The sequence below is a fragment of the Bradyrhizobium sp. CCBAU 11430 genome (assembly GCF_028128855.1).
Taxonomy (GTDB): Bacteria; Pseudomonadota; Alphaproteobacteria; order Rhizobiales; family Xanthobacteraceae; genus Bradyrhizobium; species Bradyrhizobium ottawaense.
In genome coordinates this window covers 57,672-113,450 of record NZ_LBJV01000072.1, presented here as the reverse complement: position 1 = coordinate 113,450, position 55,779 = coordinate 57,672, and the positions used below count along the sequence as shown (strand labels likewise).

The window sequence follows — 55,779 nt, the reverse complement described above, 5'->3', positions numbered from 1 at the left end:
GTCCACCGTCGTTCCCTGCGACACTGAAATCGGCCGCGAACTCGCGCGGAGGAAGGTCGACCTCCTCTTGAGCATTGAGGGGCCGTATGCGCTCATCCAGTGCCACGTAAGTTCTGCGGTCGCCGCCGCGATGCTGGCGCCGTTGAAGGGCAGGGCGGCCGGCCAATTCCGCGCCTTGGCTGGCAACCTGGTTGAGGTCGATGCCGCAGTGACGTTGCCGATGGCGACGAAGATGCTGAACGCAAAGTCTGAGGCTGCGGCGCGCCTACAGCTGCACTGAGCTATCGGGAGTAGGACGCGGGGCGGCTTCAAAGCCGCCTCGCCAGGCGCGTCAAGGATTGGGCGGTGCTTCCGATGTGCTTCCGGTGCGTGAAAGCGACCAGCTCTAGGACTCGCTAAGTATCTGAGATAAATGGTGCTGCCAGACAGGATTGAACTGTCGACCTCTCCATTACCAATGGAGTGCTCTACCACTGAGCTACGGCAGCATGTGCTGGTGAAGAATCGGGCGCCCGAGGGGCGCTACCAAGCGGGCCGATATCTGCCACAAGCCCCCCTCCTGTGCAAGCTTGCTAGGCCCGTCAAAACGAGAAAATCGGGCCGATATCAGGGCCAAACTGCTCGTTTTTGCGCGAAACCACCGACTTTCCGGCGATTCGGGCTCCGATATCCCCCGCCAACTGGCCAGTTGCCCCAGGCCTCGGATTCGATCCATTTCGCGTTTCGCACGAATGGATCGCGCCGGCCCCTTGAGCTGTCGCCATTCGGTGGCATCCTGCCGCCGACCGATGTGATGGATCCGTGATGGCCGACGAGACCGACAAGAGCGCGAACCAGGCGAGGACGTCCCGCGACGACCGCTTGAAATCGGCGCTGCGCGAAAACCTGAAGCGGCGGAAGCTGCAGGCGCGCGAACGCGCCGCAAGCACCGACCCCTCGCAGAATGACGATGGTTCCCTAAATGAGGGGGCCGCCGGCAAAGCCGGCACCTAAGAATTTGGAATGAGCGAGAATGACGATGGGGCAGAACGGACAGCAACCAACCGGTGACGAGGCGCTGATGTCGCGCTTCACCCGCCCCGAGCAGACCTTTCCGACGCTGACGCCGGTCGAGATCGAGCGTGTCAGGCATTTCGGCGAGGCCCGCAGCTACGCGGACGGCGAGTTCCTGTTCGAGACCGGCAAGCCCGGGCCCGGCATGTTCGTGGTGCTGAAGGGCCATGTCGCCATCACCCAGCGCGATGGCCTCGGTCACGTCACCCCCGTCATCGACCAGGGGCCGGGGCAATTTCTGGCCGAGCTCAGCCAGCTCTCCGGACAGCCGGCGCTGGTCGACGGCCGCGCCGAGGGCGATGTCGAGACGCTACTGTTGCCGCCGGAGCGGCTGCGCGCGCTGCTGGTCGCCGAGGCCGAGCTTGGCGAGCGCATCATGCGCGCGCTGATCCTGCGCCGGGTCAATCTGATTCAGGGCGGCATCGGCGGTCCGGTGCTGATCGGTCCGTCGAACTCCGCCGGCGTGGTGCGGTTGCAGGGTTTTCTCACCCGCAACGGTCAGCCGCATCATCTGCTCGATCCCGATCGTGATCCCGACGCGGGCGAATTGATCGCGCGTTATTCGCCCAAACCCGAAGACTGGCCGCTGGTCGTCGCCGCGAGCGGCGCGGTGCTGCGCAACCCCAGCGAGACCGAGCTTGTTCGCGCCATCGGCATGATCGGCGGGGCCAAGGACGGCCGCATCTACGACGTTGCGGTCGTCGGCTGCGGACCGGCCGGGCTCGCCACCGCCGTGTATGCGGCGTCCGAAGGGCTGTCCGTCGCGGTGCTCGACATCCGTGCCTTCGGCGGCCAGGCCGGCGCCAGCGCGCGCATCGAAAATTATCTGGGCTTTCCGACCGGTATCTCGGGCCAGGCCCTGACCGCGCGCGCGTTCACCCAGGCGCAGAAGTTCGGCGCCGACATCATGATTCCGGTGACGGTGAAGTCGCTCGACTGCACGCGCAAGGACGGCGCATTCGCGGTGGCGCTCGACGGCTGCGATCCCCTGCGCTCGCGCGCGGTCGTGGTTGCGAGCGGTGCGCGCTATCGCCGGCCGGAGATCGCGAACCTCGACAAGTTCGAGGGACGCGGCGTCTGGTACTGGGCCTCGCCGGTCGAGGCGCGGCTCTGCGCCGGCGAGGAGGTGGCCCTCGTCGGTGCCGGCAATTCGGCAGGTCAGGCGGCCGTGTTCCTGTCGGGGCACGCCAAGAAAGTGCTGATGATCATCCGCGGCGGCGGCCTGGGGGCCAGCATGTCGCGCTATCTCATCGAGCGCATCGAAGCGACCCCGAACATCGAATTGATGTTCAACACCGAGATATCAGCGCTCGAGGGCGACGAGGCCGCGCTGCTGCGGCGCATCCGCTGGAAGAGCCGGCTGTCCGACGACGAGGATTCTGCCGACATCCGCAATCTCTTTCTGTTCGTCGGCGCCGATCCCGCCACCGCCTGGCTCGACGGCTGCGGCGTGACGCTCGATCGTGGCGGCTTCGTCGTGACGGGCGCGCAGTCCGAGCAGAACCAGGGCAGGCTGGTGGCGCCGCTGGAGACCTCCGTGCCCGGCGTCTATGCCGTCGGCGACGTCCGCTCCGGTTCGGTCAAGCGCGTCGGCGGCGCGATCGGCGAGGGTGCCCAGGTCGTGGCCTCCCTGCACGGCTATCTCGGCGACGCCGCAAAACCGGCGCTTTAGCCGAGCAGAAGACAAGCAGATGGCAAGACGAATGGGACTTGCCATTGCGCCGCGTCATGCGTGACTATCTTCCCTCATCCTGAGGAGCGCGCGCAGCGCGTCTCGAAGGATGCAGGCCCGGCTGCATCTGGGCCTGCATGGTTCGAGACGCGTGCTTCGCACGCTCCTCACCATGAGGATCTGACAGAACAGTTTAAAAAAAGGGAGGACTAAATGGCTGAAGTCGTCGTGCTCTACAAGACACCCAAGGATGCTGCCGCCTTCGACAAGTACTACGCCGAGACGCACATTCCGCTCGCCAAAAAACTTCCCGGCCTGAAAAAATACGCCGTCAGCAAGGGGCCGGTCGCATCTCCTGCAGGTCCTTCCGGAATCCATCTCGTTGCCATTCTCACCTTCGACAGCGTGGGCGACATCCAGGCGGCCTTCGGCAGTCCGGAAGGCAAGGCCACCGGCGCCGACGTGCCGAAATTCGCCAGCGGCGGCGCCGACCTCTTGATCTTCGACACCAAGGAAGTGTGAGGCTCGATTCGACTTTCGTCGAAAATCTGCCGTCGTTTGTGACAGCGGTGCAAAAAAATAAGCCATGCGTTTGTCGATTCGCACGATGACGCATGGCTTCGCACATGCATGTGACGACAACGCAGGTGGCAATCCCATGAGGACCGTAATACTACTCTCGTGACCTCGATGCGTAGGAGAGATGTCATGGTCCTTGGCTTGAGCCTGTCCGCCTTCACGATGGTCCATGTCGTCATCAGCCTGATCGCCATCGCCGCCGGCCTCGTCGTGATGTTCGGCCTGCTCGGGTCGAAGTCGATGCCGGGCCTTACCGCGATCTTCTTGGCTTTCACGATCCTGACCAGCGCCACCGGCTTCCTTTTTCCGTTCGAGAAGCTGCTGCCCTCGCACATCATCGGCATCATCTCGCTGGTGCTGCTCGCCATCGCCTGCTTCGCGCTGTACGGTATGAAGCTCGCCGGCGTCTGGCGTCCGGTCTACGTCGTGACCGCGATGATCTCGCTGTATTTCAACGTCTTCGTGCTGGTGATCCAGTCGTTCCTCAAGGTCCCGGCGCTTGCCGCGCTCGCGCCGGCCGTGGCGCCGGCGCCGCCGTCGGGTCCCGTGTTCGCGGCGGTGCAGGGCATCGTGCTGGTGTTCTTCGTCGTGCTCACCATCGGCGCCTGGCGCCGCTTCAAGCCGATGGCGTTTGCCTGATCGGTCTCCCCCTCGTCATTCCGGGGCGATGCGAAGCATCGAACCCGGAATCTCGAGATTCCGGGTTCACGCTTCGCGTGCCCCGCGAATGACGTTCCACTTAAGGAGTCCCCCCATGCCCACCATCACCACCAAGGACGGCGTCGAGATCTTCTACAAGGATTGGGGCAGTGGCCAGCCGATCGTGTTCAGCCATGGTTGGCCGTTGTCGGCCGACGACTGGGACGCGCAGATGATTTTCTTCGTCAACAACGGCTATCGCGTCATCGCCCATGACCGCCGCGGCCATGGCCGCTCGTCGCAGGTTTCCGACGGCCACGACATGGATCATTATGCCGACGACCTCGCGGCCGTGGCCGCGCATCTCGACCTCAAGAATGCCATCCATGTCGGCCATTCCACCGGCGGCGGCGAAGTCGTGCACTACATCGCGCGCCACGGCGACAGCCGGGTGGCGAAGGCCGCGATCCTGTCCGCGGTGCCGCCGCTGATGCTGCAGACCGCGGCCAATCCCGGCGGCCTGCCGAAGAGCGTGTTCGACGATCTCCAGAAGCAGCTCGCGGCCAGCCGCACGCAATTCTATCGCGACCTCCCTGCCGGCCCGTTCTACGGCTACAACCGTCCCGGCGCAAAGCCGTCGGAAGCGGTGATCCAGAACTGGTGGCGCCAGGGCATGATGGGCGGCGCCAAGGCCCATTACGACGGCATCGTCGCGTTCTCGCAGACCGACTTCACCGAGGATCTGAAGAAGATCAACGTGCCGGTTCTGGTCATGCACGGCGACGACGACCAGATCGTGCCCTACGCCGATTCCGCGCCGCTCTCGGCCAAGCTGCTGAAGAAGGGCATCCTGAAAACCTACAAGGGTTTCCCGCACGGCATGCCGACCACGCACGCCGAAACTATCAACGCGGACCTGCTGGCGTTCTTCAGGGAGTGAGGCGCCTCACTTCAAGATCGCCCTGATCGCATCGAAGGTGCGCTTGACGAACGCCTCCGGCTTCTCACGCGCGCCTTCGCCGATCCAGCTCTCGCCGCCGACGCGCATCGCGCCGGTGGCGATCATGGCGACGAGCCGCGCCTGCAACCGGTCGGATTTGGTTCGTGCGCGCTGGGCGAGGCCCTCGGCCAGCGCGCGCTCGAGCTTCTCGTATTTGAGCTGGTCGCGCGCCTGCAGCGCGGGATTGTCGCGCTTGAGCCGCGACATGGCCGCGGCTTCCGCCGGATCGAGCCGCTTGACCGCCGCCGCGATCGCATTCTCCGCCGCCGTCAGCATGGATTCGTCCGCGGGCCGCGCGACGACCTCAGCGACCAGCGCGCTGGCGGCATTTTCCTGCCAGGCCGCCACCACGTCCTCCTTGGACGCGAAATAGTGGAAGAAGCTGCGCCGCGACACCTCCGCCGCCGCCGCGATGTCGTCGATGGTCGTGGCCTCGAAGCCGCGCTCCAGGAACAGCGTCATCGCCGCCCGGGTCAGCCGCGCGCGGGTCTCCTGCTGCTTGCGCTGGCGCAAGCCGGTGACAACAGGGGATTTTCCGTCCGCGGGCAATTTCCGGGCAACCTTCGAAGCCTTCAAATCGTTTCACCTCTTGCAAAGTTGCACTCAGTGCACATTTAGATTGGCCGCGGGCCTCATTCCAGCCCCGAACGGAGACATGGCATGACCGACTGGACCACGGCAGACATCCCCTCTCTCGCCGGCAAGACGGCCGTCGTGACGGGGGCGACGGGTGGCCTCGGGTACGAGACGGCGATGGCGCTGGCGGGCGCCGGTGCCATTGTCATACTCACCGGACGCAATGACGCAAAGGGCCTGCGGGCGATCGAAGGCATCTGCGCGAGGTTTCCGGACGCGCTGATCGCCTACGAGCCTCTCGATCTCGCCAGCCTCGCCTCCGTCGCCGATTTCGCCAGGCGCTTCGCCGCCGGCAACGAGCAGCTCGATCTTCTCGTCAACAATGCCGGCGTGATGGCGCTGCCGAAACGCCAGCAGACCGAGGACGGTTTCGAGATGCAATTCGGCACCAATTATCTAGGCCACTACGCACTGACGGCCCACCTGTTGCCGCCGCTTCGCCGCGCGAAGGCGCCGCGTGTCGTCAATCTCTCGAGCCTTGCGCACCGCTCCGGCACGATCAATTTCGACGATCTGCAAGGCAAGCATTCCTATCGTCCGTGGCGCGCCTATTGCCAGTCCAAGCTGGCGATGCTGATGTTTTCGCTCGAATTGCAGCGTCGCAGCGACGCGGCCGGCTGGGGTGTGAGCAGCATTGCCGCGCATCCCGGCTTTGCGCGCACCGACCTCATTGCGAACGGGCCGGGCGCCAACACGTTCCAGTCGCGGATCGGCCGGCTGCTCCAGCCGCTGTTCAGCCAGTCCGCGGCGGAGGGCGCTCTGCCAACGCTGCTCGCCGCGACTTCCCCCGCGGCCGAGCCAGGCAGCTATTACGGCCCGAACGGATTCTACGAAATGAAGGGGGCGCCCGCGGCGGCGAAGATCATGCCACACGCGAAGGATTTCGCCACCGCTGCCATGCTGTGGGATGTCTCGGCGACGCTGACCGGTGTATCCTTCGACGAGATCGCGGCCGCGGCGTGAGCCGCGAGCCCGCCAGGAACATCCCGATGCAAGTCATCATCTTCGGCGCCACCGGCATGGTCGGGCAGGGCGTTTTGCGCGAATGCCTGGTCGACGCCGGCATCGCCCGTGTGCTCGTGGTCGGCCGCAGCCCGACGGGGGTGCGCAACGCCAAGCTCACCGAGATCATCCACGACAATTTTCTGGACTATTCAACGATCGAGGCCCAGCTCACCGGCTTCGATGCCTGCTTTTTCTGCCTCGGCGTCTCCTCCATCGGCATGAGCGAGCAGCGCTACCGCCACCTCACCTATGACCTCACGCTCGCGGCTGCGACGACGCTGGCGCGCCTCAATCCGCAGATGGTCTTCACCTACGTCACCGGCGCCAGCACCGATTCCACCGAGCAGGGTTCGCGGATGTGGGCGCGGATCAAGGGCAAGACCGAGAACGATCTGCTCAAGCTGCCGTTCAGGGCCGCCTACATGTTCCGGCCCGGCGCGATCCAGCCGCTGCACGGCGCCCGTTCCAAGACCGTCTGGGTGCAGGCGGTCTATTCCGCAACCGGGCCGCTTTGGTCCGTGCTGCGCCGGCTCTCGCCGCGGCTCGTTACTTCGACCGAGCAGATCGGCCGCGCCATGATCCGCGTCGCCCGGGAGGGGTATCCGCGGAAGGTGCTGGAGATGGAGGATATCAATAGCCTCTAGCCTGCCGGCCCGTTAGTTTGAGCGGAAATTTCTGGGCCTGTGCGCGTTGAGCCCTGTCCATTCCGAAGGAGAAGCGTCGGCGATGTCGCCCCAGCTCAAACTGATCGCACTCGACGCCGACGATCTCGCCGTGATCTCGACCCATGTCCAGGACGCCCGTGTCCAGGCCTCCGACATCATCTGGCGACAAAGCGAGAAGCGGCTTGTGGTCGGGATGAGCCGGCTGGACTGGGAGCAGACGCTGGAGGGCGAGGCCGAGCCGCGCCGGCTGGTCGCCGCGCTCCGCTTCGACCGCGTGCTCGCCTGCAAGTCGCGCAACATCGAGCTCGCGGCTCCCGACAAGGTCCTGGACCTCGTCGGTATCGAATTTCATCCCCGGGACGGGCGCGACGAGGAGCCCGGCGGCAGCGCCCTGCTCTTGTTCGCCGAGGGCGGGGCCATCCGGCTCGACGTCGAATGCCTGGAATGTGAGCTGACCGACCTCGGGGCCGACGCATTGGGAACGGGGTTGGAGATCGAAGGGGAGGGATGAGGTCACCTGTATACCAGCCGCACCGGCTCAGGCCTGCGCCAGAACGGCGGCTTGCGAGGGTTGACGCCGCTTCCTCGCCGCGCCATTGAGCAGGGGACCTGGTGCGCCAATCCGCCCCAAAGACCAGCCAGAAGCCAAGCCAGACATGCCCGTTCGCCTCGACCGCAGCAGCGCCGATTTTGACCAGCGATTCGCGGCCTTCCTCGCCGCCAAACGCGAGGTCTCGGCCGACGTCGAAGCCGCCGCGCGCGCCATCGTCGACGACGTCGCCAAGCGGGGCGATGCCGCGCTGCTCGAGGCCACCGCAAAGTTCGACCGGTTGACGCTGGATGCGGCCTCCTTGCGCATTTCGGCCGCCGAAATCGAGGCCGCGAACAAGGCCTGCGATGTCGCGACGCTGGATGCGCTCAAGCTCGCGCGGGACCGCATCGAGATCTATCACCGCCGGCAGTTGCCGCAGGACGAGCGCTTCACCGACCCGCTCGGAGTCGAGCTCGGCTGGCGCTACACTGCGATCGAATCCGCCGGCCTCTACGTGCCAGGCGGCACTGCGGCCTATCCGTCCTCGGTGCTGATGAACGCGGTGCCTGCAAAGGTCGCCGGCGTCTCGCGCCTGGTGATGGTGGTGCCCTCGCCGGACGGCAAGCTCAATCCGCTGGTGCTGGCGGCGGCCTCGCTCGGCGGCGTCACCGAGATCTACCGCGTCGGCGGCGCGCAGGCCGTGGCGGCGCTGGCGCACGGCACCGCGACGATCGCGCCGGTCGCCAAGATCGTCGGCCCCGGCAATGCCTATGTCGCCGCCGCCAAGCGGCTGGTGTTCGGCAAGGTCGGCATCGACATGATCGCCGGCCCGTCCGAGGTGCTGGTGATTGCCGACGACACTGGCAATGCCGACTGGATCGCCGCCGATCTCCTGGCGCAGGCCGAGCACGATGCCAGCGCGCAGTCGATCCTGATCACCGACTCGGCCCGCCTTGCCGCCGACGTCGAAAAGGCGGTCGAGGCGCAATTGAAGACGCTGCCGCGCGCCGCAATCGCCAGCGCGTCCTGGGCCGATTTCGGCGCCATCATCATGGTGAAGAACTTAGGCGATAGCATTCCGCTCGCGGACGCGATCGCCGCGGAGCATCTCGAGATCATGACGGCTGATCCCGATGCGCTCGCTGCGAAGATCCGCAATGCCGGCGCGGTCTTCCTCGGGCCCCATACGCCGGAGGCGATCGGCGACTATGTCGGCGGCTCCAATCATGTGCTGCCGACGGCGCGCTCGGCGCGATTCTCCTCAGGGCTGTCGGTGCACGACTTCATGAAGCGCACCTCGATCCTGAAATGCGGCCCGGATCAGCTGCGTGCGCTCGGTCCTGCCGCGATGACGCTCGGACAAGCGGAGGGGCTGGACGCCCATTCGCGTTCGATTGGATTGCGCCTCAATCTGTCATGACAGAGCTGCCCGAACAGGACGACTCGACCAATCGCATCGTCGGCGTCACGCTCGACGAAGAATCGATCGGCCGTTCCGGGCCTGATATCGAGCATGAGCGCGCGATCGCGATCTACGATCTGATCGAGCAGAACCTGTTCGCGCCCGATGGCGCCGACGGGAAGGGCCCGTTCACGCTGCATATCGGCATCACCGGCAACCGCCTGATGTTCGACATCCGCCGCGAGGACGGCACGCCCGTCGTCGCGCATCTGTTGTCGCTGACGCCGTTCCGGCGGATCGTGAAGGACTATTTCATGATCTGCGACAGCTACTACCAGGCGATCCGCACCGCGACCCCCGACAAGATCGAGGCCATCGACATGGGCCGGCGCGGCATCCATGACGAGGGATCGCGCACGCTGCAGGAGCGGCTGAAGGGCAAGGTGCGGGTCGACTTCGAGACCTCGCGCCGGCTGTTCACGCTCATCACCGTCCTTCATTGGAAAGGCTGATCACGGATGGCTGCGCCCTCACGCGCACGCGATCCGCAATCGGTGCTGTTCGCCTGCGCGATGAACAGCGTGCGCTCGCCGATGGCCGAGAGCCTGTTGCAACACATGTTTCCGCAGGGCCTCTACGTGAAATCGGCCGGCGCGAGGCGCGGCGAGCTCGATCCGTTCGCGGTGTCCGTGATGGCCGAGCTCGGCCAGGACATCTCCGCCCACAAGCCGCAGACCTTCGAGGAGCTGGAGGATTGGGAGGGGCTGAATTTCGACCTCATCATCACGCTCTCGCCCGAGGCGCACCACAAGGCACTGGAGCTGACGCGGACGCTGGCGGCCGACGTCGAATATTGGCCGACGCAGGATCCGACCACCATCGAGGGCAGCCGCGACCAGAAGCTGGCAGCCTATCGCGACGTCTGCGACCAGCTGTTGATGCGCATCCGCCGGCGTTTTGCCAAGGTGGGCGCGGCGTCAGGTTGATCTCGTGCCGCGGACGCCTCTTTCCCCTCGCCCCTCGTGGGGAGAGAGGCGGAGAAGGCGTAACACCGGCGTCACAGACTGGGGGCACACGCATCTCGGCATCCCCTCGAATCACCAAAGCTGGGGTTCCCGGGTTGTGAAATCAGCCCCCTTCCGATAGGTTCCGCGCGCAATTCACTCCCTGCTCATCCCCCCAATCACCTGATGCTTGGCCGCCCCAAATTCGTACTTGCCTCCGGTTCGCCGCGGCGCCTGTCGCTGCTCAACCAGGCCGGCATCGAGCCGGACGCGCTCCGGCCGGCCGACGTCGACGAGACGCCGAAGCGGGGCGAGCTGCCGCGCGCCTGTGCCAATCGCCTCGCAAGGGCCAAGGCGGACGCAGCGCTGAAATCGGTGCAACTCGACGACGAGCTGCGTGGCGCCTTCATCCTCTCCGCCGACACCGTGGTCGCGGTCGGCCGCCGCATCCTGCCCAAGGCGAATCTGGTGGACGAGGCGGCGCAGTGCCTGCGGCTGCTGTCGGGCCGCAACCACCGCGTCTACACCGCGATCACCCTGGTGACGCCGCGCGAGGCGTTCCGCCAGCGGCTGGTCGAGACCCGCGTCCGGTTCAAGCGCCTCTCGGAAGATGACATCCAGGCCTATATCGGGTCCGGCGAATGGCGCGGCAAAGCCGGCGGCTACGCCGTGCAGGGCATCGCCGGCTCCTTCGTGGTGAAGATGGTGGGGTCCTACACCAACGTCGTCGGCCTGCCGCTCTACGAGACCACCACGCTGCTCGGCGGCGAGGGCTTTCCGATCCGCTTCGGCTGGCTCAACACCACCGCGGTGTGAGCCGGCAAGCCGCGGCTCAACAAAATCGCGAAAACAACCCCATGCACGGTAGAATGGCCTGACGGGGCGCACGCGCCGCCGGTACGAGGAACCCGTTTGCCGACAGGCTCTTGAACCCCTTCACTCCGTGCAAGCCGCCGACATCATGGACGCCCCCATCAAAAAGCCTGCCAGCCCGCTCAAAACCTGCCCGATCTGCGGCAAGCCGCAGTCCGAGGCCACCCGTCCGTTCTGCTCGTCGCGCTGTCGCGACGTCGACCTGAACCGCTGGCTGAAAGGCTCCTACGTCATCCCCGGCCGCGACGACGATTTAGATGACCTGGAATAAATAACAATATCAAATGTTTAGCGGATCACGCGAACCGCCGCGCGCCAGCCGCGGCAGCTTGTGCACAGCCGGGCCGCGCCCGGCGAAGCCTCTTGGCGAAGCCGGGTGGACAGGCCGCCCCTAGCCCACTATAAACCGCCCGCTCGATGGGCTTTGGCCCCTCTCTTGGAGCACGCCCAGGTAGCTCAGTTGGTAGAGCATGCGACTGAAAATCGCAGTGTCGGTGGTTCGATTCCGCCCCTGGGCACCATTCCCCTGACGTCGGACATCCCCGAGATGTGGCTGCTCCCGAGGCACTACCCTCGTTCGCTATACGTGGCCGGCGGCCGCTGATATGATCGTTGGACGGTAAACGGCAGCTCGCCACCACACTTTTTCTGCGATGCCGGCCTTCTGATCGGACCTCGATCCCGCTCGCGCCTTTTCGCGTTGCCTCGACAAGAACGCTGAACAAATCGTCAATGGCTGCCGCGTCCCCGCTCACATTGGGAGATGTGCCATGGCTGCATCGGACTGGCGTCTCGAAGGCGAATGGATGAAGAACTGCACCTGCGCGTTTGGCTGCCCCTGCGATTTCAACGCACGGCCGACCCAAGGCTATTGCAAGGGAATGGTCGCCATGCGGATCGCCAGGGGACATTTCGAAGGGACCAGGCTCGATGGTCTCTGCTTTGCGATCACGGTTGACTTCCCTGGGCCGCTTCATGAGGGCAACGGGACAATCCAGCCCATCATCGACGAACGCGCCACGGCGGAGCAGCGTCAGGCGTTGTTCGATATCTTTTCCGGCAAGCATTCGGCCGAAGGCACGCTTTTCCAGATCGTCAGCATGATCGTTACCAGGATCCACGATCCGGTGTTTGCGCCGTTCGAGTTTTCCTTCGACAAGGAAGGACGCGTCGCAAAACTCGTCGCCAGGGGCGTGCTCGAGACCGATGTCGAGCCGATCAAGAACCCGGTCACCGGTGATCCGCACCGCATCCAGGTGGTCATGCCCGAGGGGTTCGAACATCGGGCAGCCGAGGTCGCATCCGCCAACATCCGCTCGACCGGGGCGATCCCGTTCGAGACCCGGGGTACGCATAGCTCGCTCGCCAATGTCGTGCAGACGCCCGAGGGGGTTGCCGCATGATGCGGCGCTGACACCGACATAAAACCTCGGTGTGAGCTCCTCATCGCTATGGACAAGTCGATGCAGGGGCGCTCGATACTGGAACACCTGCTCCACCGCGACCGGCTGATCGTCGCGATCGGGACTGCCGCAGTGGTGGCGCTCGCCTGGGCCTATCTTGCCGCGGGCGCCGGCATGGACACCGAGATGATGAGCGACATGCCGGACATGGCGCCGATGCCGTGGACGCCATTCTATGGCGTGCTGCTGTTCGTGATGTGGTGGGTGATGATGGTCGCGATGATGGCGCCGAGCGCGGTGCCCACCGTCCTCTTGTATGCGACCGTCAAGCGCAAGCAGGAGACCGCCTCCCGCGCCGCAATCGATACCTGGATCTTTCTCGCCGGCTATCTCGTGACGTGGGCGGGGTTCAGTCTCGCTGCGGTCCTGGTGCAAGGAGCGTTCGAACGTTTCGGATTGCTGTCGATGGCGATGGCAAGCACCAGCGCGATTTTGGGCGGCGGCGTTCTGATTGCAGCAGGGCTTTATCAGTTCACGCCTCTCAAACAGGCGTGCCTGCGGTACTGCGAGAGCCCGCTGTTGTTTCTCAGCCGACATTGGCGGCCCGGCACACGCGGCGCATTGCGAATGGGACTTCGCCACGGCAGCTACTGCGTAGGCTGCTGCTGGTTTCTGATGGTATTGCTGTTCGTCGGCGGCGTGATGAACCTGGCCTGGATCATCGGCATCGCGCTCTATGTCGCCGGCGAGAAGCTGCTGCCGTTCGGCCGAAGATTGAGCTATGCGGCAGGCGGGGTCCTCATCCTGTCCGGCACGATCGTTCTTGCGCGGGCAATCTGAAAAGCAGGTCCAAAGGCGGCCGAAAATGTGCGGCTTTCGACATGCCCGTGTACCTGATTGCTCAAGGCCAGCCGACCTCCGTGATGATACGGATGCTTTAAGCTGAAGAATTGAGCTTTGCCCAAACACAAACTTAAGGCTGTTTCAGCTACCTTTGCGCTAAGAGCAGCACCCGCGCGCCGCTTTCGGCCGCGGGTGTCCCTGTGCAGTCGAGGCGGAGACAAGGCGATGCCAATACTGCGGGCGAGCGCAGTTCTGCCCTGGCGGCCGAAGCGGGGGTGCGCGTCGTGATTCCCGCAGGGGCAGTCCGCAAAGCCGGAAGAACGATCCTGCGGAATGGTCCGCTGCAGATCGCATTGTTCTTTCTGCCCCTGGTCTGGATCGGCTATTTCGCAATCACCGCGTCGGAGCGGATGGATGCGGTCGAGCAGGCGCGGTCGCACGGCGACAGCGTCGCCGAACTGTTCGAGGAAAACACCGAACGCATCTTCGAGCGCGTCGATCAGTCATTACTGGTGGTGCGAGCGCTCTACGCCCAGGATCCGCTCACCTTCAGCTTGAAGTCATGGTCGGACACGGCCCGCATTGCGACCGGCGACGTGGTTCAGTTCGCACTGATCGGATCAGACGGATACATGATCGACACGACCGCGGGCTATTCCGGTCCGCCGCTTTATCTTGGCGATCGCGAACACTTCATCAATGTCATGGCGCAAGCCGACGATCGCCTCTACGTTGCCAAGCCGGTGCTGGGAAGGGCCTCGAACAAATGGACGATCCAGCTGGCAAGAAAGTTGTTCGACCTCGCGCGGAATCCGGCCGGGGTGATCGTCGGCTCGATCAGCGTCGACGTGGTCGGCAGGTTCTACGACACGGCAAAGCTCGGCGTCGGAGGAACGCTGGTGCTCAGAAATGCGAATTACGTCGTGCTCGCCGCCCGGGGCGTGGACCAGAGCTCCGTGCTGGGACAACGCACACCCAGCCGCGTCGAGGGCGAGCTCGGTGACGGCTTCTATGTGCAATATTGGAACGAGAACCGGCCGAACCGCAGCGACCGGCTGATCACGGCGCGCAGGTCGCGCGCGTTTCCGCTCATCTTCACCGTCGGCATTTCGGAGCAGGAGATTTATTCCCGCTCCGCCTTCAGGCAGAAGGTCTATCTCGGCGGCGCGCTGCTGCTGACGTTCATTATCCTCGCCGCGACGACATTCCATTGGCGACGGCAGCAGGCGCTGGATCGCGCTCACCGCGAGCGGCGCGATTTTGCCAGCAAGTTCGAGGATGCGCTCCGGAACCTTCCCCAGGGCTTGAGCATGTTCGATGGCCGTGACCGCCTGATCGCATTCAACCCGCAATGGCTCGAACTCTATGGCCTCCTGCCGGAAGACATTCGGATCGGCATGCATTTCCGGGATATATTCGCAAAACAGACCGCCGTTCTCGACGTCGAGGCCTATCTCGTCGATTTGAAGAACCGGCTCGCCCGGTCGGAGCAGATCTCGAACACCGTGCAGTTTCCCGATGGACGGGTCGTCTACATCTCCTACGGCCGGCGCGAGGGTGGCGGCTGGGTCGCTACTCATGAGGACATCACCGAGCGCAAGGCGTCGGCGGACCGCATCGAGCGGCTGGCGCATTACGACAGCCTGACCGGCCTTGCCAACCGCAACCTGTTCAAGGAGCGCATCGACGAGGCGCTAGCCAGCTCGCGCCGGCTGGAGCCTGCGTTCGCCGTCCTCCTGCTCGATCTCGACAAGTTCAAGTCCGTCAATGATGCGCTCGGCCATCAATGCGGCGACGCATTGCTGAAGCAGGTTGCCGACCGGATCAAGGCGCAGATTCGTGATGCCGATACGGCGGCGCGAATTGGCGGCGACGAGTTTGCCGTGATCGTGGCCGCGATGCGCGACGGCGCTGCAAGCCTGGCCGAGCGGCTGGTCCAGGCCATTGCCGAGCCCTATCACATCGATGGCCATCCCGTCGTGATCGGCTGTAGCATTGGCCTTGCGCTCGTGCCCGAGCACGGCACGCGGGTCGATGAGATCCTCCGCAACGCCGATCTTGCGCTCTACAGGTCGAAGAATGCCGGCCGAAGCTGCTTCCACCTCTATTCAGCGGAGCTCAAGGCGGAAGCGGATCAGCGCAACGTGCTCGAGATCGAGCTGCGCGAAGCGATCTGGCGCGAGGAGATGGAGGTATTCTATCAGCCCGTGATCGAGCTCGGCACCGGCCGGGTAAAATCGGTCGAAGCGCTGGCGCGCTGGCATCACGGCACCAGGGGCTACATTCCTCCGGCTGAGTTCATTGCGGTTGCGGAGGCGGGGGGCTTGATCGTCGAGCTCGGCAATCAGGTGCTTGCCCGGGCCTGTCGCGATGCGATGAGCATGCCGGCCGACGTTAAGGTCGCCGTCAATCTCTCTGCCCTGCAATTTGCCGGCACCAATCTCGTCGACACCGTGACGTTTGCGTTGGCGCAGAGCGGCCTTCCGCAAACCCGGCTCGAACTCGAGATCACCGAGAGCGTATTTCTCGCCGACACCGAGGAGAACCTCAAGACGCTGCAGCGCCTCAAGGCGCTCGGCGTCTCCATTGCCCTTGACGATTTCGGTGTCGGATACTCGTCTTTGTCCTATTTGACGGCCTTTCCTTTCGACAAGGTCAAGATCGACAAATCGTTCATCGACAGGATCGATCGCTGCGAGACCGTCGCCGTGCTGAAGTCCATCGTGCAACTCGCGAAGACGTTGAAGCTCTCGATCGTCGCCGAGGGGGTCGAGTCCTTCGAGCAGGTTAAACGGCTCCAGTCACTCGGCATCCCGCTCGGCCAGGGATTTCACTTCAGCAAGCCCGTGCCGCTCGCCGGCCTCTCGTGGCAGGCTCCCCCGGCGCGACGGAAACGGCGGGCGGCGTGAGCTGAATGCCTCCGGCGTTTGTCATCATCGCCCGCCGCCCAAGAGCAGGAAAGCTGAGCAGGTGAAGCCTCCCTAGGAATAGCTTGGAAGGGGGCAAGACCTGGTGGTCCCCTGGCACGTTCAGCTCCCGCTGAGAGCCGAAGGACCGCACCGCGCGGAGCCAATTCCCGAGCCAAATCGCACCCGCCGATCCTGGCACTCCATTTGCTCAGTCTTGACCAAAGCCGGGCCTCGGCAGGGAGGCCCGTTTCAGGTTGAGGCAAGCGATGCAAGAAATGTCCCGTTCTGGTACTGCCGGAGAACTCCGGCTCGATGCGCTGATCGCCGATTTGTGGTGGCGCGTCCGGCTGTTGAATACCGACATTCTCGAGGAGGAAGCCAAAGCCGGCGTGTTCGACGTGCTTCAGCCGACATATCCGCTGCTTGCACTGAACCTCCGAGCGCGGCGCGACAATCTGGTCTCGACGATCGGCGTGCTCGAGGAGCGTGCGAAATCGGTGTCGGAAGCGGCTTGAGAGCCGCCTCCGGTGACACCGGAAACGTCAGCGAGGTGACTCTTCACGGTGCTGACGGACACGCCGAGCGTCGCGAAGATCGCGTCGCGCGTCTGTCCTTCGCAGGGGGGCTCGACGGACAAGCCGCCATGCGCTTCGTGCTGCGGATGACGCGTGATCGCCGACGTCTCGATCGTCGCCGCGTGATCGCCGACACATATCGTTCCAGCGGGTCGATCTAGCTTGGCGTCAGGTGGCTCGCAGTGATCCACCGGGAAGAGGACAAGACTTATGCGCAATATCATCCTTGTGGCCTTCGCAGCGATCACCCTGGCAAGCGCGGTGACGCCCGCGAGCGCGCTGACCATCGTCCGCGATCATCGCGACCCGCCGATTGTGCGCGACCATCGCAATCAGACCATCGTCAGGGACCACCGCACGCAGCCCGAGGTCCGCGATCATCGCCACTAAACGTCCCGGCGGCGGAGCCCAACCGAACGGGTTCGGCTTCGTCGTCTTGTCGAAAAGCCCGACAATCGTCCCGCGCGCAACGCCGGTGTCCATTCGCGATTGTGAGGCCTGAGCACGCGCCACGCCCGCGCCGCCATGCTATTGCTGCCTCCGCAACTTTCCCGCGAGGCCGCCATGCTCCCCATTCCCGCCGATATCTTCACCGAGCCCGAGGACGTCTCGCCCGACGGCCTTGCCAATCTCGGCCCGCTTCGCCGTCTCGCAGGGCATTGGCAGGCGGACAAGGGCATCGACATCAATCCGAAGGCGGAGGGGCCGGAGCGGCGGACCTTCATCGAGCGCATCCGCATGGACCCGATCGATCCGCAGGCCAACGGGCCGCAGCTGCTGTACGGGCTGCGCTATCACATCCACATCAACACGCCCGAGGAAGACATCACCTTCCACGACCAGGTCGGCTATTGGCTGTGGGAGCCCGCGACCGGGTTGATCATGCAGACGCTGGCGATTCCGCGCGGGCAGGTGCTGCTGGCTTCGGGCAAGGCCGGGCCCGACGACAGGACGATCTCCGTCACCGCAAAGCGTGGCGATACCGCCTACGGGATCTGCTCGACCGACTTTCTGGAACAGGCGTTTCGCACCGACTCCTATCGCTGCGACATCACCTTCAACGACGACGGCAGCTGGACCTATCTGATCCAGACCGAGTTGTTCGTGCGCGGCGCGCCGTTCGACCATCGCGATACCAACACGCTGCAGCTGGTCGCGCCACCAAAGCTCAATCCGCTCGCGGTGATCGTCAACGATCGCGCCAGGAGCGATGAGAAGGGCGATGGGCCGGCAGCCTCGGCCTGAGTGATGCTCGGAGACTTTGCATGAAGCCCTATGTCATCTGTCTGATGCACTCCAGCCTCGATGGCCGCACGCATCCCAGCCGCTGGCGCCCGAAGGGGGCGGGCACGGACTGGTTCGAGAAGATTCATGACGAGCTCGGCGGCGATGCCTGGGTGATCGGCCGCGTCACCGGCTCGGAGTTCGCCAGGGGCCAGCCTTATCCTGCGACGAACGACGCGAAGCTGCCGCGTGAAAACTGGTTCGCGCGGCGGGACGCCAAGACCTATGGAATCGTGCTCGATGCGCGGGGCAAGATCGGCTGGGGCCGCTCGGACATCGGCGGCGATCCGATCGTCGTCGTGCTGACTGAGAGCGTGCCGGATTCCCATCTCGCAGGGCTCCGGGGCGAAGGCATTTCCTACATCTTTGCCGGCAAGTCCGAGCTCGATCTGGCGCTGGTGCTGGACATTCTCAGCCGCGAGTTAGGGGTGAAGCGGCTGCTGGTGGAGGGCGGCGGCGTCGCCAATGGCGCGTTCCTGCGCGCCGGTCTGATCGACGAGTTCAACCTGATTCTCAGCCCCGCGATCGATGGCGCAGAGGGCGCGCCCTTCGTGTTCTCTTCAACGGAGGCGGACAGCGACAAGCGCGCGCCGATCACCGCGATGACGCTGGAGAGTACGCGCCAGCTCGGCGGCGATGTCCTGCTGCTGCGCTATCTGATCAAGAACGATCCGCAAGCCGCGAGCCGGTAACGCGCGGCTATGCCCGAGACAACGGAACATATCGTCATCGTCGGCGCCGGCGCGGCCGGCCTGATGGCGGCGCGCGAACTGGCGCGGACCGGCCGCAAGGTGACGGTGCTGGAGGCGCGCGAGCGCTGCGGCGGCCGCATCCTTCCGCTGCCGGTTGAGGAGTTCGGCTACCCCGCCGCGGGCGGCGCCGAATTCGTCCATGGCGAGGCGCCGGTCACGCGCGAGCTGCTGCGCGAGGCCGGGCTGTCCCTTCGCGAGATCGCGGGCGAGCAGTGGAGCTTTGACGGAATGACGCTCTCGCGCGAGGAGCGCGACGATCCGCACGAGGCGGAGCTTCAGGCCGTGCTGAGGGACTTGAAGGACGATCTCTCCGTCGCCGAGTTCCTGCGCCGGCATTTCGCCGGGGATGACTATGCGCCGATGCGCCAATCGATCGAGCGGATGGTCGAGGGCTATGACGCGGCCGACCCCGAGCGCGCCTCGACGCTGGCGCTGCGTGAGGAATGGATGGATGGCGGGCACGCGCCGCAGGCGCGCATCGATGGCGGCTATGGCGCGCTGATCGACTTTCTGGCCGCCGATTGCCGCAGGTTCGGCGTGACCATCCATCTCGGCTGCGTGGTGTCGGCGATCGAGGAGGGCGGCGACACGGCGGCCGTTCGCTGCGCCGGCGGCGATGTCCACGTCTGTGATCGCGTGATCCTCACCGTGCCGCTGCCGCTGTTGCGCGAGATGGCCCTGCCGGCGAGCGCGCGCGCGAGGCTTGCTGCTGCGGGCGACATCGGCTTCGGCAACGTCATCAAGATCCTGCTGCGGTTTGCGCGGCCGTGGTGGCGCGAGCGGCACCAGGATCTCGCAGCCATGACCTTCCTGTTGTCCGACCGGACCATCCCGGTGTGGTGGACGCAATACCCGGGCGGGCAGGCCGTGCTCACCGGCTGGTTCGGCGGCCCGCGCACGGCGGAGCTGGACAACCTCGATCCGCGGGGACTGATCGATGCCGGGCTCGATTCGCTCGCCGCCATTTTCAAGCTGTCGCGCGAGGACATCGCGCGCGAGCTCGTCGCGGCGGCGGCGACCAACTGGGCACACGATCCCTTTGCCCGCGGTGCCTATTCCTGGGCGACGCCGCGGACGCGTGCGGCACAAGCGATCCTCGCGCGTGCCGATGGCCTGGTGCTGTTTTCCGGCGAAGCTCTCTATCGCGGCCGTGACATGGGCACGGTAGAGGCGGCGCTGGCGAGCGGCCAGGAGACGGCAGGGATGATTTTGCGGGGGTAAGAAAAAGGCCCGCATCGCGGGCCTTTCCTTTTACCAGCGGCTGCCGCCGAAGCCGAACGTCACCGAGGGACCGCCGCCGCCGTAATACCCGTACGGCCCGCCGCCGTAATAGCCGTGATGCCGCGGGTAGTAGCCGTAGCTCCGGTGGTGCGGACGATAGTAGCCATGATGGTGGTGATGATGACGCCAGTGATGATGGTGGCGATGGCCGTGGTGCCGGTGCTGCGCGCTGATGTCGGTCGATTGGCCGGCCTGCGCGTTCTGCTTCGCGCTTGAATTATTGGCCGCGTTCGCCGCCGATCCGCCGGCAAGCGCCGCAACACCGACCGCCATCGCGACAATGAGATACTTCATGGTGTCATCACTCCAGTTGAATGTCGTGTGACAACAGATGGGCGCTTCCCGCGTTCCGGCCAGTGCGGGCGTCGAAACGACGCAGTATTGCGACGTCCGATTCGCGCGCATGAGTGGGCTCGTGAGATTTATTGTCGCATCATCGGCATTGATCGCATTCCTGCCATCACTTGGCCGCGAACGCGGCGACCACGTCGTCGCTGGTGACGATGCGCGCGAACTCGCCGTTGAGGTTCGACAGCGTCATCGCATGGATCTCCTCGGCGGAATGCTTGTCGCCGTCGGGCCCGATGCGGTCGAACGTCCATGTCGCATCGCGCACGAGCTGCGCATCGAAACCGAGATTGCCGGCCATCCGCGTCGTCGTCTCCACGCAATGATTGGTGGTCGCGCCGCAGATCACGAGCGTGCCGATGCCGGCCGCGCGCAGGCGCTGCTCCAGGTCGGTGCCGATGAAGGCGCTGTTGACGCGTTTGACGATGACCGTCTCGCCCGGCTGCTCGCGCGCCTCGTCCTTGACGGCGTAGCCGGAACGCGATGGCAGAAACGATGAATTCGGCTTCGTACCCTCGTGGCGGATATGAAAGATCGGCGCGCCGCGCGCCCTGAACGTCTTCAGCAGACCCGCGATCCGCGCCACCGCATCCGGATTGTTGCGCCGCTGTCCCGCCGCCTCCCATTCGTCGAACGCGCGCTGGACGTCGACGACGATGAGAGCGGGGAAGGGGTCGGGCATGATCGGACCTTTCGCACGGGTTGTAAAAGCGAATATGCGAGGCGACTGGGACAGCGCGCAATGCCGATCTTCCCTCGTTTCGCGACAGCTTTCGTGCCCCGGACGCAGCGCAGCGTCTCTTCCCTGCATGGCCGCCTTGCTGAGGATCAAAGCGGCAAGGACTGGCCGGCCTAGTGTCGAGGCACCAAATGCTGGGAATCGAGAGATGCGAGAGGACGCCATGCCGGGACAGGCGAGTCAACCGGACGGTCTTGCCGACATCAAGACGCTGCCGCAACTGCTGCGCTGGCGCGTCGAGGCGACGCCGGCGGCGGAGGCTTATCGTCATTTCGATGCGACCGCGCAGCGCTGGGTCAGCCAGTCCTGGCGCGAGATTGATGCGGGATTCGAGCTGTGGCGGCGCGCGCTCGCCGCGGAGGAGTTCGCGCCGGGCGAACGCGCCGCCATCCTGATGCCGAACGGCATTGCGCATATCGCCATGGACCAGGCGGCGCTGTCGCGCGGCCTCGTGCCGGTGCCGATGCATGCCGTCGACAATCCCGACAGCATCGCCTACGTCCTTGTCGATTCCGGCGCGCTGCTCTTGTTCGTCGATACGCTGGAGCGCTGGCAGGCGATCGTGGCGACCGGCCAGCCGCTCGACCATCTCAAGCGCGTCGTCTGCGCGGATGCAAGCGGGCTCATCACGCCGAATGCCCGCATCGTCGGGCTCGACCATTGGCTCGCGCAAGCCCCCGGCGCTACCGCGCCGCTGCCAGATGTCGCGATCGAGCCGCACGATCTCGCCGCCATCGTCTACACCTCGGGCACCACCGGGCGGCCGAAGGGCGTGATGCTCTCGCATGGCAATGTCGTCGCCAATGTGAAGGCGATCGCGCACCGCATCGCCGCCGAACCCCATGACGTCTTCCTGTCCTTCCTGCCGCTCTCGCACACCTTCGAGCGCACCGGCGGCTACTACTATCCGATCGCGGCCGGCGCGTGCGTCGCCTATGCCCGCTCGGTGCCACAACTCTCGGAGGACCTGAAGCGTGTGCAGCCGACGGTGCTGGTCTCGGTACCGCGGATCTACGAGCGCATTTTCGCGCTGATCATGCAGCATCGCGCATCAGCAAGTTACATCGAGCGCTTGCTGCTCGACCTCACCATCGCCGTCGGCGGGCGGCGTTTCGATGCACGGCAGCGGCATGGCGTGCCGTCGCTGCTGGACCGGCTGGCCTGGCCGTTGCTCAAACGGCTCGTCGCCGACAAGGTGCTGGCGCGGCTCGGCGGCCGCCTGCGCGTCGCGATCTCCGGCGGCGCGCCGATCGCGGAGCCCGTCATTCGCCTGTTTCTCGCGCTCGGGCTGGACGTGCTCCAGGGCTACGGCATGACGGAGACCTCGCCGGTGGTCTCCGTCAACACCATCGAGGACAATGATCCGCACTCGGTCGGCCATGTCCTCGACGGCGTCGAGGTGAGGCTAGGCGAGAACGACGAGTTGCTGGTGCGCGGCCCCAGCGTGATGCTCGGCTATTGGCACAAGCCGGAGGAGACACGCCGCGTCAAGGACGCCGACGGCTGGCTGCACACCGGCGATCAGGCCCGCATCGAGAACGGGCGCATCACCATCACCGGCCGCATCAAGGACATCTTGGTCACGTCCACCGGCGAGAAGATCGCGCCGGTGGATCTGGAGACCGCGATCCTCGCCGATCCCCTGTTCGAGCAGGCGCTGGTGGTCGGCGAACAGCGGCCGTTCCTCACTGCGCTGGTCGTGCTGAACGCCAAAGCCTGGGTGCAGGAGAAGGAAAGACTGGCGGCGAGCGGCAAGCAAGGCGGCGCGGCGGAACGGGCTGCGCTGCTGGCCAGGATCGCGGCGGCCGTGAAGGCCTATCCGTCCTACGCGACGCCGCGCGCGGTGTGGTGGACGCTGGACCCGTGGACCATCGCGAGCGGCCTGCTCACGCCGACGCTGAAGAACAAGCGGCCCGCGCTCGAACGCCGCTTCGCAGACGAGATCGAGCACGTCTATGCGAAGAAGCCCGCGCCGATAACGCCGACGTGATTTCGCCTCTCCCCGCGGTTGATCCAGCGCAACTTCGGCCGCTGCCTCGCGATGCAATGTCGCCCGCGAGTTCGAACGGCAATCGAGGCAAGTCATGAAGGCGTATTTCATCGGCGGTGGCATTGGATCGCTCGCGGGCGCGGCGTTCCTGATCCGCGATGCGCAGCAGGCCGGGCGCGACATCGTGATCTACGAGGCGCAGCCGCTGGTCGGCGGCAGCCTCGACGGCACGCTGCTCGCGAACGGCGCCTATTCGCTGCGCGGCGGGCGAATGCTGACCACCGATCACTACGAATGCACCTGGGATCTGCTCTCCAGCATCCCTTCGCTCGAGCATCCCGGCCTCAGCGTGCGCGAGGAGACCATCGCATTCAACCTGGAGAACCCGGCGCACTCGAAGGCGCGGCTGGTCGATCGCAACCGTTTCAAGGTCGACGTCTCGCATATGGGTTTCTCCGCGCGCGACCGGCTCGAGCTGCTGCGGCTCACCGAGGCCTCGGAGGAGACGCTCGGCAATAGCCGCATCACCGACTGGCTCTCGCCGAAATTCTTCGAGTCCAATTTCTGGTACATGTGGCAGACCACCTTCGCGTTCCAGCCCTGGCACAGCGCGGTCGAGCTGAAGCGCTATCTGCACCGCTTCATGAACGAGTTTCCGCGAATCGAGACGCTCGCCGGCGTCAAGCGCACCGTCTACAATCAGTACGATGCGATCGTGCGGCCGCTCGCCGACTGGCTGAAGCGGCAGGGCGTGCAATTCGTGCGCGGCACGCGCGTCACGGACATGGCGATCGAGAACGAGGACGGGCGCTTGCGGGTGCGCCAGCTCGTGCTCGATCGCGACGGCCGCATCGCCAATGTCCGGCTCGAGGACGGCGATCTCGTATTCTTCCAGAACGGCTCGATGACGGACGCCTCGAGCCTCGGCACCATGACCGAGCCGCCGCCGCATCTGACCAAGAAAGACAGCCAGGGCTGGGCGCTGTGGGAGACGATCGCGAAGGAGCGTCCCGAATTCGGCAATCCCGCCGCGTTCAACAGCTCGATCCCTGATTCCTATTGGCTGTCCTTCACCGTCACCTGCCGCGATCCACTCTTCTTCGACCGGATGGAGGCGTTCTCCGGCAACCGTGCGGGCACCGGCGGCCTCGTCACGTTCAAGGATTCCAACTGGCTGATGTCGGTCGTGCTCTATCACCAGCCGCATTTCGCCGGACAGCCGAAGAATGTGCAGGTGTTCTGGGGCTATGCGCTGCATCCCGACCGTGTCGGCAATTTCGTTGCGAAGCCGATGTCCGATTGCGGCGGCGCGGAGATACTCAAGGAGCTGTGTGGCCATTTGAATTTCGATGCGGGCGTGTTCGAGGACGCAATCTGCGTGCCCTGCCGCATGCCCTACATCACCAGCATGTTCATGCCGCGCAACCTGACGGATCGGCCGCTGCCGGTGCCGAACAGTTCGGTCAACCTCGCTTTCGTCAGCCAGTTCGTCGAAATCCCCGACGACGTCGTGTTCACCGTCGAATATTCGGTGCGCGCGGCGCAGATGGCGGTCTATCGACTGATGAAGATCGATCGCCCGGTGCCGCCGGTGACGCGGCACGACAAGTCGCTCGCGGTCATCTTCGCGACGCTGGAGAAGGCATTCGCGTGATCGCTACTGAACGGGTTACTTGAAGGGATCTTGGATCGACGGCGCCGATTGCCGGATGCGGCGCACGCTGACCGGCGTGCCGTCGGAGACGAACAGCAATTCGTAGCGCCGGCCCTCACTGTCGGTGGCGGAGCAGGTGACGTCGGTCACCTTCCTGGCGGCGAAATTGCCGGTCTGGCGGCAGAGGCCGGTGGAGGTCTGCTCGGCCGGCACCGGAAGGCCGTCGACCCTGGGGCGGTCCTTGGAGTTGAGCAGCATGCGGTCGATCGGCAGCTCGTAGGAATTGTCGTCGGCGCGCTTGCCGTTTTCGCCGGAGAACGACACGACGTGGCTGTCGTCGGAGGGATCGTCGACCGCGACCGCAAAATTGACGCGGCCCTTGTCGCCATGGGCGTAGGCCACCGTCTTGCAGGCGAAGGTGCGCCCGGCGACCTTGAAGGTCTTGCAGTGGCCGGACATCAGCGCCAGCAGATCGATGAAGGCATTCTGCAGCGCCGGCGGATTGTTGACCGGGATCGGCTTGGAAGTCTCGGCAAAACAAGGACTTGCCAAAGCGGCAAGGGTGGCCGTGAAAACAAGGGTCGCGGCCAGCAGCGATCGGCAGAGGCGCATTGGAAGGCTCACGTGCCAGGGAACCACGGTCAGGTTCCGCACCATAACCATCGAACCGCAAATTGGTTGCGATCCCGTTTGTCCTGCAAGTCCCGCCTGGAATACCACCGCGCCACCCCGACGGCGTTTTGTCCAAATCGTCCAAACCGTCCGCCGCCACTTGCCGTCAGGCCGGTGTTTTTTTCGTGGCGGAACTCAGGCCATCGCCGCCTGCCAGCGCGTATCGCGAAGTGAGGGCCGGCGGTGCAGGCGGGCGCCCAGCAGGGTGCGGGCGCGGGCGAGCTCGCCGCTGCGCATGAGTGCGACGATATAGGTGTCCTCGACCAGTTCGCGCTGGGCGTGGCTGCCGCCGATCCGCACGACCTCGGCGAGCACGGGCGCCAGCGTTTGCGCGCATGACGCGTAATTCTCATCCGCAAAGGCCGCCAGCGCGCGGAAGATCGCCGGCACCACGGGGCCGGCCGGCAGCTTGCCCTCGGCGAGGCGCTGCTCGATGGCCGCAAGGCGCGTGGTGAGCGCCGGGTGGTTTTGCGTCGCCGCCGCGAACAGCGCCATGTGGATGTCGGCGAAGGACAGGCTCGACTTCGGAAACAGTTTTTGCGCGCTGGCGTCGGCTTCCAGCCACAGCGCCTTCGGCACGGAATGGCCGTAAGCCGAGAGGCGCCACAGCAGCGAGGCGGCGTCGGTGATAACGTTGAGTGGTGGCGCCTGCGTGACTGACGGCTGGAGCACGTCGGCATAGATTGCGAGCGCGCGTGCCGCATCGCCATGCTCGAGCGCGCCGAGCGCCTGGTGCCAGCGGATATGGCCGTGCAGGATTCCGGCGCGGTCGTAAGAGGGGATCCAGTCGTCGACGAGGCGGTCGGCAGCGTCGATCGAGCCGTCCTCGAACATCGCGTGCAGCACCGCATGCGCAGCGTGAGCATTGGCCCGGCGGAGGTCAAAACCGCGCTCGGTCATGGCGCGGCCGCGCGCGACGTCGCCATTCTCCGTCATCGCCCAGCCGGCCATGGTCAGGAACCACCAGTCTTCGTCATAGTGCTGCGCCACACGTCCGCACAGCTCGTGCCGTGCGCGGTCGTGGTCGGCCATGCCGGAGAAGGCGAACAGGCCGAACGCGCCGAGCGGCAGCGACAGCACCAATGCATCGCGCGGCCATGTGTCGATGTGCCTCAGCGTGGATGCGATCGCCTCCGGTAGCCGGCCCTCGATCGCAAGGGCCAGCGTCTCGACATGCGAGCGCTCGCGCTCGGTGCCGCGCCTGGCGACCAGCTCGCGTGCGAGCGCCGCCTTGCTTCGGGCGAGATCGCCCTGCTGGTAGAAGGCATGCATGCGCGCGCGGGCGATATGGGGAAGCGCGAAGTCCGGGTCGGCGGCAATGGCGCGCTCCAGCGTCTCCGCCATGCCGGTCCAGCCCGCAAGCATGAGGTCGACACCCTCGCGATAGGCGCCAGCGGCCGCATCGGATATGGTGGAGAGCGGCAGGCCGTAGCGATCTTGATGCGCCATCGTCGTCTCCCGGTTTCACGCAGTCCGCGCGCGCCGGCCTTCGATCGGGTAGGCGGGATCGTTGTAGCCTGGCGTCGAGGGATGCCCCGGCACGACCAGTCGGTCGATCAGCGCCTCGTCATCCCCAGTGAAGCGGTAGTCGAGCGCGCTGATGTAGCCGTCCCATTGCTCCTCGGTGCGGGGCCCCGCGACGATCGAGGAAACGAAGGCGGAGTTGAGCACCCAGGCGACTGCGAACTGGCCGGCGGTGATGCCCTTTTTCCCGGCGTGAGTCTTGATCTCCTGCGCGAGCTGCAGCGATTCCGGCCGCCATTCGGTCTGCATCATGCGGGTGTCATTGCGGCCCGCGCGCGTCTCCTTGTCGGGGGCGGCATCGGGCTTGTACTTGCCGGTGAGCACGCCGCGCGCCAGCGGGCTGTAGGGCACGATGCCGAGGCCGTAATAGGAGCAGGCCGGAAAATGCTCGACCTCGGGCATGCGGTTCATCGCGTTGTAATAGGGCTGGCTCACCGCGGGCCGGTCGATGCCGAGCCGGTCGCAGATGTTGCAAATCTCGGCAACGCGCCAGGCGCGATAGTTCGAGACGCCGAAATAGCGCACCTTGCCCGATCGGATCAAATCGCCCATCGCGCGCACCGTCTCTTCCAGCGGTGTCGAATGGTCTTCCTTGTGCAGATAGTAGATGTCGATGTGGTCGGTGCCGAGCCGCCTCAGGCTGTCGTCGGCGGCCTGCAGCACCCAGCGCCGAGACAGGCCGCCGCAATTGGGATCGTCGCCCATGGGGTTGGCGAGTTTTGTGGCAAGCACCCAGGCGTTACGGTTGCTGGCAATGGCGCGGCCGACCACCTCCTCGGAGGCGCCTTTCGAATAGGCGTCCGCCGTGTCGATGAAGTTGATGCCGGCATCACGCGCTTTGTCGATGATCCGTTTTGACGTGGCTTCATCGGTCGGCCCGCCGAACATCATGGTGCCCAGACAAATCGGCGACACTTTCAGGCCGCTGCGGCCGAGCTGACGGTATTGCATGGGCGGGTCCTCGATATCTTTAAGGAGCGCAGCATAGCCAGCCATAGCCGTCATTGCGAGCGCAGCGAAGCAATCCAGCAATGCCGCTTCCTCTCGTCGTCCCGGACAAGCGCGCCCCAAGCGCGCGCAGATCCGGGACCCATAACCACAGGGTTGCGTTCGGCGAAGACTCGGAGTTACGAGCTTCGTGCCACAACTGCTCCCTGTGGTTATGGGTCCCGGCCTGCGCCGGGACGACAGCGGAATGTGTGGTTGCGGCAGTGGCAACCTGACCGAACAGCTACCCCGGGCCCTTCAGAATCTTGAACACGCCGTTCGCCATCACGATGCAGCGGCCATCCACCGTCACCTCCGTGCTCATGAAGATCAGGCTGCGCGTCGAGCGCACCACGCGCGGGCGGGAGATCAGGATGTCGCCGATCTGGCCGGCCTCGACGAAATGGGTGTCGAGCTGCACGGTTGCCATGAACTCCTTGCCGGAGACGTAACGGGCGGTCATGCCGCAGGTGCGGTCGGCAAAGGTCATCATCACGCCGCCCTGGACCATGCCGCGGCGGTTGTGGTGCTTGTCCTCGGTCGCGAGCGCGAATTCGTAATGGCCGTCGACCTTGCGCTCCCACAGGGGACCGATCAGGTGCATGAAGCCCGTGGTCTCCAGGATGCTCCAGCCGTCTGATTTGAGCCTTGCGGCGGCCTTGTTGGTCATCTCGTCGTCCATTCCGTGCGGGCCTTGCGATCCCGTTTCATCGGGGCCGGACGTGGTGTAGTCAAGCATCATGAGACCGTTCGATGATGCCACACGGCGGAATATCGCGAATGCCTGCGCGGCCTTCATGCGGCTGCCGGCGGGTGAAGTGCCGACGACGCTGAAGCGTGCCGCGGTGGCGGTCGCGCTGACCGCGAGCGAGGACGACGACACCGCATTCCTGCTCACGCTGCGCGCATCGCATCTGCGCGCCCATCGCGGCCAATGGGCGCTGCCGGGCGGCCGCTGCGACGCCGGCGAGACGCCGGTCGAGGCGGCGTTGCGCGAGCTCGACGAGGAGCTTGGCCTTCGCCTCACCGGCGCGCAGGTGCTCGGCACGCTCGACGATTATCCGACCCGCTCCGGATATCTGATCACGCCCGTCGTGGTCTGGGCCGCCGACAGTGCCGCGATCAGGCCGAACCCGGACGAGGTGGCTTCGGTCCATCGCATTGCGCTCGACACGATCGAGCACGACGACGCCTTCGATTTCGTCGCGATCCCCGAGAGCGCGCGCCGCGTCATTCGCTTCCATCATCAGGAAAGCCTGATCCACGCGCCGACGGCGGCGCTGATCTACCAGTTCCGCGAGGTGCTCGCGGGCCGGCACACCCGCGTCACCGAGCTGGAACAGCCGGTGTTCGCCTGGAAGTGACGCAAGAGACGAAAAAAGAGGTAAACGGCGCGTTAACGTGACGGTTACCGGATGCCTGCTAAGAGGGCAGGATGCATCATTCGATTCGCAATAGCTTCGCGCTGGTTCCACTTGCGCTTGTCCTGCTCGCGCCCGCCGCGCGTGGCGGCGAGATCGACGCGCTGCCGCCCGCCGTTCGCGATGCCAACGCCCAGCTGCTGTCGCAGTTTTTTGCGCAGGGTGGCGCTTCGCCGGCGGTGCTCGAATATCGCCGCAAGCTCGCGGAGTATCAGGCGGCGCGCGCGGCCTTCGACGCTGAGGCCGGCGCCTATTGGAGCCAGATCTCGGAGAAGCGGAAAGGCCGCAACGCCAAGCGGCGCAGCGGGCAGCAGGTGACGCTCGATGATTACGTGCTGGAGCATCCGCCGCTCTATAACGGGCCGAAGAAGCCGGTGAATCCGGAGCCGGAGGAAACGCCGGACCGTCCCGCCAAAAAGCCGATCCCGGTGGTCGCCGATTTCCTGCGCGCGGCGCAGGAGCTCTACCAGTTCACGCCGCAGCGCCCGGCGAGCGAGATCGAGTTCAAGCGCGCCTATGCGCGCTATGCGCTGGCCTCCGGGCTGACGCGCGAGCAGGCCGTGCGGGTCTATTCGTTCGAGACCGGCGGCACCGGCAGCCACGACGTGCAGGCGGGAATCGAGCATGGCGGCAAGCGCGCGATCTCGACCGCGATGGGCTACAACCAGCTCCTGACCACCAACAGCGTCGAGCTGCTCGCCGAGCAGGGGCACGAACTCATTCGCGCGCTCTCCGAGAAGGTAGCGCGGACATCAGGACCGGCGCGTCAGTCGCTCGAGCACAAGCTCGTCGTGCTGAAGAAAATGGTGGCGCATGCGAAGTCGGTGCCCGACACCTGGTCGGAGCACGAGAAGATCGGCAACACCGCGCAGGGCTGGGCCATGCATGCGATGGTGCTCGACATCGATGTCGGTCCGATGCTGCAGACCCACAAGCTCCTGACCTCGGTGCTGTTCGCCCGCGCCAAGGGCTACAGCCGTCCGCTGACCGCGGCCGAGCTCGAGATGATGAACCTCACCGGCGACGGCACCGGGCTCGACATGGTGACGATGCCGCAGGCGATGCGCGAGCAGGTGCCGACCTCGAACTTCTTCCAGCGCGGCGGCTACGAGCGCAACCCGGTCGCAATTCGCCACAACACGGTGGCCAAGCTGCTGGCGGTGACCGACGATCGGATGGATTCGAACAGCAGCAAACCCGGTGCAAGGGAATTGGCGGGGGCGTTTTAGCGCGCTGCCGTAGGTGGGCAAAGCGAAGCGTGCCCACCGTTGTCGATCAGGATGCACTGATAGTTGGTGGGCACGGCGCTAACGCGCCTTTGCCCACCCTACGGCAGCGCGCTTACTGATCCGGCCCGAACTTGAACTTGCCGTCGCCTTCCAGATAGGGGCCGCTGCGCATGTAGAGCTGGCCGTTGTGGCCGATGAAGAACAGCGTGCCCTTCGGGACCTTCTTGGCGCCCTTCAGGAGCTCGCCGGCGTTGCTGGTGCCCATCTTGTAGGAAAAGGTCTTGCCCTCCCTGTCATAGGCGTAACCGGTGTCGGGCTTGAGCTCCCACGGCGTTGCCGGGGCTTGCGCGAAAGCGGGCGCGGCGAACGCGCCGAGCACCGTCACGAGTGCAGCCGAAACAATTGCAAATGTCTTGGTTGAAAATGTCATCATCCATCCTCCCCGTCGCTGGGGTACCCGGCTTGAACAAATCACGAACGGCTTGTCCGGGTCAATTTGCGAAAGCGCCGCAGCGCATCACGTCTTGCCCAGCAGTTTGTGATTTTCCCTTCGTCCCCTCGCGACTATGTTCCGCTTTCCGTCTAGAACGCAACTCGACAAAATTATGGGTGGGGGATGATTCGGATGCGCCATGTGATTAAACTTTGCTGGGCTGCTGCATTGTCGTTGACGGCGCTGGCCGCCCGGGCCGATGATTACCAGCTCAGCCACAACCAGCGGATTTCGTGTAGCCGCGGCCTTGCCCCGGGCAAGCTGAACACGGCGACCTGCAAGTCCTACACCTATCTGTTCAACACCAAGACCTCGGAATATTTCCGCTGCCAGGTCTCGCTGGCGCTGACCCGCGACAACAAGGAAGTCATCAACGTCCAGACCGACGGCGGCTGCACCAAGAAGCCGCGCATCTTCGAGACCGACGGCAAGTATGATTTCGACGCGACCGAGACCGAGCCGCCGAACACCAATTCGTTCTTCGGCCCCGGCGGCTATTCGGTGTGGGCCGCCGATGTCGGCGCGCAGAAGGTGCGCGGCTGCATCATCATCTCCTCCGGCCTCGGTTCCGACATCTCCAAATGCCTGGACATGACGTTCCAGTGAGAGCTTGCCAGTAAAGCCTTTCCAGCAAAGCCTTGCCAGCGGAGCCTTGCCAGTAAAGCCGCGCCAGTGACGGCGCGCTCCCTCCCGCTTACGGGGAGGGCGATCGCGTATGCGCTTGGCGGGGCCTGAGCGAGCGCCTCGTCCTTCGAGATGACCGCTTCGCGGTCTCCTCAGAATGAGGCTGAGCGCCAGCTTTGCTGTTGAAATCGCTATCACGTACTCCGTCCTCATCCTGAGGGCCGCCGCAGGCGGGCGTCTCGAAGGATGTGCGGCGGGCGACTGCGCCACCTCGCCGCACCGCGGGTTCCCGAAAAATTCAGCCGGATCGGCCGTTTACCGCAGTCCTGTTTTGTCTTTTGGATGGGTTGACCGGCATCCCTCATCCGGCCAATTTCGCCGCCGGTTTGGGGAGAACAACAACCATGAAACGGACCATTTTCGGCGCGGCCGCGGCTCTTGCTCTGGCGGCGTCGGCACCTTGCGCGCAGGCGCAATCCTTCATCAACGTGCTGACCGGCGGCACCTCCGGCGTCTATTATCCGCTCGGGGTCGCGATCGGGAAGATCTACGGCGACAAGATTCCGAACGTGAAGACGCAGGTGCAGGCCACCAAGGCGTCGGTCGAGAATTTGATCCTGCTGCAGCAAGGCCGCGGCGAGCTGGCGTTCACGCTCGGCGATTCGCTCAAGGCCGCCTGGGACGGCGAGGAGGAGGCGGGCTTCAAGACCAAGCTCGACAAGCTCAGGACCATCGGCGCGATCTATCCGAACTACATCCAGATCGTCGCGACCACCGAGTCCGGCATCAAGACGCTGGCCGACCTCAAGGGCAAGAGCCTCTCCGTCGGTGCGCCGAAGTCCGGCACCGAGCTGAATTCGCGTGCGATCCTGGCCGCCGCCGGCATGAGCTACAAGGATCTCGGCAAGGTCGAGTATCTGCCATTCGCCGAATCCGTCGACCTCATGAAGAACCGCCAGCTCAACGCCACGCTGCAATCGGCCGGTCTCGGCGTCGCCTCGCTGAAGGACCTTTCGACCTCGAGCCCGATCACGGTGGTGTCGGTGCCGAAGGAGACCGTCGACAAGATCGGCCCGCCCTTCGTCTCCGCGATCATTCCAGCCAACACCTATACCGGCCAGGACAAGGACGTGCCGACTGCGGCCGTGATCAACTATCTCGTCACGAGCTCCGCGGTGTCGGACGATCTCGCCTATCAGATGACCAAGCTGATCTACGAATCGCTGCCGGAATTGCAGAATGCACACGCGGCCGGCAAGGAGATCAAGCTCGAGACCGCCGCGACAGGCAGCCCGGTTCCGCTGCACCCCGGCGCGATCCGCTATTACAAGGAAAAAGAGCTGATCAAGTAAGGCGCGCTCTATCCGCGAACGTCATGCCCGGGCTTGTCCCGGGCATCCACGTTCTTGGAGACACCGTAAGACGTGGATGGCCGGGACAAGCCCGGCCATGACGGTGTGGGTGAGCAATGTCTCGATGTTATAAGCGCCACAGGGCTGAGGACGAATAAGATGCTGGAAAAGGCTGAGGCCACCGAGACCCCTATCAAGGTCGAGTTCGACAATTTCGAGCACGGTTTCCCGGACGGTTTCGGTCCGGGCTGGTGGGGGCAACTCGCCTATTGGATCGGCATCGCCTTCGCCACCTTCCAGCTCTATGTCGCCGCCTTCAACTATCTGCCGAGCCAGGTGGTGCGCGGCGTCCATGTCGGCTTCCTCGTTCTGCTCACCTTCGGCCTGATCGCCAACTTCACCGCGAAGAGCAATGCCGGCCGCGCGCTCGGCTGGGTGATCGGCGGCGCCGGCTTCCTGTGCGGGCTCTACCAGTGGATATTCTACGCCGATCTGATCGCGCGCGACGGCGACCCGACCCGGCTTGATCTCGTGGTCGGCACGGTGCTGGCGGTGCTGATCTTCGAGGGCACGCGGCGCCTGATGGGCGCGGCGCTGCCGCTGATGTGCGGCGCCTGCCTCGTCTACTGGTTCTTCGGCCAGTACCTGCCGTCGCCGCTCAACCATCGCGGCTACGATTTCGACCAGATCGTCACGCATCTGTCGTTCGGCACCGAGGGCTTCTACGGCGTGCCGATCTACGTGTCGGCGACCTACATCTTCCTGTTCATCCTGTTCGGTTCGTTCCTGGAGCGCGCCGGCATGATCCAGCTGTTCACCGACGTTTCGCTCGGCCTGTTCGGCCGCACCCGCGGGGGACCTGCGAAAGTCGCGGTGTTCGCCTCGGGCATGATGGGCACGATCTCCGGCTCTGGCGTCGCCAATGTCGTGACCGTCGGCCAGTTCACGATTCCCCTGATGATCAGGTTCGGCTATCGCCGCGCCTTCGCCGCCGGCGTCGAGGCCACGGCCTCGATGGGCGGGCAGATCATGCCGCCGGTGATGGGCGCGGTCGCCTTCATCATGGCCGAGACGCTCGGCGTGCAATATTCCGAGATCGTCAAGGCGGCGGCCATTCCCGCGATCCTCTATTTCGCGTCCGCGTTCTGGATGGTGCATCTGGAAGCCGGCAAGCACGGCCTCGTCGGCATGAAGCGCTCGGAAATCCCGAGCGCCTGGAGGGCACTGGTGACGCGCTGGTACCTCGTGCTGCCGCTCGCCGCCCTCGTCTACATGCTGTTCGAGGGCTTTACGCCGCTCTATGCCGGCAGCATGGGCCTCGCGCTGACGGTGGCGCTGATCCTCGGCACCGCCATCACCACGGGCGCCTCCTCGAACGTGATCCGCACCATCTTCTGGATCGGCCTTGCGCTCGTCGTCGCCGCGCTCTCGCGGGACGGCCTCAAGATCGTGCCGGTCGCGAGCGTCGTGGTCGGGCTGATCGTGATCACCGCCTTCGTGCGCGGCGGCTTTGCGGCGCTGCGCGCCTGCCGCGACGCGCTGGCCGAGAGCGCCAAATCCGCCATCACCGTCGGCATGGCCTGCGCCATCGTCGGCGTCATCATCGGCATGATGTCGCAGACCGGCGTCGGCACCATCTTCGGCGGCTGGGTGATCGGGCTCGGCGAGAAGAGCCTGTTCCTGGCGCTGATCATGACCATGCTGCTGTCGATCCTGCTCGGCACCGGCATCCCGACCATCCCGACCTACATCATCACCGCCGCGCTCGCCGCGCCCGCTCTGGCCAAGTTAGGGGTGCCCTTGATCGCGAGCCACATGTTCGCGTTCTACTACGGCATCATGGCCGACCTCTCGCCGCCGGTGGCGCTGGCGGCGCTCGCGGCGGCGCCGATCGCGAAGGAGAACCCGGACAAGATCGGCTGGGAGGCGATGCGCATCGCGCTGGCCGGCTACGTCATCCCCTTCATCTTCGTCTATTCCCCGGCCTTGATGCTGCAGGCCGGCGACCCCATGGCGGCAAAGCTCGGCTTCTACGGCGCGGTCGCGCTCGCGACCGTCAAGGCGTTGGTGGCGATCGGCCTGTTCGGCATGGTCGCGATCGGCTTCCTGTTCACCCGGCTGACGCTGATCGAGCGCCTGGTCGCGCTCGGCGCCGCGTTCTGCCTGCTCGGCGAATTCCCGTTCAGCGACACCGCGGGCTTCGTGCTCGCTGCGGCGCTCGCCCTGTGGCAATGGCGGCAGCGCCCGCCTGTAACGGTCGAGGCGGTGTGAGCCTCTGCTTCGCAACGGCTTTCGGCGTGAAGGCGCTGGCGTTGTCGGCGTTCACGCTGGTCTGGACGCATTCGATCGCGAAAGTCGACTGGCAGGAAGACTGGCGCGTCACCCCCGCCGGTCTCGAACTGGTGCAGGCCCGCGTCAAGGGCACCGGCCCCGGCATGGAGCCGCCGCCCGAGGCGCGGCTGGTCGACGGCTGGTTTCAGTGGCAGCCGAAGCGGGCAGCCATGAAAGAGGTCGTGCTCGGCAATTCGGGCGCGGCCGGCGAATGGCGGCTGTGCCATGATGGACAATGCCGGACGCTGTCGGAGATTGTCGGGTATCCCATTGGTGCTAACGTCACCACGATGAAGGTCTGCAACGATCCGTAGCCCCGGATTACGCTTACGCCCCGTCCAGGCTACAAGAAGAACAACAACAAGGAGACACATGATGGATCGGCTCAAGGGCAAGGTTGCGATGGTGGTGGGGGCCGGCTCGATCGGACCGGGCTGGGGCAACGGCAAGGCGACCGCGGTGACCTTCGCGCGCGAGGGCGCACAGGTGTTCTGCGTCGACCGCAACGGTGCCGCTGCCGAGGAGACCGCGAAGATCATCACCGGCGAAGGCGGCAAGGCGACCGCCTTCACCGCCGATGTGTCCCGCGCGAGCGAGGTCGAGGCGATGGTGGCGGCCTGCCTGAAGGCCTATGGCCGCATCGACGTGCTCGACAACAATGTCGGCATCGCCGAGATGGGCAGCGTGGTCGAGGTGACCGAGGAGAGCTGGGACCGCGTCTTCAGCGTCAACCTCAAGAGCGCCTATTTCGCCATGAAGCACGTCATTCCCGTGATGGTGAAGCAGGGCGGCGGCTCGATCATCAACATCTCCTCGATCGCCTCGATCCGCCACATGGGCATCTCCTACGTCACCTATGGCACCTCGAAGGCGGCGATGAACCAGATGACGCGCACCACCGCGATCGAGTTCGCGCGGCACCATGTCCGCGTCAACGCGATCCTGCCCGGCCTGATGAAGACGCCGATGGTAGAACACTCTGCCGGCCTTGCCGCCAGCTACGCCAAGGGCGATGTCGAGGCGATGTGGCGCGCGCGCGATGCGCAGGTGCCGATGGGTCACATGGGCGATGCCTTCGACGTCGCCAACGCCGCGCTGTTTCTGGCGTCCGACGAGTCGAAATATGTGACGGGGATCGAGCTCGTGGTCGACGGCGGGATCACGTGCAAGGCGGGGGCGTAGGCGCCGCCTGACGCTTCACTGTCGTCCCGGACAAGCGCAGCGCAGATCCGGGACCCATAACCACAGGACGTGGTTTGGCGAAGACTCGCGGTGACCAGCTCACCAAGGTAACCACTCCCTGTGGTTATGGGTCCCGGGTTCGCGCTTCGCGCGCCCCGGGACGACAATGGAGTGTTTGGCTACTCACTGCGCCAGCGCCAGTATCCCGCCGGCAAATGCGTGCCACGCAGCCGTCTCGCTGATCGGCCAGTTCAAGACCTTCACCGCCAGCAGCGCGAGCGTGCCATAGATGTAGACCGGATGCACGCGGCCTTCGGTGCGCCAGTCGCGCACCATGGCGACGACGAGCAGGAGCGATGCGACGACGGCGGGCGCGATCGTCACCGGCACCGGCGGCGGGCCGGGTGGCCCGGGAGGCGCCAGGAAGGTCAGGAACCAGCGCGCGATCGCGGCATCGAGGATCGAGACCGCGGCGAGCAGCATCAGGCGCTTGTGAATCTCTCCTCTGCGGGTGTTCATGATCGCGATCACGAACACGATTGCGAAGAACGCAATCCCGCTCATCGGCACGATCGAGAAGCCGATGCCGGCCTCGCGCTGCCCGAGGGCTGCGGAATGCTGCATCACGTGCACGGAGGCGAGGAAGCCGAAGATCGTCATCGCGGTTGCGAGCGAGACGCCGGCGATGCCGAGCGAGCGATGATTGACGAGGCGGCCCGAGGCCGCGAGCCAGGTCTGAAGCACGAAATAGACAGACCAGGTGAAGAACAAGAGCCCGTGAAAGTGAATCACGGGGCTCGCGGACAACGTCCGGTGGGCGAGCGGAACCCAATAGGTCGGCGCGAAACCGAGAAAAGCTGTGGCCGCGCAGGCCAGGGCCATGTGGAGATAAAAATATCGTGCAGGCGACGCATCACGCGCGCGTACACGACGGTCGTCGGTCAGGGTCGTCATCAGGAATGAGTCTGGGGAGGTGGGGTTTGGTTCAATGCCGGCCGTCGTCCCGGGGCGCGCGTAGCGCGAGCCCGGGACCCATAACCACAGGATTGTGTTTGGCGAAGATTTGGAGTTGCCAACCTCGTGTCACGATGACGTCCTGTGGTTATGGGTCCCGGATCTGCGCGCGCTTGGGGCGCGCTTGTCCGGGACGACACCGAGTTTGTGGCTGCGCTACCTCATCCCCCCGCGCTCAATTCTGCGCGATCGAGCTCCTCTTCGAGCCGGTGGAAGGCATCGTCGCCGATCACTTCGGTGGCGCGGAGGTCGAAGATCGATTTGCGCGCGGCCGCGATGGCGCGGCGGCGCAGGGGATCGGCGGGCAGCTCGCCACTGGCGATGCCGCCGTTGGGATCGCTCCCGGCCTGCATCAGGATGGCGCGATATTCCAGCCGCAGGATCTCGGCCTCCTCGGACGGATCGCTCTCGATCGCATCGAGCGCGGCACGATAGGCGACGGCGCGTGCGCGCGCGACCTCGTTGCCGACGGGATCGTCGTCCTTGAGGCCGAACGCCAGGATCAGCGGCCGCAGCGTCAGGCCCTGGATCACCAGCGATCCCAGCACCACCGCAAAGGCGATGAAGACGATGAAGTCGCGATAGGGAAAATTCTCCGGCAGCGCAAAAGCTGTGGCGAGCGTGACGAGGCCGCGCATGCCGCACCAGGAGATGATGAGGCCGCCCTTGGGCGAGGCGACGGCCCTGGGGTCGTTCGGATGATAGATCCCCTGCGCGACCAGCACCCGCAAGGTCGTGCGATAGAACGTCACCCAGGCGAGGCGCACCAGGATCACCGTCAGCAGGATCCAGCCAGCGGCCACGCAATATTCCCAGCGCACGTCCGCATCCAGCCGCGTCCAGATCGGCCGCATCTGCATGCCGATCAGCATGAAGGCGAGCACGTTGAGCACGAACACCATCGTTTCCCACACCGCATAAGACGGCACCCGCAGCCGTGCTGGCATGCGCGCCCCCGCCGTGCGCGCCATGGTGATGGCGTAGACGACGATGGTGAGGATGCCGGAGAGGCCGAGATGCTCCGCGGCGATCCAGACCATGAAGGTGGTGGCGAACTGCACGATGATCGCGCTGGGTGCTTCCTTGACCCGTTCCAGGAGCAGCGGGATGATGTAGCCCGCGAGCAGGCCGGCGACGACGCTGCCGACCAGCGCGAGCGCCATCGTCGGCGCGACCTGGCTCCATGTTAGATGCTCGGTGGCGACGGCACCGACCGCGATGCGGTAGATCAGGAGCGCGCTCGCGTCGTTGAGCAGGCTCTCGCCTTCCAGGACTTTCACCATGCGGTGCGGCAGCTTGACCTGGCTCAGGATCGCGACCGCAGCGGCCGCATCGGGCGGGGCCACGATGGCACCGAGCGCGACCGCGGCGGCCCACGGCATATCGGGCATCAGTCGGTGCGCGACGAAGGCGACGCCGGCCGTGGTCAAGCCGACCGCGGCGACGACCAGGGTCGAGACCGGAACCCAATTGTTGCGCAGATCGCGCAGCGAGGTGTCGAAGGCGGCATCGAGCAGCACCGGTGCGACAAAAAGCGCCAAGGCCAGGTCCGGCTCCAGCGCCCAGGACGGGCTGGACGGCACGAAGGCGATCAGCGCGCCGCCGATGGCCAGAAAGGTCGGGTAGGGGACCTTGATCCGCCGCGCCAGCGCCGATAAGGCAACGGCGCCGAGCAGAAGCGCGATGATCCATTCGAATGTCGACACGATGATCCCCGAAGCCGGTCTGAGCAGCGCCACAAGCTAGCACCAATCCGGCCGTATGATGGATAGTACGGCCCCCAGGCAAGACGTAAGGCAAGCCACAAAGCAAGACACCGACTGCAACGAGCATGTGTTTTCAAAAACTCATTCAACTGTCAGGTGCCGTATTGTTTTGCGCGCTGTCGCTGAATGCCGCCCGGGCTGCGACCGGCGGCGAACCGGCTGCGGTGATACAGGTCGATGTCGCCTCATGCCTCGCGGCGACCGCGGCAGACGATGTGGACAAGGCGGCCACGGCCTGCGCCGGCGTGATCGACAATGAGAAGACGGCGAAGGGGGATCTGATCAAGGCGCTGATCGCGCGCGCGGCGCTCTATGCGCGGCACGACCAGGTCGACCGCGCCATCGCCGACGACAGCCGCGCTCTTTCGCTCGACCCTGCGCTCGCCGACATCTGGAACGCGCGCGGCGAGCTCTGGCTGAAGAAGGGCGACAAGCCCAAGGCGGTGCAGGATTTCGGCGCGGCCCTGAAGATCGATCCGAACCACGAGAAGGCCAAGGCCAACCACAAGGCAATGGCGCGCGAGCTGGAGCGGATCGGCGCGCAGATGGCGGTCGCCGGCAAGCCCAGCTTCAACTGCAGGCGTGCTGCCCGTGCCGTGGAGAAGGCGATCTGCGGCAACCGCGAGCTCGCCGATCTCGATCGCGAGATCTTTGCATCGAATGCCCGGGTGATCCGGGAGGCGCGCAATCCGGCGGAAGCGAAGAACCTCCAGCGCGAGCAGGATGAGTTCATCGCCCGCCGCAATGCCGGGTACGGCCGGGCGGGGTATGATCTGAAGAAGGCGATGCAGGAGCGCTTGCTGCGACTCAATGGGGTAGACGGATATTAGGCCCGTTGCTGCACGAGAGCTCGTCATGCCCGGGCTTGTCCCGGGCATCCACGTTCTTTGTGCCGCGCGTGAGACGTGATGGCCGGGACAAGCTCGGCCATGACGGCGTAGACAGAGGCGACTTGAACCCATTTCTTCCCTGCCGCGACAACGGTGAGAACCCGACGTCACGGAGCACTCTGCCATGTGCGGCACACATCCTTCCGCGCAAGCGCTTTCGCTTGCCAAAGTCTCGCTTCGCGCCTTTCTTCTCGGGGCGGCGATGAGCCTCGTCCTTGCAGCCCCCGCCTCGGCGGGCGCCGATTGCGTGATGGGCAGCAAGGCTGTTCCCGCGGAGCTGATCCCGGCGTGCACCGTCATCATCGACCAGGGCGCAAGTCCCGCGTCCGACCGCGCCGCGGCGCTGCTGGTTCGCGCCGACGCCAATGCCCGGACTTCTGGCGGCCTCACGCAAGCCCTGCGGGACATCGACCGCGCCATCGCAATCGACGGCAAGAATGCAAAGGCCTGGCGCCTGCGCGGCGACCTCTTGCGCGAGGCCGGCGGGGATCTCAACCGAGCGGCGGCGGATCTGAGCAAGGCGATCGAGCTCGATCCGCAGAATGCGGAGGCTTACGAGCTGCGCGGTGTCGTGTACACCACCCAGCGCAGGCTTGACCGCGCGCTCGCCGATTACGACCAGGCCATCAAGCTGAAGCCGGATGATGCACAGGCATGGTCCGACCGCGGCGTGAACTACCATCTCGGCGGCGACAACGAGAAGGCGATCAAGGATCTCAGCGAGGCGCTGCGGCTCGATCCCAACCGTCCACGCACCTACACCAACCGCGGCGCCGCTTACAAGAAGCTCGGCCAGCTCGACAAGGCGGTGGCCGACGACGGCGAAGCGATCAGGCTCGATCCGAAGGTGCCCGAATATTTTGACAATCGCGGGCTCACCTATGCTGCCATGAAAGAGTACAACAAGGCGATCGCCGATTACGATCAGGCGCTGCGCCTCGCGCCCCGGCCGAACTTCTTCACCAACCGCGGCGATTCCTACCAGTTCAAGGGTGAGTTCGGAGCCGCGCTCGGTGACTACGAGGCTGCGCTGAAGCTCGATCCGAATTTCGCGCTGACCTACAACAACCGCGCCGTGCTCTACAAGAAGATGGGCGAGCGCAGGAAGGCGCTGGCCGATTACGAGACGGCGCTCAAGCTCGATCCCGGCAACGAGAACGCTGCCAACGGCCGCCGCAGCATGATCGCGGAGATCGCGAAATTCGGCGATGAGCCGCCGCGGGCGCTGAATGCGGCGTCCGGCAATGGTCCGTCCTTCGCATGCGCGACCGCGAAGCGCGAGGTCGAGAAGGTGATCTGCGCCGATCCGCAGCTGGGCGTGCTCGACCGCCAGATCGCCGAGACCTATGAGCGCGTGCTGAAATCGGCGGGCAAGCGCTCGGCTGGCGAGCTGCGCAAGACCCAGCGCGATTTCCTTAGCCTCCGCAACGCCAGCTTCGGCCGGCCGGGCTATGATCTGAGGAAGGTCATGCAGGAGCGGTTGCAGAAGCTGAACGCGACGGAGAGCTGAGGCGGGCTCTTCGCCTCTCCCTGCCGTGAGCGGCAGGGCAATTGAACATCTAGCAGAGGTCGTCATGCCCGGGCTTTTCCCGGGCATCCACGTTCTCCGTGCGTTATGGAAAGGCGTGGATGGCCGGGACAAGCCCGGCCATGACGATGTGGGTACTGTCGTGCCCCCCTAGCCCATACCCCATATGCGATAGCCCTGCCGCAAGCGGGGAGAGGGAGAAATAACCCATCCTTTTCAGCTTGAACCGCGGCCCGTTCCCGGGAAAATACCTCTCAAACAAGGCCGACACTTGATCCGGGTCATGGCGGGGCGACCGCCGCGCCGCAAGGTTCGAGGTCAGGCCGATAAAGGTAACGGGAGCGCGGGAATGAACATCCAGGGCAAGAGCAGTTATCATGAGGTCCATGCGCGCTCGCTGGCCGATCCCGAAGGCTTCTGGGCCGAGGCCGCGAAAGAGATCGACTGGATCGAGCCGCCGAAGACCATCTTCGACCCCTCGCAAGGGACCTACGGCCGCTGGTTCGCCGGCGGCGTCGTCAATACCTGCTACAACGCGCTCGACCGCCATGTCGAAGGCGGGCGCGCCGACCAGGTCGCGCTGATCCACGATTCGCCGCTCACGGGCAGCGTCACCAAGCTCACCTATGCCGAACTGCTGAACGAGGTGCAGGCGCTTGGCGCCATCATGCAGGATTTCGGCGTCGCCAAGGGCGACCGCGTCATCCTCTATATGCCGATGGTGCCGGAGGCCGTGGTCGCGATGCTCGCCTGCGCGCGGATCGGGGCGGTGCACTCCGTGGTGTTCGGCGGCTTTGCAGCGAAGGAGCTCGCCACCCGCATCGACGACGCGCAGCCGAAACTCATTCTCTCCGCAAGCTGCGGGATCGAGCCCGGCCGCATCGTGCAGTACAAGCCGCTGCTCGACGAGGCGATCAGGCTTGCCGGCAGCAAGCCGAAGGCCTGCATCGTGCTGCAACGCCCGCAGCTCACTTGCGACCTGGCCCCGGGACGGGACTACGATTGGGCGAGCCTGCGCCGCAAGGCGATGAACGACGGCAAGAAGGCGCCCTGCGCGGCTGTTGCCGCGACCGATCCGCTCTACATCCTCTACACCTCGGGCACCACGGGTATCCCGAAGGGCGTCGTGCGCGACAATGGCGGCCATCTCGTCGCGGTGAAATGGTCGATGTTCAACCTCTATGGCGTCAAGCCGGGCGAGGTATGGTGGTGCGGCTCCGACATCGGCTGGGTGGTCGGCCACAGCTACATCGTCTACGGGCCGCTGCTGCACGGCGCGACGACGATCATGTATGAGGGCAAGCCGGTCGGCACGCCCGACGCCGGCGCATTCTGGCGCGTGATCGCCGAGCACAAGGCGGTCGCGTTCTTCACCGCGCCGACCGCGTTCCGTGCGATCCGGAAGGACGATCCGGAAGGAAAGTTCATCCGGCAATACGACCTGTCGAAGTTTCGCACGCTGTTCCTCGCCGGCGAGCGTGCCGATCCGCCGACGGTTGAATGGGCGGAGCAGCAGCTGAAGGTGCCAGTGATCGACCATTGGTGGCAGACCGAGACCGGCTGGTGCATCGCCGGCAACCCGGTCGGGCTCGGCATGCTGCCGGTGAAGCACGGCTCGCCGACGGTGCCGATGCCGGGCTACCAGGTCGACGTGGTCGACGAAGCGGCGAAACCGGTGGCGCCCAACACCATGGGCTCGATCGTCATCAAGCTGCCGATGCCGCCGGGCTGCCTGCCGACCCTGTGGAATCAGGATGCACGCTTCAGGGAGGCTTATCTCAGCGAATTCCCCGGCTATTACAAAACCTCGGATGCCGGCTACAAGGACGAGGACGGCTATGTCTTCGTCATGGGCCGCACCGACGACATCATCAACGTCGCCGGCCATCGGCTCTCCACCGGCGGCATGGAGGAGATCCTGGCCTCGCATCCCGATGTTGCCGAATGTGCCGTGCTCGGCGTCAAGGACGCGATCAAGGGCGAGGTGCCCTGCGGCTTCCTGGTGCTCAAGGCCGGCGTGAAGCGTGCGCCCGCCGAGATCGAGAAGGAGATCGTCGCGCTGGTGCGCGACAAGCTCGGCCCGGTCGCCGCCTTCAAGCTCGCGATCACCGTCGGCCGCCTGCCCAAGACACGCTCCGGCAAGATTCTGCGCGGCACCATCAAGAAGATCGCCGACGGCGAGTCCTGGACCATGCCGGCGACGATCGAGGATCCCAAGACGCTCGACGAGATCGGGGAGGCGCTGAAGGGGCGGGTGTGAGGCGAAGCTGGTCTGTCATTCCGGGTTCGATGCTCGCATCGCCCGGTATGACGGTGTTGCCGACTTACAATCTCCTCATTCCGCGCTAAACAGGGCCGGCCAATAGGGGACCTCGTATGCCATTCGCCGCCGCGCCGCGCCTGCTTGCAGCTGTGCTGCTTGCCATCGCTCTTTCCGCCTGCTCCGCGCGCTACCAGACGCCGGTAGCGGTGGGCGGCGACGATGACGATGCGGTCTGCCTGAGCCGGGGCAATGCGCAGGGATCGCCGGAATACGTGGCCTGCCGCAAGGATCGCGACGTTCAGCGCAACGCCGCCACCGCCCGTGCAGATCGCCGCCAGCGCGACCTCGGCGAATACATGCTGAACCATCCCGAGCGGCCCTGATGTGAGGTGCGGCATTATCCTGCCGCGCCGCATTCGTGATTTCCGTGACAGATCTGCAACGCCGTGGCCAAATCGTGGCTGCGTCTGGCTGAATTGATCGAAGTCAAATCCTTCGGCGCCCCCCTTCTGCTCTGACGCTCATGTCGCGCAACGACGCGCGAGTGAAGGCTGAAGGGGATTGAAATGCAGAGAACGACAAGAAACCTGGCGCGGCTTGCGACGGTTGGCGCGATGCTCGCGGGCACGTTTGCATCGGTGCAGGCTGCCGATTTGCCGGTTTACAAGAAGGCGCCGCCGCCGGTGGAGGCGTTCAATCCGTGGATGGTGCGTCTGCGCGTGCTCGGCGTGTTGCCGGATGCCGGCGGCTCGACCGTCAATGTGGCGGGCGTGCCCTCGCTGTCCTCGCCGAACTCCGGCCTTTCGATCAGCGATCAGGTCGTCCCCGAGCTCGACATCAGCTACTTCTTCACCAAGAACATCGCCGCGGAGCTGATCCTCGGCGTGACCCGGCACTCGATCAGCGGCACCGGCTCGCTCGCGAACCTGCCGATCGGCAAGACCACGCTGCTGCCGCCGACGCTGACGCTGCAATATCACTTCGACCAGTTCGGCGCGTTCAAGCCGTATGTCGGCGCCGGCGTGAACTACACCGTGTTCTTCAACAATTCCGCGGCCAATTCGCCTGCCGCAATCGCCGGTCCGCCCGCGATCGTCGCCACCACCACCAACCTGCATGTCAGCAACGCCTGGGGCGGCGCCGTGCAGTTCGGCTTCGACTACATGATCGACCGGCACTGGGGTCTCAACGTCGACGTCAAGAAGCTCTGGCTGCGTCCGGACTACAGCGCCACCGTCTCCGGCCTGCCGGTCACCGGCACCGCGCATATCGATCCGTGGCTGGTCGGCGCCGGCGTGACGTACAAGTTCTGAGGAGCGCTCGCGTAGAGCAACGAATTCCGCTGTCGTCCCGGCGAACGCCGGGACCCATACCGCGGAAGCTATCGATAGAAAGCGCAGTACCGAACGACGAGTCTTCGCCAAACCTCTCCCTGGGGTTATGGGTCCCCGCGTTCGCGGGGACGACCACCGGGAGAGGGGGAAAAAACAAAAGCGCGGCAGGTTTCCTGCCGCGCTTTTTGCGTTTGAAGCGAACGGAAGAGAGGGAGAGGGACTACTCCTCCTCGTCTTCCTGCTTCTTGCCGCCGAGCGTCTTCAGCTTGGCGAACACGGCGTCGAGGTTGAGGTCGTCGTTCGATCGCTCGGCCGGCTCGAACTCGTCCTTCTTGGTGGTCTCGGAGGCCGGCAGCAGCGTGGCGCCGCCATAGGCTGCGTCGATCGGCTTCTCCTTGGCCGCGCGCGCCACCTCGAAATCGAGCTCGATCTGCGAGCAGAGGCCGAGGGTGACGGGGTCGATCGGGGTCAGCTGGGAGGTGTTCCAGTGGGTGCGGTCCCGCACGCTCGCGATGGTGCTCTTGGTGGTGCCGACCAGGCGCATGATCTGGGCGTCCTTGAGCTCGGCATGGTTGCGCAGCAGCCAGAGGATGGCGCTCGGACGTTCGTGGCGGCGCGAGACCGGGGTGTAGCGCGGGCCCTTGCGCTTGGGCTGGGGCGGCAGCACCACCTTGCTCTCCTGGAGGCGGAGCCGATAATCCGGATTCCTCTCGCCCTTCTCGATCTCCTCGCGGGTCAGCTGGCCGTTGGAGAGGGGATCCATGCCCTTGATGCCCTGGGCAGCATCGCCGTCGGCGATTGCGCGCACCTCGAGGGGATGCATCTTGGTGAAATCGGCGACCTGGTCGAAGGTCAGCGCGGTGTTGTCGAGCAGCCAGACGGCGGTCGCCTTGGGCATCAGAGGTGCGTTGCTCATGGCAAATCTCCTTTGTGCTTCGCCCACCCCTCTGGAGGCGAAACCGGTGGTCATCAGCGATGACTGGGAATTCGCGCTATATAAGCCCGGAGGGGGTAGCCACGCAATGGTTCTGCTATAGATAGTGCCTTGACAGCGCCCGAAAGGGGGCCCAATTCCCTGTAAGCCCGTACCCAAGCCCTATTCCATCCATCGACCGCTTCCCGCCCATTTGGCGAGGTGATTCGGTCCCGAGATCGCTCAATGTCAGCCAAACCAGACCTCAAGATCCTGCTTTGTTCTCCCCGTGGCTTCTGCGCCGGGGTGGTCCGGGCGATCGACACCGTGGAACGGGCGCTCGATAAGTACGGCGCCCCCGTCTATGTTCGCCATGAGATTGTGCACAACAAGTATGTCGTCGACGGGTTGAAGAAGAAGGGCGCCATCTTCGTCGAGGAGCTGGCCGAAATCCCGGAAAACACCAGCGCGCCGGTGGTGTTCTCGGCCCATGGCGTGCCGAAATCGGTTCCGGCCGACGCCCAGTCCCGCAATTTGTTCTCGCTGGATGCGACCTGCCCGCTGGTGACCAAGGTGCACCGCGAGGCCGCGATCCACTTCAAGCGTGGCCGCGAGATCTTCCTGATCGGCCACTCCCATCACCCCGAAGTGGTCGGCACGCTCGGCCAGCTTCCGACCGGCGCCGTGACCCTGATCGAGACCGCCGAGGACGCCAAGACCATCTCCCCGAAGGACCCCAACAACCTCGCCTTCGTGACCCAGACCACGCTGTCGATCGACGACACCGCGGAGATCGTGGCGCTGCTGAAGGAGCGCTTCCCGAACATCAACGGGCCGCACAAGGAAGACATCTGCTACGCCACCACCAACCGCCAGCTCGCGGTGAAGAAGGTGGCGCCGGTGGTCGACGCGCTCATCGTCGTCGGCGCCCCCAATTCGTCGAACTCGCAGCGCCTGCGCGAGGTCGCCGAGCGCGAGGGCTGCGGGATTGCGGTGCTGGCGCAGCGTGCCACCGACATCGACTGGGACAAGTTCGGCAACATCAAGAGCCTCGGCATCACCGCGGGTGCGTCCGCGCCGGAAGTGATCGTCGAGGAGATCATGGACGCCTTCGCCGAGCGCTACACGCTGCATGTGGAGACGGTCTCGGCCGCGGAGGAGAACGAGTTCTTCCCGCTGCCGCGTCAGGTGCGCCCCGAAGCCGCCGCCGAGTAGACCTTTATGGCGGTCTACACCGACGTTGCCGCCGACGAGCTTGCGGATTTCCTGAAGCAATACGAGCTCGGCGAATTGCTCTCCTACAAGGGTATCGCCGAGGGCGTCGAGAATACCAACTTCCTGCTGCATACGACCGAGGGCTCGTTCATCCTCACGCTCTACGAGAAGCGCGTGGCGAAGAACGATTTGCCGTTCTTCCTCGCCCTGATGACGCATCTGGCCGAGCACGGCATCAACTGCCCGCTGCCGGTGAAGGGAAGAGACGGCGAGGCGTTGCGCGAGCTGTCGGGGCGTCCCGCGGCGATCATCACCTTTCTCGAAGGCATGTGGCCGCGCAAGCCGAACGTGGCCCATTGCGCCGGTGTCGGCTGGGCGCTGGCGAAGATGCATCTGGCCGGTGCGAATTTTGCGGTTCGGCGCGCCAATGCGCTGTCGGTCGCGGGCTGGCGGCCCCTGTTCGATGCGGCTTCGAACCGCGCCGACGAGGTGCAGCCGGGCCTGCGCGCTTTCCTGGCGACCGAGCTCGACCATCTCTCGAGCGGGATCTGGCCGGGCGATCTGCCGGAGGGCGTGATCCACGCCGACCTCTTCAACGACAACGTCTTCTTCCTCGGCGACCAGCTCTCGGGGATCATCGACTTCACCTTCGCCTGCAACGACATGCTGGCCTATGATGTCGCGATCTGCCTCAACGCCTGGTGCTTCGAGCCGGATCATTCCTTCAACGTCACCAAGGCGCGCGCCTTCCTCAATGCCTATGGCCGCGTGCGAAAGCTGAGCGAGGCCGAAGAGGCCGCACTGCCGCTGCTGGCGCGGGGTGCTGCGATCCGCTTCCTGCTGACGCGGCTGGTCGACTGGCTCAACGTCCCCGAAGGCGCGCTGGTCAAGCCGAAGGATCCGCTGGAATATGTCCGCAAGCTGCGCTTCCACCAGAGCGTGACGAGCGTACGCGATTATGGGCTGATGCCGTCAGGATTGGTCGCGTGAGCGAGCTTCCCAATGTCACGATCTATACCGATGGCGCCTGCTCGGGAAATCCCGGGCCGGGCGGCTGGGGCGCGATCCTGAAGTTCGGCGACAAGGAAAAAGAGCTGAACGGCGGCGAGCGCCACACCACCAACAACCAGATGGAGCTGATGGCGGCGATCTCGGCGCTCGAAGCGCTGAAGAAGCCGTGCACGGTCGATCTCTACACCGACAGCCAGTATGTCCGGCAGGGCATCACCGGCTGGATTCATGGCTGGAAGCGCAACGGCTGGCGCACCGCCGACAAGAAGCCGGTGAAGAATGTCGAGCTATGGCAGCGCCTCGATGCCGCGCTGAAGGCGCACGAGGTCCGCTGGCATTGGGTCAAAGGCCATGCCGGGCATCCAGAGAACGAGCGTGCCGATCAGCTGGCGCGGGACGGGATCGTGAAGGCTAGGTTGCAGCAGAGGCTGGCGGAGTAGGGGGCTGCCGGCGCTCCACTCACTGCCGTCATCCCGGCGAAAGCCGGGATCCATACCCACCGGGTCGAGTTTGGCGAAGACTCGTGGTGACCAGCTCGCTCCGCTACTCCACCCTGAGAGTATGGGTCCCGGCGTTCGCCGGGACGACACCGAGTGATTGGCTGAAGGCGGTGGCCGCCTTACAGCTGCCCAAGCAGCGTATCCCCGCCGGAGACCTCGACCTTGCCGGGCATCGCCTCGAGGTTCAGCTTCTTCACCACGCCGTCCTCGACCAGCATCGAATAACGCTTGGAGCGGATGCCGAGGCCGTTGGCGGAGGCGTCCAGCTCCATGCCGATCGCCTTGGTGAAATCGGCATTGCCGTCGGCGAGAAAGATAGCCTCGTCGCGCTGGTCGGTGTCGCGCTTCCAGGCGTTCATGACGAAGGCGTCGTTGACGGACACGATGGCGATGCTATCGACGCCCTTGTCCTTCAGGGCATAGGCGTTGAGGAAGATGCTCGGCAGATGCATCTTGTGGCAGGTGCCGGTATAGGCGCCGGGCACCGCGAACAGCGCCACCTTCTTGCCCTTGAAGATATCGTCGGTGGTCTTCACCTGCGGGCCTTCCGCCGTCATCACGCGGAATTTCGCCTCGGGCAGCTTGTCGCCAGTCTGGATCGCCATTGTCGGTCTCCCTGAATATCGATCCCGCTTATTAGACCGTGCCGCGGGCCTGCACAATATTGCTGGCGGGCGAAGCGGTGAGGGTGGGGCCCCTTCACCGTGATGTCATCAACCGGCGAAGCCGCCCTTGTCGAGGAAGGCCTGCTCTTCCTCGGTGCTGTCGCGGCCGAGCAGGTGGTTGCGGTGGGGAAACCGGCCGAACCGCTGGATGATGTCGGCGTGCTCCCGGGCGTATTTCAGGTTTTCAGCATTCTCGGTGTTCTGAAACAGCGCGACGCAATGCAGCTGGTCGGGCAGGTGCTCCGAATGCATGAAGGGCAAATAAAGGAATTCGAGCAGGACCGGATCGACCCTGGCATCGACACCGCGATCGATCGCCCGGCGGGCGACGTCGCGCGCCAGCGCATCGCTGGCAAAGGCCTGGGGCGTGCCGCGGAACATGTTGCGGGGGAATTGGTCGAGCACGATGACCAGCGCGAGTGCGCCGTCGTCGCTGCCTTCCCATGATGCCAGGTCGCCGGCGATCGCCTCCTGCCACAAAGCAAGAAAGCGGCGCCTGACTTCCGCGTCGAAAGCGTCGCTGCGCTCGTACCAGCGCTCGCGGCCGGCCTCGCGCCAGAAGGCGAGAATGCCCGATGGCGTGATATCGCCGACCGCGGTCATGAATCGGCGACGCGCTTACGCCGCCTGAGCCTTCTTCTCGTCGCGCAGCTCGCGTCGCAGGATCTTGCCGACATTGGTCTTGGGCAGGTCGCTCCGGAATTCGATGTGCTTGGGCACCTTGTAGCCGGTGAGCTGCTCGTGACAGAATTTGATCACCGCCTCAGCGGTGAGGTTCTGATCCTTCTTCACCACGAAAGCCTTCACCGCTTCGCCCGACTTGGAATCGGGGATGCCGATCACGGCGCATTCGAGCACGCCCGGATGACTCGCGATCACTTCCTCGATCTCGTTCGGATAGACGTTGAAGCCCGAGACCAGGATCATGTCCTTCTTGCGGTCGACGATCTTGGTGTAGCCCTTCTCGTCCATGATGCCGATGTCGCCGGTGCGGAAATAGCCGTCCGCGGTCATCACCTTGGCGGTCTCCTCGGGCCTGTTCCAGTAGCCCGACATCACCTGCGGACCCTTGGCGCAGATCTCGCCCGCCTGGCCGAGCGGCACCTCGTTGCCGTCGTCGTCGCGGATCGAGATGTAGGTCGATGGCACGGGAATGCCGATCGTTCCGGTGAACTCGGTTGCCGTTGCCGGATTGCAGGTCAGCGTCGGCGAAGTCTCCGACAGGCCGTAGCCCTCGGCGATGAAGCAGCCGGTGATCGCCTTCCATTGATCGGCCACGGGGCGCTGCACCGCCATGCCGCCGCCGTTGGAGATCTTCAGCTTGGAGAAGTCGAGCTTCTTGAAATCAGGGTGGTGCATCAGGCCGTTGTAGAGCGTGTTCACGGCCGGGAAGCTGTTGACCTGGTATTTCGCCAGCTCCTTGACGAAGCCGGCGATGTCGCGCGGGTTGGGGATCAGGAGATTGCAGCCGCCGGCGCGCACCGCGAGCAGGTAGCAGGCCGTCAGCGCGAAGATGTGATAGAGCGGCAGCGCGCAGACGATCATGAGCTGGTCGACATGCGGCGGCGCGGCGAGCGCCGGCTGGAGCCAGGCGTCGTTCTGCAGGACGTTGGCGACGATGTTGCGGTGGAGCAGGGTGGCGCCCTTGGAGACGCCGGTGGTGCCGCCGGTATATTGCAGGAAGGCGACGTCGCCCGGCGAGAGTTTTGGCTTGTTGAAGGTCATGCCGCGGCCGGCCGACAGCGCATCGTTGAAGGAGATCGAGCCCGGCAGCGACCATGCCGGTACCATCTTCTTGACGCGGCGGACGACGAGATTGACGATCACGCCCTTGAAGCCGAGCAGGTCGCCCATGCTGCCGACGATCACGTGCTTGACCTGCGTCCTGGCGATCACCTGCTCGACGGTGTGGGCGAAGTTCTCCAGCACGATGATGGCTTCGGCGCCGGAATCCTTGAGCTGGTGCTCGAGCTCGCGCGGGGTGTAGAGCGGATTGACATTGACCACCGCGAAACCGGCGCGCAGCGCGGCGGCGGTCGCGATCGGATATTGCAGCACGTTCGGCATCATGATGGCGATGCGGGCGCCGCGCTGCAGCCCGCGGCCCTGCAAATAGGCGGCGAGCGCGACCGACATCTGGTCGAGGTCGCGATAGCTGATGGACTTGTCCATGCAGATGAACGCCTTGCGGTCGGCGAACTTGGTGAAGCTCTCTTCGAGAAGATCGACCAGCGATGCGTATTGGGTCGGCTCGATATCGGCGGGCACGCCGGGCGGATATTGCTTGAGCCAGATGCGCTCCATGGAAAACTCCCCTCATCTACCAGAGCCCGCTGTGTCTCGGGCTTGCCTCATTGCTGCCAGTATCGAGCCTGCCGGAACGGGTGGCAAGTCGTCGAGGCTTAAGACATCGGTCAGGGAGTGGCTACCGGAATCGTCGAGTTACCGCGCTGCCGCAGGTGCGAAGCGCGGGGCCCGGCTCGGCGCGCCGTTAACTGTTGTTGGCCGGCTTGGCGGCGGGCTTTGTCGCGGCCTTGGGCTTGGCGGGCTTCGGATCGCTGCTAGCCGCGGGCTTCTCGGCGGGTTTTGCCGCCGCGTCGTGCTTGGCGGCAGCATGCTTGGGCGCCGCAGGCTTCGCCGCGGTCTTCGCGTCGCTCTTATCGTTGCCCTTGGCCTCAGCCGGCTTGGCGACAGGCTTCACGGCCGCTGTCTTGGTGTCCTTGGCGGCGTCCTTGCCCGCGTCTTTCGGCTTGTCGGCCGCGTCAGGCTTCTTGGCCACGCGCGACTTCTTGCCACGCGGCTTTGACGCGGCCTGCTGGTCGGCATCGGCCGCGACCGCCGCGATCAGGGCGGTGCCGGTGCGGGTCGGGCCGGTATAGACCAGCACGGGCTCGGCCGCCGCGGGAGCCGAGGCCATCAGCTCGGAGGCCTTCATCAGGGGCGGCTGGAGGCCGGCGGTGAAGAAGGTCACCTGGGCTTCGCCGCCGGTGGCCGAGGCCGATCCGCTGGTGCCGCCATTGGCCGCAATCAGCGCATCGTCGTCGTCGCTGGCCGGCCGCTTGCGATGGCCGCCGCACATCTCGTCGCGCAGGTTCGGCGGCGAGGCATCGACCGGCACGAGGTTATCGACCGTGCCGAGCGAGGGGCGCAGCCACGTCAGATTGTCCTGGCTGAAGCCGCGCTCCAGCAGTTGCGCCGCCTTCACCGCGCGCGCGGTGCCGGAATTGGCGCCGAGCACCACCGCGATCAGCCGGCGCCCGTTGCGGGTGGCCGAGGCGACGAGGTTGTAGCCGGAGGCGCAGATGAAGCCGGTCTTGAAACCGTCGGCGCCGGGATAGCGGCCGATCAGCTTGTTGAAATTGCCGGTGGTGCGCTTGCCGAAGCGGATCGCCGGGATGTGCACGAAGTATTCGTATTCCGGCAGGTCGCGCAGGAACGAGCGCGCGAGGATGCCGAGGTCGCGCGCCGACGTGATCTGGCCGTCGGCGGGCAGGCCGTTCGGATTGACGTAGCTGGTCTGCGTCATGCCGAGCTTCTTCGCGGTATCGTTCATCATCGCGGAGAAACCGTCGATCGAACCGCCGACGCCTTCGGCGAGCACCACGGCCATGTCGTTCGCCGACTTGACCATCATCATCTTCAGCGCGTTGTCGACGGTGAGCTGCGTTCCCGGACGGAACCCCATCTTCGAGGGCGACTGCGAGGCCGCCGTCGGCGATACCGTGAGCAGCGTGTCGAGCGTCAGCCTGCCGTCCTTGACCGCCCTCAACGTCACATAGGCTGTCATGATCTTGGTGACGGAGGCCGGATACCAGGGAATGGTCGCGTTATCGGCCTGCAACACCTTACCGGTGTCGGCCTCGATCAGCAGCAGCGCTTCGGCGCTCGCCCCGCGCGGCGCGAGCAGCGCGGCACATGCGAGCGTGGCAGCGAACAGGTTGAACAGCGATTTGCGAAGCAGCGGGCGTAGGGCGTGCACTATCCGATTCCGGTCCTTGGAGACCCGCCTGATACGGGCGGTGCTCGTGATCTGATTGTCGGTTCTGAAATCCAGCGCCGCCGCTTGCGGCGCCGCAAACCTATACCGGCTGGTGCGTCGAGAACAGGGGCATGAGTGGGGTATTCCGCAATGAAATAGGCCGAATTTCGACGATCCTGTGGGGACTTGCTACGGGGATTTGGCAGCAGTCGCAGCAGCCTCTGCGGCTGTCACACTGGCCCGTGTGGTCTCGTGAACCATGAACTGGGCCCTGGCGAGCTCGGCGAAATGGCCGCTCTTGGCCACGAGTTCGTCGAAAGTTCCACTTTCGATCACCCGTCCGTTCTCGAACACCAGGATCCGCGTGGCGTTGCGGATGGTGGAGAGCCGGTGCGCGATCACGAAGGTGGTGCGGCCCTTCATCACTTCGTCGAGAGCGGCATTCACCTTGGCCTCGGTGAGGGCGTCGAGCGCGGAGGTAGCCTCGTCCAGAATCAGGATCGGGGGATCCTTCAGCAGCGCGCGGGCGATCGACAGCCGCTGCCGTTCGCCGCCGGAGAGCATGCGGCCGCGCTCGCCGGCGTTGGTCTCGAAGCCACCGCTGCGCTCGATGAAATCGAGCGCCTGGGCACGCTCGGCCGCCTTGCGCATCTCGGCCTCGGTCGCGTCCGGCTTGCCGACGCGCAGATTCTCCTCGATCGAGCGGTTGAACAGCAGCGCCTCCTGGAACACGACGCCGATATTCCGGCGCAGCGAGGTCAGCGTGACGCCGCGCACGTCCATGCCGTCGATCTTGATGAAGCCGGATTGCGGGTCGAAGGCGCGGTGCAGGAGCGCGATCGCGGTGGATTTGCCAGCGCCGGTCGGACCGACCAGCGCGATGGTCTGGCCGGGCAGCGCGGTGAAGGTGAGGTCCTCGATCGCCGGCCGCTTGCCGTCGTAGGAAAAGGTGACGTCGTTGAACTCGACGAGGCCGGACAGCCTGCCGGCGTCGATCGCGTCGGGCCGGTCGTGCACTGCGGGCACGGCGTCGAGCACATTGAAGAATTCGCGCAGGCGAGGCGCTTCCATGAACACGTTGTTGATGAAGCTCACCACCTGCTCGAGCTTCTGGATCAGCAGCGTCGCAAAGCTCACGAACATCACGATCTCGCCGACCGAGGTCAGCCCCTGGTCGTGCAGCGCGATGCCGAGCGTGAAGATCGCGAGCACGGTGATGGTGGTGGAGGCGCGCGTGATGACGGTGACGAGCGCCCACCATGACAGCACCGGCATCTGCGCGGCCAGCAACTCGTCGGCGACGGAGCGCAGTCCCTTCACCTCGGATTCGACGCGCACGAAGCTCTGAACCAGCGCGACATTGCCGAGTGCATCGGAGGCGCGCGCGGACAGCTCGCTATATTGCTCCTCGACCGCCATCTGCATGCCGAAGGTCTTGCGCACCACGAAGGTCGTCAGTGCGGTGAAGACGATGCAGAGCACGAACAGCAGGATCGCGAGCCGCCAGTTCAGGTAGAGCGACAGCGGCAGCAGCACAACGACCGAGAGGATCGCGGCAAAGTGCTCGCGGAAGAAGCCGAGCCACAGCCGCCACAAGGCGTCGGTGCCGTTGAGCATCACCTTCATCAGCCGGCCCGAATGGGTGCCGGAATGGAAGGTCAGCGGCAATTGCAGGATGTGCTCGAAATAATCGGTCAGCACCGCCTGGCGCTGGCGGTGCGAGAGCCGGTCGGCCTGCAAGGCCACGAGCGCGCTGCAGAGAATAGTGAACAGCCCGAACGCGACCCAGGCTACCAGGAACGGCCAGGCCGAGCTCGACCCGGCCACCGTCTTGCCCGACAGCACGTCGACGATCCGCCCGAACAGTACGGGCTCGGCGAATTGCGAGGCAGCGAGCAGGAGGTTGGCGACCGCGAGCAGCCAGCCCAGCCGCGCCTCCTTGCCGAGCAGCTCGAGAACACGTGTGTAGAGACGGAGGATGGGCATGCGGGCTAACGAACTCGAGCGGGTAACGGAGCCCGTATTTTAAGCAGGGATCGCGCGGGAGA

General features: G+C 65.2%; 54 protein-coding genes, 2 tRNA genes and 1 pseudogene (1 of these 57 cut by a window edge). 40 read left to right on the top strand and 17 right to left on the bottom strand.

The features are described from left to right. Positions 1-280, top strand: partial view of a hypothetical protein gene (locus XI04_RS33510; RefSeq protein WP_271610168.1) — the 3' portion only. 44 nt of this gene lie to the left of the window's left edge; the window shows 280 of its 324 coding nt (coding positions 45-324); the start codon falls outside the window, past its left edge; its stop codon occupies positions 278-280. 133 nt (positions 281-413) lie between these two features. Here the strand turns inward: XI04_RS33510 and XI04_RS33505 are convergent. Beyond that, a tRNA-Thr gene (locus XI04_RS33505) sits at positions 414-488 on the bottom strand. A 316-nt stretch (positions 489-804) separates the two neighbouring features. Here XI04_RS33505 and XI04_RS33500 point away from each other — a divergent pair. The 5 genes from XI04_RS33500 to XI04_RS33480 all read left to right on the top strand — a co-directional run bounded on the left by XI04_RS33500 (position 805) and on the right by XI04_RS33480 (position 4,883). Continuing rightward, entirely contained in the window at positions 805-993 is a 189-nt protein-coding gene (locus XI04_RS33500; protein WP_028140744.1) for a hypothetical protein, read from the top strand. A 25-nt stretch (positions 994-1,018) separates the two neighbouring features. Beyond that, positions 1,019-2,725, top strand: coding sequence for an FAD-dependent oxidoreductase (locus XI04_RS33495; RefSeq protein WP_271623893.1), 1,707 nt, complete (start codon positions 1,019-1,021; stop codon positions 2,723-2,725). 213 nt (positions 2,726-2,938) lie between these two features. Beyond that, positions 2,939-3,247 (top strand): EthD family reductase, encoded by a 309-nt coding sequence (locus XI04_RS33490; protein ID WP_026202518.1) that lies wholly within the window; start codon positions 2,939-2,941, stop codon positions 3,245-3,247. A gap of 186 nt (positions 3,248-3,433) precedes the next feature. Further along, a complete protein-coding gene (locus tag XI04_RS33485) occupies positions 3,434-3,943 on the top strand; it encodes a hypothetical protein (RefSeq protein WP_038950683.1) in 510 nt (169 codons plus the stop codon). Between the two features lie 115 nt (positions 3,944-4,058). Further along, positions 4,059-4,883: an alpha/beta fold hydrolase gene (locus tag XI04_RS33480; RefSeq protein ID WP_028140741.1), complete on the top strand. Its 825-nt coding sequence runs from the start codon at positions 4,059-4,061 to the stop codon at positions 4,881-4,883. Between the two features lie 6 nt (positions 4,884-4,889). Here XI04_RS33480 and XI04_RS33475 read toward each other — a convergent pair whose 3' ends face one another. Continuing rightward, a complete protein-coding gene (locus tag XI04_RS33475) occupies positions 4,890-5,519 on the bottom strand; it encodes a TetR/AcrR family transcriptional regulator (RefSeq protein ID WP_028140740.1) in 630 nt (209 codons plus the stop codon). A gap of 84 nt (positions 5,520-5,603) precedes the next feature. On the opposite strand from XI04_RS33475, the gene XI04_RS33470 reads away from it, so the two are divergent. The 17 genes from XI04_RS33470 (at position 5,604) to XI04_RS33390 (ending at position 20,047) form a co-directional block, all read left to right on the top strand. After that, on the top strand, positions 5,604-6,542 hold the full coding sequence (locus XI04_RS33470; RefSeq protein ID WP_028140739.1) for an SDR family oxidoreductase: 939 nt from the start codon (positions 5,604-5,606) through the stop codon (positions 6,540-6,542). A 26-nt stretch (positions 6,543-6,568) separates the two neighbouring features. Then, on the top strand, positions 6,569-7,228 hold the full coding sequence (locus XI04_RS33465) for an epimerase (RefSeq protein WP_028140738.1): 660 nt from the start codon (positions 6,569-6,571) through the stop codon (positions 7,226-7,228). 82 nt (positions 7,229-7,310) lie between these two features. Further along, entirely contained in the window at positions 7,311-7,760 is a 450-nt protein-coding gene (locus XI04_RS33460; protein WP_018321264.1) for a DUF2948 family protein, read from the top strand. Between the two features lie 145 nt (positions 7,761-7,905). Further along, positions 7,906-9,201: a histidinol dehydrogenase gene (gene hisD / locus XI04_RS33455; RefSeq protein WP_271610167.1), complete on the top strand. Its 1,296-nt coding sequence runs from the start codon at positions 7,906-7,908 to the stop codon at positions 9,199-9,201. Then, positions 9,198-9,695: a UPF0262 family protein gene (locus XI04_RS33450; protein WP_028140736.1), complete on the top strand. Its 498-nt coding sequence runs from the start codon at positions 9,198-9,200 to the stop codon at positions 9,693-9,695. The genes hisD and XI04_RS33450 overlap by 4 nt, the downstream gene beginning before the upstream one ends. Before the next feature lie 6 nt (positions 9,696-9,701). Then, entirely contained in the window at positions 9,702-10,169 is a 468-nt protein-coding gene (locus XI04_RS33445) for an arsenate-mycothiol transferase ArsC (RefSeq protein ID WP_028140735.1), read from the top strand. A gap of 204 nt (positions 10,170-10,373) precedes the next feature. Beyond that, on the top strand, positions 10,374-11,003 hold the full coding sequence (locus XI04_RS33440; RefSeq protein ID WP_271610166.1) for a Maf-like protein: 630 nt from the start codon (positions 10,374-10,376) through the stop codon (positions 11,001-11,003). A 145-nt stretch (positions 11,004-11,148) separates the two neighbouring features. Next, positions 11,149-11,331 (top strand): DNA gyrase inhibitor YacG, encoded by a 183-nt coding sequence (gene yacG / locus XI04_RS33435; RefSeq protein WP_028140734.1) that lies wholly within the window; start codon positions 11,149-11,151, stop codon positions 11,329-11,331. Between the two features lie 174 nt (positions 11,332-11,505). Further along, a tRNA-Phe gene (locus XI04_RS33430) sits at positions 11,506-11,581 on the top strand. A 249-nt stretch (positions 11,582-11,830) separates the two neighbouring features. After that, on the top strand, positions 11,831-12,463 hold the full coding sequence (locus tag XI04_RS33425) for a DUF1326 domain-containing protein (RefSeq protein WP_038972182.1): 633 nt from the start codon (positions 11,831-11,833) through the stop codon (positions 12,461-12,463). A gap of 60 nt (positions 12,464-12,523) precedes the next feature. Beyond that, the gene (locus XI04_RS33420) at positions 12,524-13,303 is read left to right on the top strand and encodes a DUF2182 domain-containing protein (RefSeq protein WP_271610165.1); all 780 of its coding nucleotides are present in this window, start codon (positions 12,524-12,526) and stop codon (positions 13,301-13,303) included. A gap of 356 nt (positions 13,304-13,659) precedes the next feature. Further along, complete coding sequence (locus XI04_RS33415; protein ID WP_097669120.1) at positions 13,660-16,215, top strand: bifunctional diguanylate cyclase/phosphodiesterase; 2,556 nt, start codon at positions 13,660-13,662, stop codon at positions 16,213-16,215. 266 nt (positions 16,216-16,481) lie between these two features. After that, entirely contained in the window at positions 16,482-16,730 is a 249-nt protein-coding gene (locus tag XI04_RS33410) for a hypothetical protein (protein WP_028140731.1), read from the top strand. A 270-nt stretch (positions 16,731-17,000) separates the two neighbouring features. Further along, positions 17,001-17,180, top strand: coding sequence for a hypothetical protein (locus tag XI04_RS33405; protein ID WP_028140729.1), 180 nt, complete (start codon positions 17,001-17,003; stop codon positions 17,178-17,180). A 174-nt stretch (positions 17,181-17,354) separates the two neighbouring features. Further along, positions 17,355-18,035, top strand: coding sequence for an FABP family protein (locus XI04_RS33400; RefSeq protein WP_028140728.1), 681 nt, complete (start codon positions 17,355-17,357; stop codon positions 18,033-18,035). Positions 18,036-18,055: 20 nt separating this feature from the next. Next, positions 18,056-18,766: a RibD family protein gene (locus tag XI04_RS33395; protein WP_028140727.1), complete on the top strand. Its 711-nt coding sequence runs from the start codon at positions 18,056-18,058 to the stop codon at positions 18,764-18,766. A 9-nt stretch (positions 18,767-18,775) separates the two neighbouring features. Continuing rightward, the gene (locus XI04_RS33390; RefSeq protein WP_028140726.1) at positions 18,776-20,047 is read left to right on the top strand and encodes a flavin monoamine oxidase family protein; all 1,272 of its coding nucleotides are present in this window, start codon (positions 18,776-18,778) and stop codon (positions 20,045-20,047) included. Between the two features lie 30 nt (positions 20,048-20,077). Here the strand turns inward: XI04_RS33390 and XI04_RS33385 are convergent, their stop codons facing one another. Further along, complete coding sequence (locus tag XI04_RS33385) at positions 20,078-20,401, bottom strand: hypothetical protein (protein ID WP_028140725.1); 324 nt, start codon at positions 20,399-20,401, stop codon at positions 20,078-20,080. Between the two features lie 166 nt (positions 20,402-20,567). Next, complete coding sequence (locus XI04_RS33380) at positions 20,568-21,137, bottom strand: cysteine hydrolase family protein (RefSeq protein ID WP_028140724.1); 570 nt, start codon at positions 21,135-21,137, stop codon at positions 20,568-20,570. Positions 21,138-21,357: 220 nt separating this feature from the next. On the opposite strand from XI04_RS33380, the gene XI04_RS33375 reads away from it, so the two are divergent. Together XI04_RS33375 and XI04_RS33370 are read left to right on the top strand one after the other, a co-directional pair. Next, positions 21,358-23,184, top strand: a complete 1,827-nt coding sequence (locus tag XI04_RS33375; protein WP_028140723.1) for an AMP-dependent synthetase/ligase — start codon at positions 21,358-21,360, stop codon at positions 23,182-23,184. A 64-nt stretch (positions 23,185-23,248) separates the two neighbouring features. Further along, a pseudogene (locus tag XI04_RS33370) lies at positions 23,249-24,838 on the top strand (oleate hydratase); the annotation flags it as partial. Positions 24,839-24,853: 15 nt separating this feature from the next. Here XI04_RS33370 and XI04_RS33365 read toward each other — a convergent pair. From XI04_RS33365 to XI04_RS33350, 4 genes are all read right to left on the bottom strand, one after another. Further along, entirely contained in the window at positions 24,854-25,450 is a 597-nt protein-coding gene (locus XI04_RS33365) for a hypothetical protein (protein WP_028140721.1), read from the bottom strand. A gap of 195 nt (positions 25,451-25,645) precedes the next feature. Continuing rightward, on the bottom strand, positions 25,646-26,959 hold the full coding sequence (locus XI04_RS33360) for a tetratricopeptide repeat protein (protein WP_028140720.1): 1,314 nt from the start codon (positions 26,957-26,959) through the stop codon (positions 25,646-25,648). A 15-nt stretch (positions 26,960-26,974) separates the two neighbouring features. Next, the gene (locus XI04_RS33355; RefSeq protein ID WP_028140719.1) at positions 26,975-27,985 is read right to left on the bottom strand and encodes an aldo/keto reductase; all 1,011 of its coding nucleotides are present in this window, start codon (positions 27,983-27,985) and stop codon (positions 26,975-26,977) included. A 280-nt stretch (positions 27,986-28,265) separates the two neighbouring features. Continuing rightward, complete coding sequence (locus tag XI04_RS33350; protein WP_028140718.1) at positions 28,266-28,691, bottom strand: PaaI family thioesterase; 426 nt, start codon at positions 28,689-28,691, stop codon at positions 28,266-28,268. 70 nt (positions 28,692-28,761) lie between these two features. Between XI04_RS33350 and XI04_RS33345 the strand changes: the two genes are divergently transcribed. Further along, entirely contained in the window at positions 28,762-29,385 is a 624-nt protein-coding gene (locus XI04_RS33345) for an NUDIX hydrolase (RefSeq protein ID WP_271610164.1), read from the top strand. A 71-nt stretch (positions 29,386-29,456) separates the two neighbouring features. After that, positions 29,457-30,671 carry a hypothetical protein gene (locus tag XI04_RS33340; RefSeq protein ID WP_095426849.1) on the top strand — a complete coding sequence of 405 codons (1,215 nt, stop codon included), beginning with the start codon at positions 29,457-29,459 and terminating at the stop codon, positions 30,669-30,671. Positions 30,672-30,783: 112 nt separating this feature from the next. Here the strand turns inward: XI04_RS33340 and XI04_RS33335 are convergent, their stop codons facing one another. Beyond that, positions 30,784-31,101, bottom strand: coding sequence for a hypothetical protein (locus XI04_RS33335; RefSeq protein WP_271610233.1), 318 nt, complete (start codon positions 31,099-31,101; stop codon positions 30,784-30,786). A 195-nt stretch (positions 31,102-31,296) separates the two neighbouring features. Here XI04_RS33335 and XI04_RS33330 point away from each other — a divergent pair, with 195 nt between their 5' ends. The 5 genes from XI04_RS33330 to XI04_RS33310 all read left to right on the top strand — a co-directional run bounded on the left by XI04_RS33330 (position 31,297) and on the right by XI04_RS33310 (position 36,653). Next, positions 31,297-31,770: a hypothetical protein gene (locus tag XI04_RS33330; RefSeq protein ID WP_271610163.1), complete on the top strand. Its 474-nt coding sequence runs from the start codon at positions 31,297-31,299 to the stop codon at positions 31,768-31,770. 422 nt (positions 31,771-32,192) lie between these two features. Next, positions 32,193-33,140 carry a TAXI family TRAP transporter solute-binding subunit gene (locus XI04_RS33325; RefSeq protein WP_028140713.1) on the top strand — a complete coding sequence of 316 codons (948 nt, stop codon included), beginning with the start codon at positions 32,193-32,195 and terminating at the stop codon, positions 33,138-33,140. 159 nt (positions 33,141-33,299) lie between these two features. Beyond that, entirely contained in the window at positions 33,300-35,411 is a 2,112-nt protein-coding gene (locus XI04_RS33320; protein ID WP_212428820.1) for a TRAP transporter permease, read from the top strand. Next, complete coding sequence (locus tag XI04_RS33315) at positions 35,372-35,785, top strand: DUF1850 domain-containing protein (RefSeq protein WP_271611421.1); 414 nt, start codon at positions 35,372-35,374, stop codon at positions 35,783-35,785. Before XI04_RS33320 ends, XI04_RS33315 begins: the two co-directional genes overlap by 40 nt. 61 nt (positions 35,786-35,846) lie before the next feature. Then, positions 35,847-36,653 carry an SDR family NAD(P)-dependent oxidoreductase gene (locus tag XI04_RS33310; protein ID WP_028140710.1) on the top strand — a complete coding sequence of 269 codons (807 nt, stop codon included), beginning with the start codon at positions 35,847-35,849 and terminating at the stop codon, positions 36,651-36,653. Positions 36,654-36,836: 183 nt separating this feature from the next. Here XI04_RS33310 and XI04_RS33305 read toward each other — a convergent pair whose 3' ends face one another. Together XI04_RS33305 and XI04_RS33300 are read right to left on the bottom strand one after the other, a co-directional pair. Then, the gene (locus XI04_RS33305) at positions 36,837-37,607 is read right to left on the bottom strand and encodes a hypothetical protein (RefSeq protein WP_028140709.1); all 771 of its coding nucleotides are present in this window, start codon (positions 37,605-37,607) and stop codon (positions 36,837-36,839) included. 221 nt (positions 37,608-37,828) lie between these two features. Then, a complete protein-coding gene (locus XI04_RS33300) occupies positions 37,829-39,373 on the bottom strand; it encodes a cation:proton antiporter (RefSeq protein ID WP_038948873.1) in 1,545 nt (514 codons plus the stop codon). Between the two features lie 125 nt (positions 39,374-39,498). On the opposite strand from XI04_RS33300, the gene XI04_RS33295 reads away from it, so the two are divergent. From XI04_RS33295 to XI04_RS33275, 5 genes are all read left to right on the top strand, one after another. Further along, on the top strand, positions 39,499-40,263 hold the full coding sequence (locus XI04_RS33295; protein ID WP_038974817.1) for a tetratricopeptide repeat protein: 765 nt from the start codon (positions 39,499-39,501) through the stop codon (positions 40,261-40,263). Positions 40,264-40,447: 184 nt separating this feature from the next. After that, positions 40,448-41,833, top strand: coding sequence for a tetratricopeptide repeat protein (locus tag XI04_RS33290; RefSeq protein WP_271610160.1), 1,386 nt, complete (start codon positions 40,448-40,450; stop codon positions 41,831-41,833). A 367-nt stretch (positions 41,834-42,200) separates the two neighbouring features. Next, a complete protein-coding gene (locus XI04_RS33285; protein WP_038948869.1) occupies positions 42,201-44,111 on the top strand; it encodes a propionyl-CoA synthetase in 1,911 nt (636 codons plus the stop codon). Positions 44,112-44,227: 116 nt separating this feature from the next. Beyond that, positions 44,228-44,497, top strand: coding sequence for a hypothetical protein (locus XI04_RS33280; RefSeq protein WP_038948868.1), 270 nt, complete (start codon positions 44,228-44,230; stop codon positions 44,495-44,497). Positions 44,498-44,680: 183 nt separating this feature from the next. After that, a complete protein-coding gene (locus tag XI04_RS33275) occupies positions 44,681-45,427 on the top strand; it encodes an OmpW/AlkL family protein (protein WP_028140702.1) in 747 nt (248 codons plus the stop codon). 241 nt (positions 45,428-45,668) lie between these two features. Here XI04_RS33275 and XI04_RS33270 read toward each other — a convergent pair whose 3' ends face one another. Beyond that, the gene (locus XI04_RS33270) at positions 45,669-46,364 is read right to left on the bottom strand and encodes a DUF1013 domain-containing protein (protein WP_028140701.1); all 696 of its coding nucleotides are present in this window, start codon (positions 46,362-46,364) and stop codon (positions 45,669-45,671) included. A 243-nt stretch (positions 46,365-46,607) separates the two neighbouring features. On the opposite strand from XI04_RS33270, the gene ispH reads away from it, so the two are divergent. From ispH to rnhA, 3 genes are read left to right on the top strand one after another with little or no spacing between them, the layout of a single operon-like run. Next, the gene (gene ispH / locus XI04_RS33265) at positions 46,608-47,576 is read left to right on the top strand and encodes a 4-hydroxy-3-methylbut-2-enyl diphosphate reductase (protein WP_271623889.1); all 969 of its coding nucleotides are present in this window, start codon (positions 46,608-46,610) and stop codon (positions 47,574-47,576) included. Positions 47,577-47,582: 6 nt separating this feature from the next. Continuing rightward, positions 47,583-48,566: a homoserine kinase gene (locus XI04_RS33260; RefSeq protein WP_271610159.1), complete on the top strand. Its 984-nt coding sequence runs from the start codon at positions 47,583-47,585 to the stop codon at positions 48,564-48,566. Further along, positions 48,563-49,027 (top strand): ribonuclease HI, encoded by a 465-nt coding sequence (rnhA, locus tag XI04_RS33255; protein ID WP_028140698.1) that lies wholly within the window; start codon positions 48,563-48,565, stop codon positions 49,025-49,027. The genes XI04_RS33260 and rnhA overlap by 4 nt, the downstream gene beginning before the upstream one ends. A 179-nt stretch (positions 49,028-49,206) precedes the next feature. Here rnhA and XI04_RS33250 read toward each other — a convergent pair whose 3' ends face one another. From XI04_RS33250 to XI04_RS33230, 5 genes are all read right to left on the bottom strand, one after another. Then, positions 49,207-49,692, bottom strand: a complete 486-nt coding sequence (locus XI04_RS33250) for a peroxiredoxin (protein WP_018321314.1) — start codon at positions 49,690-49,692, stop codon at positions 49,207-49,209. A 108-nt stretch (positions 49,693-49,800) separates the two neighbouring features. Further along, positions 49,801-50,355 (bottom strand): DUF924 family protein, encoded by a 555-nt coding sequence (locus XI04_RS33245; protein WP_271610158.1) that lies wholly within the window; start codon positions 50,353-50,355, stop codon positions 49,801-49,803. A gap of 15 nt (positions 50,356-50,370) precedes the next feature. Next, positions 50,371-52,056: a long-chain fatty acid--CoA ligase gene (locus XI04_RS33240; protein WP_028140696.1), complete on the bottom strand. Its 1,686-nt coding sequence runs from the start codon at positions 52,054-52,056 to the stop codon at positions 50,371-50,373. Between the two features lie 187 nt (positions 52,057-52,243). After that, complete coding sequence (locus XI04_RS33235) at positions 52,244-53,731, bottom strand: D-alanyl-D-alanine carboxypeptidase family protein (protein ID WP_038948863.1); 1,488 nt, start codon at positions 53,729-53,731, stop codon at positions 52,244-52,246. A 189-nt stretch (positions 53,732-53,920) separates the two neighbouring features. Then, on the bottom strand, positions 53,921-55,717 hold the full coding sequence (locus XI04_RS33230) for a glucan ABC transporter ATP-binding protein/ permease (protein WP_097669127.1): 1,797 nt from the start codon (positions 55,715-55,717) through the stop codon (positions 53,921-53,923). Positions 55,718-55,779: the final 62 nt, after the last annotated feature.

Coding starts and splice junctions, on each gene's coding strand:
- XI04_RS33500 (WP_028140744.1), top strand. CDS start 805: ATGGCCGACGAGACCGACAAGAGCGCGAACCAGGCGAGGACGTCCCGC.
- XI04_RS33495 (WP_271623893.1), top strand. CDS start 1,019: ATGGGGCAGAACGGACAGCAACCAACCGGTGACGAGGCGCTGATGTCG.
- XI04_RS33490 (WP_026202518.1), top strand. CDS start 2,939: ATGGCTGAAGTCGTCGTGCTCTACAAGACACCCAAGGATGCTGCCGCC.
- XI04_RS33485 (WP_038950683.1), top strand. CDS start 3,434: ATGGTCCTTGGCTTGAGCCTGTCCGCCTTCACGATGGTCCATGTCGTC.
- XI04_RS33480 (WP_028140741.1), top strand. CDS start 4,059: ATGCCCACCATCACCACCAAGGACGGCGTCGAGATCTTCTACAAGGAT.
- XI04_RS33470 (WP_028140739.1), top strand. CDS start 5,604: ATGACCGACTGGACCACGGCAGACATCCCCTCTCTCGCCGGCAAGACG.
- XI04_RS33465 (WP_028140738.1), top strand. CDS start 6,569: ATGCAAGTCATCATCTTCGGCGCCACCGGCATGGTCGGGCAGGGCGTT.
- XI04_RS33460 (WP_018321264.1), top strand. CDS start 7,311: ATGTCGCCCCAGCTCAAACTGATCGCACTCGACGCCGACGATCTCGCC.
- hisD (WP_271610167.1), top strand. CDS start 7,906: ATGCCCGTTCGCCTCGACCGCAGCAGCGCCGATTTTGACCAGCGATTC.
- XI04_RS33450 (WP_028140736.1), top strand. CDS start 9,198: ATGACAGAGCTGCCCGAACAGGACGACTCGACCAATCGCATCGTCGGC.
- XI04_RS33445 (WP_028140735.1), top strand. CDS start 9,702: ATGGCTGCGCCCTCACGCGCACGCGATCCGCAATCGGTGCTGTTCGCC.
- XI04_RS33440 (WP_271610166.1), top strand. CDS start 10,374: ATGCTTGGCCGCCCCAAATTCGTACTTGCCTCCGGTTCGCCGCGGCGC.
- yacG (WP_028140734.1), top strand. CDS start 11,149: ATGGACGCCCCCATCAAAAAGCCTGCCAGCCCGCTCAAAACCTGCCCG.
- XI04_RS33425 (WP_038972182.1), top strand. CDS start 11,831: ATGGCTGCATCGGACTGGCGTCTCGAAGGCGAATGGATGAAGAACTGC.
- XI04_RS33420 (WP_271610165.1), top strand. CDS start 12,524: ATGCAGGGGCGCTCGATACTGGAACACCTGCTCCACCGCGACCGGCTG.
- XI04_RS33410 (WP_028140731.1), top strand. CDS start 16,482: ATGCAAGAAATGTCCCGTTCTGGTACTGCCGGAGAACTCCGGCTCGAT.
- XI04_RS33405 (WP_028140729.1), top strand. CDS start 17,001: ATGCGCAATATCATCCTTGTGGCCTTCGCAGCGATCACCCTGGCAAGC.
- XI04_RS33400 (WP_028140728.1), top strand. CDS start 17,355: ATGCTCCCCATTCCCGCCGATATCTTCACCGAGCCCGAGGACGTCTCG.
- XI04_RS33395 (WP_028140727.1), top strand. CDS start 18,056: ATGAAGCCCTATGTCATCTGTCTGATGCACTCCAGCCTCGATGGCCGC.
- XI04_RS33390 (WP_028140726.1), top strand. CDS start 18,776: ATGCCCGAGACAACGGAACATATCGTCATCGTCGGCGCCGGCGCGGCC.
- XI04_RS33385 (WP_028140725.1), bottom strand. CDS start 20,401: ATGAAGTATCTCATTGTCGCGATGGCGGTCGGTGTTGCGGCGCTTGCC.
- XI04_RS33380 (WP_028140724.1), bottom strand. CDS start 21,137: ATGCCCGACCCCTTCCCCGCTCTCATCGTCGTCGACGTCCAGCGCGCG.
- XI04_RS33375 (WP_028140723.1), top strand. CDS start 21,358: ATGCCGGGACAGGCGAGTCAACCGGACGGTCTTGCCGACATCAAGACG.
- XI04_RS33365 (WP_028140721.1), bottom strand. CDS start 25,450: ATGCGCCTCTGCCGATCGCTGCTGGCCGCGACCCTTGTTTTCACGGCC.
- XI04_RS33360 (WP_028140720.1), bottom strand. CDS start 26,959: ATGGCGCATCAAGATCGCTACGGCCTGCCGCTCTCCACCATATCCGAT.
- XI04_RS33355 (WP_028140719.1), bottom strand. CDS start 27,985: ATGCAATACCGTCAGCTCGGCCGCAGCGGCCTGAAAGTGTCGCCGATT.
- XI04_RS33350 (WP_028140718.1), bottom strand. CDS start 28,691: ATGACCAACAAGGCCGCCGCAAGGCTCAAATCAGACGGCTGGAGCATC.
- XI04_RS33345 (WP_271610164.1), top strand. CDS start 28,762: ATGAGACCGTTCGATGATGCCACACGGCGGAATATCGCGAATGCCTGC.
- XI04_RS33340 (WP_095426849.1), top strand. CDS start 29,457: ATGCATCATTCGATTCGCAATAGCTTCGCGCTGGTTCCACTTGCGCTT.
- XI04_RS33335 (WP_271610233.1), bottom strand. CDS start 31,101: ATGACATTTTCAACCAAGACATTTGCAATTGTTTCGGCTGCACTCGTG.
- XI04_RS33330 (WP_271610163.1), top strand. CDS start 31,297: ATGCGCCATGTGATTAAACTTTGCTGGGCTGCTGCATTGTCGTTGACG.
- XI04_RS33325 (WP_028140713.1), top strand. CDS start 32,193: ATGAAACGGACCATTTTCGGCGCGGCCGCGGCTCTTGCTCTGGCGGCG.
- XI04_RS33320 (WP_212428820.1), top strand. CDS start 33,300: ATGCTGGAAAAGGCTGAGGCCACCGAGACCCCTATCAAGGTCGAGTTC.
- XI04_RS33315 (WP_271611421.1), top strand. CDS start 35,372: ATGGCGGCAGCGCCCGCCTGTAACGGTCGAGGCGGTGTGAGCCTCTGC.
- XI04_RS33310 (WP_028140710.1), top strand. CDS start 35,847: ATGGATCGGCTCAAGGGCAAGGTTGCGATGGTGGTGGGGGCCGGCTCG.
- XI04_RS33305 (WP_028140709.1), bottom strand. CDS start 37,607: ATGACGACCCTGACCGACGACCGTCGTGTACGCGCGCGTGATGCGTCG.
- XI04_RS33295 (WP_038974817.1), top strand. CDS start 39,499: ATGTGTTTTCAAAAACTCATTCAACTGTCAGGTGCCGTATTGTTTTGC.
- XI04_RS33290 (WP_271610160.1), top strand. CDS start 40,448: ATGTGCGGCACACATCCTTCCGCGCAAGCGCTTTCGCTTGCCAAAGTC.
- XI04_RS33285 (WP_038948869.1), top strand. CDS start 42,201: ATGAACATCCAGGGCAAGAGCAGTTATCATGAGGTCCATGCGCGCTCG.
- XI04_RS33280 (WP_038948868.1), top strand. CDS start 44,228: ATGCCATTCGCCGCCGCGCCGCGCCTGCTTGCAGCTGTGCTGCTTGCC.
- XI04_RS33275 (WP_028140702.1), top strand. CDS start 44,681: ATGCAGAGAACGACAAGAAACCTGGCGCGGCTTGCGACGGTTGGCGCG.
- XI04_RS33270 (WP_028140701.1), bottom strand. CDS start 46,364: ATGAGCAACGCACCTCTGATGCCCAAGGCGACCGCCGTCTGGCTGCTC.
- ispH (WP_271623889.1), top strand. CDS start 46,608: ATGTCAGCCAAACCAGACCTCAAGATCCTGCTTTGTTCTCCCCGTGGC.
- XI04_RS33260 (WP_271610159.1), top strand. CDS start 47,583: ATGGCGGTCTACACCGACGTTGCCGCCGACGAGCTTGCGGATTTCCTG.
- XI04_RS33250 (WP_018321314.1), bottom strand. CDS start 49,692: ATGGCGATCCAGACTGGCGACAAGCTGCCCGAGGCGAAATTCCGCGTG.
- XI04_RS33245 (WP_271610158.1), bottom strand. CDS start 50,355: ATGACCGCGGTCGGCGATATCACGCCATCGGGCATTCTCGCCTTCTGG.
- XI04_RS33240 (WP_028140696.1), bottom strand. CDS start 52,056: ATGGAGCGCATCTGGCTCAAGCAATATCCGCCCGGCGTGCCCGCCGAT.
- XI04_RS33230 (WP_097669127.1), bottom strand. CDS start 55,717: ATGCCCATCCTCCGTCTCTACACACGTGTTCTCGAGCTGCTCGGCAAG.